This is a genomic window from Pseudoxanthomonas sp. 134C1, from assembly GCF_057773065.1.
The window spans coordinates 1-56,266 of the sequence record NZ_JBYMTH010000002.1 but is presented as its reverse complement, the minus strand read 5'-3'; the positions used below and the strand labels follow the sequence as shown (position 1 = coordinate 56,266).

The 56,266-nt window shown below is 67.3% G+C and carries 50 protein-coding genes and 3 tRNA genes (1 of these 53 cut by a window edge); 34 read left to right on the top strand and 19 right to left on the bottom strand.

Translation table 11 applies throughout. The annotated features are described in order from the left end of the window. On the bottom strand, positions 1-1,327 hold the 5' portion of the coding sequence (locus tag AC3DEZ_RS04095; protein ID WP_488387096.1) for a phosphocholine-specific phospholipase C. Its footprint begins 794 nt before the window's first position; the window shows 1,327 of its 2,121 coding nt (coding positions 1-1,327); it begins with the start codon at positions 1,325-1,327; the stop codon falls past the left edge of the window. Positions 1,328-1,811: 484 nt separating this feature from the next. Here AC3DEZ_RS04095 and AC3DEZ_RS04090 point away from each other — a divergent pair, with 484 nt between their 5' ends. The 14 genes from AC3DEZ_RS04090 to AC3DEZ_RS04025 all read left to right on the top strand — a co-directional run bounded on the left by AC3DEZ_RS04090 (position 1,812) and on the right by AC3DEZ_RS04025 (position 15,379). Beyond that, on the top strand, positions 1,812-4,184 hold the full coding sequence (locus AC3DEZ_RS04090) for a DNA internalization-related competence protein ComEC/Rec2 (protein ID WP_488387095.1): 2,373 nt from the start codon (positions 1,812-1,814) through the stop codon (positions 4,182-4,184). Between the two features lie 63 nt (positions 4,185-4,247). Continuing rightward, positions 4,248-4,910: a MotA/TolQ/ExbB proton channel family protein gene (locus tag AC3DEZ_RS04085; RefSeq protein ID WP_488387094.1), complete on the top strand. Its 663-nt coding sequence runs from the start codon at positions 4,248-4,250 to the stop codon at positions 4,908-4,910. Between the two features lie 7 nt (positions 4,911-4,917). Beyond that, entirely contained in the window at positions 4,918-5,340 is a 423-nt protein-coding gene (locus AC3DEZ_RS04080; RefSeq protein WP_488387093.1) for an ExbD/TolR family protein, read from the top strand. Next, on the top strand, positions 5,337-7,094 hold the full coding sequence (gene msbA / locus AC3DEZ_RS04075) for a lipid A export permease/ATP-binding protein MsbA (RefSeq protein ID WP_488387092.1): 1,758 nt from the start codon (positions 5,337-5,339) through the stop codon (positions 7,092-7,094). The genes AC3DEZ_RS04080 and msbA overlap by 4 nt, the downstream gene beginning before the upstream one ends. A gap of 5 nt (positions 7,095-7,099) precedes the next feature. Continuing rightward, positions 7,100-8,098, top strand: a complete 999-nt coding sequence (gene lpxK / locus AC3DEZ_RS04070) for a tetraacyldisaccharide 4'-kinase (RefSeq protein ID WP_488387564.1) — start codon at positions 7,100-7,102, stop codon at positions 8,096-8,098. Next, a complete protein-coding gene (gene kdsB, locus AC3DEZ_RS04065; protein ID WP_488387091.1) occupies positions 8,095-8,856 on the top strand; it encodes a 3-deoxy-manno-octulosonate cytidylyltransferase in 762 nt (253 codons plus the stop codon). The genes lpxK and kdsB overlap by 4 nt, the downstream gene beginning before the upstream one ends. Beyond that, on the top strand, positions 8,853-9,317 hold the full coding sequence (locus AC3DEZ_RS04060) for a low molecular weight protein-tyrosine-phosphatase (protein WP_488387090.1): 465 nt from the start codon (positions 8,853-8,855) through the stop codon (positions 9,315-9,317). The genes kdsB and AC3DEZ_RS04060 overlap by 4 nt, the downstream gene beginning before the upstream one ends. Before the next feature lie 25 nt (positions 9,318-9,342). Then, positions 9,343-10,764 (top strand): redoxin domain-containing protein, encoded by a 1,422-nt coding sequence (locus AC3DEZ_RS04055; RefSeq protein ID WP_488387089.1) that lies wholly within the window; start codon positions 9,343-9,345, stop codon positions 10,762-10,764. Continuing rightward, positions 10,761-12,608, top strand: a complete 1,848-nt coding sequence (gene uvrC, locus AC3DEZ_RS04050) for an excinuclease ABC subunit UvrC (RefSeq protein WP_488387088.1) — start codon at positions 10,761-10,763, stop codon at positions 12,606-12,608. Before AC3DEZ_RS04055 ends, uvrC begins: the two co-directional genes overlap by 4 nt. A 7-nt stretch (positions 12,609-12,615) precedes the next feature. Beyond that, positions 12,616-13,263 carry a CDP-diacylglycerol--glycerol-3-phosphate 3-phosphatidyltransferase gene (pgsA, locus tag AC3DEZ_RS04045; RefSeq protein WP_488387087.1) on the top strand — a complete coding sequence of 216 codons (648 nt, stop codon included), beginning with the start codon at positions 12,616-12,618 and terminating at the stop codon, positions 13,261-13,263. Continuing rightward, positions 13,254-13,329: transfer RNA gene (locus tag AC3DEZ_RS04040), tRNA-Gly, on the top strand. The genes pgsA and AC3DEZ_RS04040 overlap by 10 nt, the downstream gene beginning before the upstream one ends. Before the next feature lie 90 nt (positions 13,330-13,419). Further along, positions 13,420-13,493, top strand: a tRNA-Cys gene (locus AC3DEZ_RS04035). 98 nt (positions 13,494-13,591) lie between these two features. Then, a tRNA-Leu gene (locus AC3DEZ_RS04030) sits at positions 13,592-13,675 on the top strand. 147 nt (positions 13,676-13,822) lie between these two features. Beyond that, positions 13,823-15,379: an EAL domain-containing protein gene (locus AC3DEZ_RS04025; protein ID WP_488387086.1), complete on the top strand. Its 1,557-nt coding sequence runs from the start codon at positions 13,823-13,825 to the stop codon at positions 15,377-15,379. 30 nt (positions 15,380-15,409) lie between these two features. Here the strand turns inward: AC3DEZ_RS04025 and AC3DEZ_RS04020 are convergent, their stop codons facing one another. Both AC3DEZ_RS04020 and AC3DEZ_RS04015 read right to left on the bottom strand, forming a co-directional pair. Beyond that, positions 15,410-16,600 carry an MFS transporter gene (locus tag AC3DEZ_RS04020; protein ID WP_488387085.1) on the bottom strand — a complete coding sequence of 397 codons (1,191 nt, stop codon included), beginning with the start codon at positions 16,598-16,600 and terminating at the stop codon, positions 15,410-15,412. Then, a complete protein-coding gene (locus AC3DEZ_RS04015; RefSeq protein ID WP_488387084.1) occupies positions 16,597-17,796 on the bottom strand; it encodes a serine hydrolase domain-containing protein in 1,200 nt (399 codons plus the stop codon). Before AC3DEZ_RS04015 ends, AC3DEZ_RS04020 begins: the two co-directional genes overlap by 4 nt. Positions 17,797-17,927: 131 nt before the next feature. Here AC3DEZ_RS04015 and AC3DEZ_RS04010 point away from each other — a divergent pair, with 131 nt between their 5' ends. After that, positions 17,928-18,836 (top strand): LysR family transcriptional regulator, encoded by a 909-nt coding sequence (locus tag AC3DEZ_RS04010; protein ID WP_488387083.1) that lies wholly within the window; start codon positions 17,928-17,930, stop codon positions 18,834-18,836. Between the two features lie 50 nt (positions 18,837-18,886). Here AC3DEZ_RS04010 and AC3DEZ_RS04005 read toward each other — a convergent pair whose 3' ends face one another. Next, positions 18,887-21,511, bottom strand: coding sequence for a TonB-dependent receptor (locus tag AC3DEZ_RS04005; RefSeq protein ID WP_488387082.1), 2,625 nt, complete (start codon positions 21,509-21,511; stop codon positions 18,887-18,889). 274 nt (positions 21,512-21,785) lie between these two features. On the opposite strand from AC3DEZ_RS04005, the gene AC3DEZ_RS04000 reads away from it, so the two are divergent. After that, positions 21,786-23,405: an FMN-binding glutamate synthase family protein gene (locus AC3DEZ_RS04000; RefSeq protein ID WP_488387081.1), complete on the top strand. Its 1,620-nt coding sequence runs from the start codon at positions 21,786-21,788 to the stop codon at positions 23,403-23,405. A gap of 431 nt (positions 23,406-23,836) precedes the next feature. On the opposite strand, the gene AC3DEZ_RS03995 is transcribed toward AC3DEZ_RS04000, so the two are convergent. Next, positions 23,837-25,111 (bottom strand): TIGR03862 family flavoprotein, encoded by a 1,275-nt coding sequence (locus tag AC3DEZ_RS03995; RefSeq protein WP_488387080.1) that lies wholly within the window; start codon positions 25,109-25,111, stop codon positions 23,837-23,839. A 120-nt stretch (positions 25,112-25,231) separates the two neighbouring features. On the opposite strand from AC3DEZ_RS03995, the gene AC3DEZ_RS03990 reads away from it, so the two are divergent. Beyond that, positions 25,232-26,836: a serine hydrolase gene (locus AC3DEZ_RS03990; protein WP_488387079.1), complete on the top strand. Its 1,605-nt coding sequence runs from the start codon at positions 25,232-25,234 to the stop codon at positions 26,834-26,836. Positions 26,837-26,870: 34 nt separating this feature from the next. On the opposite strand, the gene AC3DEZ_RS03985 is transcribed toward AC3DEZ_RS03990, so the two are convergent. After that, the gene (locus tag AC3DEZ_RS03985; RefSeq protein ID WP_488387078.1) at positions 26,871-27,302 is read right to left on the bottom strand and encodes an FKBP-type peptidyl-prolyl cis-trans isomerase; all 432 of its coding nucleotides are present in this window, start codon (positions 27,300-27,302) and stop codon (positions 26,871-26,873) included. 162 nt (positions 27,303-27,464) lie between these two features. Here AC3DEZ_RS03985 and AC3DEZ_RS03980 point away from each other — a divergent pair, with 162 nt between their 5' ends. Further along, positions 27,465-27,830, top strand: coding sequence for a DUF6164 family protein (locus AC3DEZ_RS03980; RefSeq protein WP_488387077.1), 366 nt, complete (start codon positions 27,465-27,467; stop codon positions 27,828-27,830). A gap of 24 nt (positions 27,831-27,854) precedes the next feature. Here AC3DEZ_RS03980 and AC3DEZ_RS03975 read toward each other — a convergent pair whose 3' ends face one another. The 3 genes from AC3DEZ_RS03975 to AC3DEZ_RS03965 form a co-directional block, all read right to left on the bottom strand. Continuing rightward, entirely contained in the window at positions 27,855-28,406 is a 552-nt protein-coding gene (locus AC3DEZ_RS03975; protein WP_488387076.1) for an SRPBCC family protein, read from the bottom strand. Positions 28,407-28,469: 63 nt separating this feature from the next. Then, positions 28,470-28,907, bottom strand: coding sequence for an SRPBCC family protein (locus AC3DEZ_RS03970; RefSeq protein ID WP_488387075.1), 438 nt, complete (start codon positions 28,905-28,907; stop codon positions 28,470-28,472). Beyond that, positions 28,904-29,278 (bottom strand): ArsR/SmtB family transcription factor, encoded by a 375-nt coding sequence (locus AC3DEZ_RS03965; protein ID WP_488387074.1) that lies wholly within the window; start codon positions 29,276-29,278, stop codon positions 28,904-28,906. Before AC3DEZ_RS03965 ends, AC3DEZ_RS03970 begins: the two co-directional genes overlap by 4 nt. A 100-nt stretch (positions 29,279-29,378) precedes the next feature. Here AC3DEZ_RS03965 and AC3DEZ_RS03960 point away from each other — a divergent pair, with 100 nt between their 5' ends. Both AC3DEZ_RS03960 and AC3DEZ_RS03955 read left to right on the top strand, forming a co-directional pair. Then, positions 29,379-30,122, top strand: coding sequence for a sulfurtransferase (locus tag AC3DEZ_RS03960; RefSeq protein ID WP_488387073.1), 744 nt, complete (start codon positions 29,379-29,381; stop codon positions 30,120-30,122). Positions 30,123-30,127: 5 nt separating this feature from the next. Then, the gene (locus tag AC3DEZ_RS03955; RefSeq protein ID WP_488387072.1) at positions 30,128-31,687 is read left to right on the top strand and encodes a protein adenylyltransferase SelO; all 1,560 of its coding nucleotides are present in this window, start codon (positions 30,128-30,130) and stop codon (positions 31,685-31,687) included. A gap of 12 nt (positions 31,688-31,699) precedes the next feature. Here AC3DEZ_RS03955 and AC3DEZ_RS03950 read toward each other — a convergent pair whose 3' ends face one another. Beyond that, on the bottom strand, positions 31,700-32,635 hold the full coding sequence (locus AC3DEZ_RS03950; protein WP_488387071.1) for a LysR family transcriptional regulator: 936 nt from the start codon (positions 32,633-32,635) through the stop codon (positions 31,700-31,702). 144 nt (positions 32,636-32,779) lie between these two features. Continuing rightward, entirely contained in the window at positions 32,780-33,553 is a 774-nt protein-coding gene (locus tag AC3DEZ_RS03945) for an SDR family oxidoreductase (RefSeq protein ID WP_447101885.1), read from the bottom strand. Between the two features lie 265 nt (positions 33,554-33,818). On the opposite strand from AC3DEZ_RS03945, the gene AC3DEZ_RS03940 reads away from it, so the two are divergent. Together AC3DEZ_RS03940 and AC3DEZ_RS03935 are read left to right on the top strand one after the other, a co-directional pair. Then, positions 33,819-34,490 carry a glutathione S-transferase gene (locus AC3DEZ_RS03940; protein ID WP_488387070.1) on the top strand — a complete coding sequence of 224 codons (672 nt, stop codon included), beginning with the start codon at positions 33,819-33,821 and terminating at the stop codon, positions 34,488-34,490. A 193-nt stretch (positions 34,491-34,683) separates the two neighbouring features. After that, positions 34,684-35,667 (top strand): LLM class flavin-dependent oxidoreductase, encoded by a 984-nt coding sequence (locus AC3DEZ_RS03935; RefSeq protein WP_488387069.1) that lies wholly within the window; start codon positions 34,684-34,686, stop codon positions 35,665-35,667. 134 nt (positions 35,668-35,801) lie between these two features. Here AC3DEZ_RS03935 and AC3DEZ_RS03930 read toward each other — a convergent pair whose 3' ends face one another. Next, positions 35,802-36,983, bottom strand: coding sequence for a BaiN/RdsA family NAD(P)/FAD-dependent oxidoreductase (locus tag AC3DEZ_RS03930; protein ID WP_488387068.1), 1,182 nt, complete (start codon positions 36,981-36,983; stop codon positions 35,802-35,804). A gap of 1 nt (position 36,984) precedes the next feature. Beyond that, the gene (locus tag AC3DEZ_RS03925; RefSeq protein ID WP_488387067.1) at positions 36,985-37,542 is read right to left on the bottom strand and encodes a YaeQ family protein; all 558 of its coding nucleotides are present in this window, start codon (positions 37,540-37,542) and stop codon (positions 36,985-36,987) included. 313 nt (positions 37,543-37,855) lie between these two features. Between AC3DEZ_RS03925 and AC3DEZ_RS03920 the strand changes: the two genes are divergently transcribed. Beyond that, positions 37,856-38,065, top strand: a complete 210-nt coding sequence (locus AC3DEZ_RS03920; protein ID WP_079722614.1) for a cold-shock protein — start codon at positions 37,856-37,858, stop codon at positions 38,063-38,065. 81 nt (positions 38,066-38,146) lie between these two features. Here AC3DEZ_RS03920 and dbpA read toward each other — a convergent pair whose 3' ends face one another. From dbpA to AC3DEZ_RS03900, 4 genes are all read right to left on the bottom strand, one after another. After that, on the bottom strand, positions 38,147-39,526 hold the full coding sequence (dbpA, locus tag AC3DEZ_RS03915; protein ID WP_488387066.1) for an ATP-dependent RNA helicase DbpA: 1,380 nt from the start codon (positions 39,524-39,526) through the stop codon (positions 38,147-38,149). A gap of 70 nt (positions 39,527-39,596) precedes the next feature. Then, entirely contained in the window at positions 39,597-40,043 is a 447-nt protein-coding gene (locus AC3DEZ_RS03910; protein WP_447101891.1) for a barstar family protein, read from the bottom strand. Further along, a complete protein-coding gene (locus AC3DEZ_RS03905; RefSeq protein WP_488387065.1) occupies positions 40,040-40,627 on the bottom strand; it encodes a ribonuclease domain-containing protein in 588 nt (195 codons plus the stop codon). The genes AC3DEZ_RS03910 and AC3DEZ_RS03905 overlap by 4 nt, the downstream gene beginning before the upstream one ends. A gap of 5 nt (positions 40,628-40,632) precedes the next feature. Then, positions 40,633-41,643, bottom strand: a complete 1,011-nt coding sequence (locus tag AC3DEZ_RS03900; RefSeq protein ID WP_488387064.1) for a YbaY family lipoprotein — start codon at positions 41,641-41,643, stop codon at positions 40,633-40,635. Between the two features lie 122 nt (positions 41,644-41,765). Between AC3DEZ_RS03900 and AC3DEZ_RS03895 the strand changes: the two genes are divergently transcribed. The 3 genes from AC3DEZ_RS03895 (at position 41,766) to AC3DEZ_RS03885 (ending at position 44,200) form a co-directional block, all read left to right on the top strand. Beyond that, positions 41,766-42,365 carry a YdeI/OmpD-associated family protein gene (locus AC3DEZ_RS03895; protein WP_488387063.1) on the top strand — a complete coding sequence of 200 codons (600 nt, stop codon included), beginning with the start codon at positions 41,766-41,768 and terminating at the stop codon, positions 42,363-42,365. 130 nt (positions 42,366-42,495) lie between these two features. Beyond that, the gene (locus tag AC3DEZ_RS03890; protein WP_488387062.1) at positions 42,496-43,377 is read left to right on the top strand and encodes a ZIP family metal transporter; all 882 of its coding nucleotides are present in this window, start codon (positions 42,496-42,498) and stop codon (positions 43,375-43,377) included. A 70-nt stretch (positions 43,378-43,447) separates the two neighbouring features. Then, positions 43,448-44,200 carry a glutathione S-transferase family protein gene (locus AC3DEZ_RS03885; protein WP_488387061.1) on the top strand — a complete coding sequence of 251 codons (753 nt, stop codon included), beginning with the start codon at positions 43,448-43,450 and terminating at the stop codon, positions 44,198-44,200. Between the two features lie 24 nt (positions 44,201-44,224). Here the strand turns inward: AC3DEZ_RS03885 and AC3DEZ_RS03880 are convergent, their stop codons facing one another. After that, the gene (locus AC3DEZ_RS03880; protein WP_488387060.1) at positions 44,225-45,991 is read right to left on the bottom strand and encodes a M14 family metallopeptidase; all 1,767 of its coding nucleotides are present in this window, start codon (positions 45,989-45,991) and stop codon (positions 44,225-44,227) included. Positions 45,992-46,122: 131 nt separating this feature from the next. Here AC3DEZ_RS03880 and AC3DEZ_RS03875 point away from each other — a divergent pair, with 131 nt between their 5' ends. From AC3DEZ_RS03875 to AC3DEZ_RS03865, 3 genes are all read left to right on the top strand, one after another. Continuing rightward, positions 46,123-47,745: a POT-type proton-dependent oligopeptide transporter gene (locus tag AC3DEZ_RS03875; protein WP_488387059.1), complete on the top strand. Its 1,623-nt coding sequence runs from the start codon at positions 46,123-46,125 to the stop codon at positions 47,743-47,745. 9 nt (positions 47,746-47,754) lie between these two features. Continuing rightward, entirely contained in the window at positions 47,755-48,369 is a 615-nt protein-coding gene (locus AC3DEZ_RS03870; RefSeq protein WP_488387058.1) for a rhomboid family intramembrane serine protease, read from the top strand. A gap of 77 nt (positions 48,370-48,446) precedes the next feature. Then, the gene (locus AC3DEZ_RS03865) at positions 48,447-49,205 is read left to right on the top strand and encodes a hypothetical protein (RefSeq protein ID WP_488387057.1); all 759 of its coding nucleotides are present in this window, start codon (positions 48,447-48,449) and stop codon (positions 49,203-49,205) included. A gap of 103 nt (positions 49,206-49,308) precedes the next feature. Here the strand turns inward: AC3DEZ_RS03865 and AC3DEZ_RS03860 are convergent, their stop codons facing one another. Further along, positions 49,309-49,512, bottom strand: a complete 204-nt coding sequence (locus AC3DEZ_RS03860) for a hypothetical protein (RefSeq protein ID WP_488387056.1) — start codon at positions 49,510-49,512, stop codon at positions 49,309-49,311. Positions 49,513-49,705: 193 nt separating this feature from the next. Between AC3DEZ_RS03860 and AC3DEZ_RS03855 the strand changes: the two genes are divergently transcribed. The 5 genes from AC3DEZ_RS03855 to AC3DEZ_RS03835 all read left to right on the top strand — a co-directional run. Then, positions 49,706-49,981 carry a GNAT family N-acetyltransferase gene (locus AC3DEZ_RS03855; protein ID WP_488387055.1) on the top strand — a complete coding sequence of 92 codons (276 nt, stop codon included), beginning with the start codon at positions 49,706-49,708 and terminating at the stop codon, positions 49,979-49,981. 83 nt (positions 49,982-50,064) lie between these two features. Beyond that, positions 50,065-50,901, top strand: coding sequence for a DUF3298 and DUF4163 domain-containing protein (locus AC3DEZ_RS03850; RefSeq protein WP_488387054.1), 837 nt, complete (start codon positions 50,065-50,067; stop codon positions 50,899-50,901). A gap of 21 nt (positions 50,902-50,922) precedes the next feature. Next, on the top strand, positions 50,923-52,041 hold the full coding sequence (cfa, locus tag AC3DEZ_RS03845; protein ID WP_488387053.1) for a cyclopropane fatty acyl phospholipid synthase: 1,119 nt from the start codon (positions 50,923-50,925) through the stop codon (positions 52,039-52,041). Positions 52,042-52,242: 201 nt separating this feature from the next. Continuing rightward, positions 52,243-54,033: a hypothetical protein gene (locus AC3DEZ_RS03840; RefSeq protein WP_488387052.1), complete on the top strand. Its 1,791-nt coding sequence runs from the start codon at positions 52,243-52,245 to the stop codon at positions 54,031-54,033. 85 nt (positions 54,034-54,118) lie between these two features. Then, positions 54,119-56,266 (top strand): RHS repeat domain-containing protein (locus AC3DEZ_RS03835; protein ID WP_488387051.1); only part of this gene is annotated, 2,148 nt, incomplete at its 3' end.

Here is a 56,266-nt window from a genome sequence, read left to right as displayed (position 1 = left end):
CACCGAAGCGCGCCTCCAGGAAACGCAGCACGGAGGTATGGTCGAACACCTGCGAATTGACCCAGCCGCCGCGGCTCCAGGGCGACACCACGTACATCGGCACGCGAGGGCCGGGGCCGTAGGGACGTCCATCGGTGTGGTACTCGCCGGTGGTGGCGACGGTGGAGGCGCCCGCGAGCCCGCCATCGACGTCATGCGCCGGCGCGCAAGGCGGTGGCACGTGATCGAAGAAACCGTCGTTCTCGTCGAAATTGACCAGCAGTACCGTCCGGCTCCAGATCGCCGGGTCCATGGTCAGCGCATCCAGCACCGCCTGGGTGTACCAGCCGCCCTGCACCGGACTGGAGGGATCCGGATGTTCCGAATATACAGCCGGCGCCACGATCCATGACACCTGCGGCAGCGTGCCGGCGGCGATGTCGTCCTTCAGCGCCTGCAGGAAACCTCCGTCGGGCAGGGTGTTGCCGATGCCTTTCAACAGCGGACTGACCGCGTCGTCGGCGAGCTGATAAGGCGGGAAGGCCGTCGCTTTGGGCGGATTGCCGCGCGCGCGGTTGGCTTCGCGGTAGCGCCTGAATCCGGCCAGCGGATTGTCGGTGAAGTTGTCCGGCAGGTTCTGGTAGACCTTCCAGCTCACGCCGGCCGTCTGCAGGCGCTCGGGATAGGTGATCCAGCGGTAGTCGCCGCCTTCGGCATCGAATGAATCGCCGCTGTTGTCGATGACGGGGCCGCCGGCCGTACCTGCGGGATCGTTGGTGCCGCTCCAGTGAAAGAGGCGGTTCGTGTTGGTGCCGCCATGGAACGAGCAATGATAGGCATCGCACAGGGTGAAGGCATTGGCGAGGGCGAACTGGAATTCCAGCTCGGCGCCTGTGTAGTGGCCCATCGACTGCGATTGCTTGTGGGTGGGCCAGTCCTGCATGCGCCCCAGATCCCAGGCGGCCTGTGCATCGGGGTAGCTGTGGGGCGTGCCCGCGACGCGCTGCGCGTTGCCGCTGCGGCCATCCAGGTGATAAGGCAGCACGATGCGCGAAGTCCCGTCCTGCGCATGGCGCTGCTGCCAGACCGTGCGATCACCGGGCAGCGGTATCGGGAAGCGATCCCCGAATCCACGCACGCCATGGAGCGTTCCGAAATAGTGATCGAACGAGCGGTTCTCCTGCATCAGGATCACCACATGCCGCACGTCATGGATCGTGCCGGTGACATGGTGGGCCGGAATCGCCAGCGCACGACGGATGGCCGGCGGGAACGCGGCCAGCGCCATCGATGCGGCTGCGCCGGCGCCGGCCCGCTTGAGGAAATCGCGTCGACTGCGGGAGGTCATGTCATGGATACCGGACGGAAGGCATATGCGCTGAGCGGGACGCACGTGACGTCGAATGCCATCGCCTCATTCGAGCGAGCGGGAGGGACAGGGCAGTCTCGCGGGCATCCGAAACGCCGTCAATGGAGGGAGATGCGTTGAATCCGGCCGGCGCCCCGGTTCGAAAGCGCACATGCACAGACGCTTGCGAATGGAGTCCGGTCGATACGCCGCCGGGTTCCTCCCGCCGGGAAACGTCGTTCGCATCACCGCATGGATGTCGGACTTGTCCGATGGAAGCGGTGGCGGTTGGCTGATGTCATCCCGCCGCGGTTCCATCTAGTGTCGTGATGTCGAATCAAGGAGCCCTGTCGCATGGACGCGATTGGATGTCGGAAACAGCGAGATCCGGAGCAGGGCATGCGCGCCGGTACCGATGGATGCCGCCGCAGGCTCCGTCGATGACGGCTGCGATCGGTCATGAGACGCATCGGGAACCGATGACATGAAGGACAGCGGTATTCCTTCGCTGTTCGGGCCGGGTAGCGCGGTGGCATTGCTCGCGGGCGCGGGCACCTGTCTGGCCATGCCGGCGCTGCCATCGGTGGTGCTCCTGTGGGGATTGGGCATCGCAGGCGCGGGAGGCTGGCTGTGGCGCTGGCGGGGACGCTGGGTGGGCGCGCTGCTGTTCGGTTTCGCCTGGGCCGGATTGCAGGCGGGCTGGGCCATGGAGATGCGTATTCCGCCGGATCTGGAGCGGCGTCCCGTGGTGCTGACGGGAACCGTCGCGGAATTGCCGCAGCACGAGGCCCGTCGCACCCGGTTCCTGTTCGTGGTGGAGGAAGCGGAAGGCGCCGCGGCGGCGATGCGGGGACGACGGATCATGTTGTCCTGGCACGACGACCATGGCGCCAAGGCACCGGGGGCGCGGCTGAAACTGCGCGCAGGCGAACGCTGGCGCTTCGAGGCCAAATTGCGCGCGCCACGCGGCCTGCGCAATCCCGGTGGCTTCGACAGCGAGAAACACGCGCTGCTGCAGCGGATCGGCGCCATGGGACACCTTCACCATCCCGAGCGTGCCCGCCTACTGTCCTCGGCCGGTGGCGTCGACGCCTGGCGCGAGATGATGTCCGCGCGCATCGGCCGGGAAGTCGCGTCGCCGTCTTCCCGCTTCGTGCGCGCGTTGGCGCTCGGGGACACCCGCGGGCTGACCCAGGATGACTGGCATGTCCTGCGCGCGACGGGCCTGACCCACTTGATTGCCATCTCGGGCTTCCACGTCGGCATGGTGGCCAGTGTGTTCGCCGTGCTGACAGGCGGGGTGTGGCGGCTGTTCCCGGGCTGGGCGCGCCGGCTGCCGCGGCCGCAGGCGATGGGCCTGGCGGCGGTGCTCGCGGCCCTGGGCTATGCCGTGCTGGCGGGTTTCGCCCTGCCGACCGTGCGCACCGTGCTGATGATGGCGGTGTGGGCGGCTGCGCGCCTGGGACGCCGTCCGGCGAGGGTCGCCGATACGCTGGCTCTGGCGCTGATTGCGGTACTGCTCTTCGATCCACTGTCGCCGCTGGCAGCCGGATTCTGGTTGAGTTTCGGTGGGGTGGCCTGGCTCGCCTGGTGCCTGCCGGCAACGGGTACCCAGCATTGGCTGCGCGGTTTCCTGTCCGCGCAGGCCGTGGCGACGGTGGGCCTGCTGCCATTGACCGTGGTCCTGTTCGATCAGGCATCGTTGGCCGGCCCGCTGGCGAACCTGGTCGCGATTCCGTGGTGGAGCCTGGTGGTGGTTCCGCTTTCGCTGCTGGGGACCGCCGCCGAAGCGCTGATTCCCGGTGCGGGCGCGTGGCCGTGGCGATGGGCCGCGGCCTGTTTCGACCTGACCTGGCCGGGGTTTCGCTGGCTCGCGGACGCCCGCTTTTCCCTGTGGTGGTTGCCGGAGGCGGCCCCCTGGGCGGTGGCGATGGCGTTGTCCGGCGCCTTCTGGATCCTGCTTCCACGCGGCGTGCCGGGCAAACCACTGGCGCTCCTGTTGTGGCTGCCGCTGCTGTGGCCGGATCGTGGGTTGCCGCGACGGGGGGAGGTCGAACTGGCGATGATCGACGTCGGCCAGGGGTTGTCGGTGCTGGTCAGGACGTCGCGGCATGCATTGCTGTACGACATGGGGCCGGCGATGCGTGGGGGCTTCGATGCCGGCGAACGGGCGGTCGTGCCGGCATTGCATGCGTGGGGTGTGACGCGCCTGGATCGGGTCGTGGTGAGCCATGACGACAACGATCATGTGGGGGGGCTGGCGAGTGTCCTGCGCGCCTTGCCCGCGGGGCTTGCCCAGGCACCGCCCGGGCAGACCGTGGCGGTCCAGGCCGCGCTGCCCGCGGCGCAGGCAGCGCGCGGGCGGCTGGAAGTACGCGACTGCCTGGCCGGCGAGACCTGGGAGTGGGACGGTGTGCGTTTTCGTTTCCTGCACCCGCATCTGCATTTTCCCAATCTCGGCAATGAATCCAGTTGCGTGCTGCGGGTCGAGACCGCGCACGGCGCCGCCCTGCTGACCGGGGACATCGGCGAGGTGATCGAGCGCCAACTGGTCCGGCAGTTCCCGGCGGAACTTCGTGCCGAGGTGGTGTTCGCGCCGCACCATGGCAGCGCGGGCTCGTCGGATCCCCGTTTCGTCACCGCCACCGGCGCCCGCCTGCTGCTGGTGTCGAGCGGGTACCGCAACCGTTTCGGCCACCCCAAGCCGCAGGTGGTCGCGCGCTGGCAAGCCGCCGGGGCCGAGGTGGTCGATACCGCCGGCAACGGGGCGGTGCAGGTGTGGGTATCGCAGGACGGGCTGTCACTGCGTGAACGGCGTCACGCCCGGCCAAGGCTATGGGACGCGGCGCGGCGCTGAGGGGCGCGTGGGCTATCCTATCGCCCATTGATGAGACGGCCCTTCGGGGTCCGAGGACTGAACGTGCTTGAACTGGTCAAGGCCGGCGGCTGGCCGATGATCCCCCTGCTGCTGCTGACGGTGCTGGCGCTGGCGATCGTGGTGGAACGTTTCTGGACCCTGCGGCGCAAGGAAATCATGCCCCCCGGCCTGGGCGAGGAAGTCCGCAACTGGGCGGTGCGCGGGCAGCTCGAGCCGGCCCACATCGAATCCCTGCGCCGAACCTCGCCGCTGGGCGAACTGCTGGCCGCCGCGCTGGAGGTCCGCAATCGCCCGCGCGATCAGATCCGCGAACGCATCGAGGACACCGGCCGCCACGTGGTGCACCGGATGGAGAAATTCCTCAACGCGCTGGGCAGCATCGCCTCGGCCGGCCCGCTGCTGGGCCTGCTGGGCACGGTGGTCGGCATGATCCAGATGTTCCTGGGCATCCAGGACAGCGGCGTCGGCGACGTCAACCAACTGGCCGGAGGCATCGGCAAGGCGCTGGTGTGCGCCGCCACCGGCATGATCGTGGCGATTCCGGCGCTGATGGCGCACCGCTATTTCCGCGGCCGCATCAACGGCTACGTGGTGGAAATGGAGAAGGAGGCCATGCAGTTGCTCGATGCGCTGGACGCACGGCAACCGAGGCCGGCGGGCGCGCGTCCCGTGTCCGCTCCCGCCACCGCGGCGGTTGGCGCCTGAGCCCCGCATGAGGATTCGCGACGACCGCGCCCACGAGGAGCCGGAGATCAACCTGGTGCCGTTGATCGACGTCATCCTGGTGCTGATCATCTTCTTCGTCATCACCACGACCTTCGACTCGCGCTCGATGCTGCAATTGCAGTTGCCGAGCGCGAAGGGCGAGCCGGTGGCGGCCCAGGCCAAGACCCTGAGCGTGCTGGTCAATGCCGACGGCCACTACTTCGTGGACGAGCATGAGGTCCTGCGCACCGACGTGGATGCGCTCAAGCAGACCATCGCCCAGGTGGCCGGCGCGGATCGCCAGCGCCCGGTGCTGTTGCGCGCCGACGCGCGCACGCCGCACCAGGCGGTGGTGACGGCCTACGACGCGCTGGCGCAATCCGGCTTCCGCACGATCCAGATCGCCACCGCGCCGGAGGTGAAGCGGTGAGCGCGCAACCCGTCTCCGCCTGGCAGACCTATCGCCGGCTGATCCGCCTGGCCAAACCCTATCGCGCGCTGTTGCTGCTGGCGCTGCTGGGCATGCTGATCGAAGCGGCGGCCAGCGGCGCCTTCAGCTATCTGATGAAACCGGTGGTGGACGGCACCTTCGTCGCCCGCAACGCCCGCATGGACCTGACGTTGCCGTTCGCCATCGTCGGCTTGTTCCTGGTCCGCGGCCTGGCGGGCTTCCTCACCGACATGAGCATGGGCAAGTCCGCGCGCAGCATCGCCCGCGACATGCGCGTGGCGGTGCTGGGCAAATACCTGCGCCTGCCGGGCATGCGCTTCGACAGCGAGCCGGTTCCCTCGATGTTGGTCCGGCTCGGTTCCGACTGCGACCAGATTGCGCAGGCGGCGGTGGATGCGACCAAGGTGGTGCTGCAGCAATCCTTCCAGATCATCGCCATGCTGGCGGTGATGTTCCACAACAGCTGGCAGGTGACGCTGGCGATCCTGTTGCTGGGCCCCCCTCTGGCCTGGGTGATGGACAAGGTGGCACGGCGCTACCGCAGGATCAGCCACCGCATCCAGGAGAGTGGCGCGCAGTTGCTGCAGGCGGCGGATCAGACCCTGAGCAGCCAGCAGGAGGTCAAGGTCTACGGCGCACAGGGCAGCGAGATGGAGCGCTATCGCAAGCTGGCCGACAACAACCTGCGCCTGGCGATGAAGGTCGAGGCCACGCGCGGCGTGTCCTCGGCGCTGGTCCAGATGATGGGCGCGGTCGGCCTGTCGCTGCTGCTGGTCGTGGCCGGCTACCAGGCCATGCAGGGGCGTCTGACCGCAGGCGGCTTCGTGTCGCTGATGGTGTCGATGATTGCCATCATTCCGGCGCTCAAGCAGCTGACCAACGTGCAGAACATGACCCAGCGCGGCGTGGCCTCGGCCGAGCGCCTGTTCTCGGTGCTGGACGCACCCGACGAGGTCGATGCCGGCGCCCGTCCGCTCGAGCGCGCACAGGGGCTCATCGAGTTCCGCGATGTGACCGCCCGATATCCCGGCCAGGTCAGGCCCGCGCTGAGCAATATCAGTTTCGTCGCCCGCCCGGGCACCGTCACCGCCATCGTTGGCCGGTCCGGCAGTGGCAAGTCCAGCCTGATCAAGCTGATTCCGCGCTTCTATGAACCCGAAGCCGGCCGGATCCTGGTCGATGGGCATCCCGTGCAGGAGTATCCGCTCGCGGATCTGCGGCGCCAGATCGCGCTGGTCGGCCAGCAGGTGATGCTGTTCGACGGCACGGTCGCCGCGAACGTGGCGTTCGGCGAGATGGAGGACATGCCGGAAGCCGCGCTGGTGCAGGCAGTGGAAGGCGCCAATGCGATGGAGTTCGTGCGCGAATTGCCGGAAGGCCTGCAGGCCCAGGTGGGCGCCAAGGGCGGCCGCCTGTCGGGTGGCCAGCGCCAACGCCTGGCGATTGCGCGGGCGATGCTGAAGGACGCGCCGATCCTGATCCTGGACGAGGCGACCGCCGCGCTGGACAACGAATCCGAGCGGCTGGTGCAGAACGCCCTGCAGAAGCTGATGCCGGATCGGACCACGCTGGTGATCGCGCACCGCCTGTCCACCATCGAGCATGCCGATCAGGTGCTGGTGCTGGATCAGGGGCGTCTGGTCGAGCAGGGCACCCACGCCGAGCTGCTGGCCCGTGACGGCCTTTACGCCCATCTGCATCGCATGCAGTTCAGGGAAGGCGACGGCGAGTGAGCGAAGTGAGAAAGTCCCGGCACGTTCCTCCCGCCTACTGGTATTCCGATGCGCCCGTTCCGATCCATGCGCGGGCGCTGGCGGCGATCTATGGATCGCTGATCGGCCTGCGCGCGCGGCTGTATCGCTGGGGCTTTCTGCGCCGGCGCCGGCTCACCGTGCCGGTGATCGTCGTCGGCAACGTCACCGTCGGCGGCACCGGCAAGACGCCGCTCACCATCGGTCTGGTCCAGCGCCTGCGTGAGGCGGGCTTCAAGCCGGGGGTGGCGAGCCGGGGCTACGGACGCGCCAACGAAGACCAGTCCCTCTGGGTGGAAGCGGCCACGCCACCGGAGCAGGGCGGCGACGAGCCCGTGCTGATCGCGCGCCGGACCGGCGTGCCGGTGCGTGTGGATCGGGATCGGGTCGCCGCCGGGCGTGCGCTGATCGCCGCCGGCTGCGACGTCGTGGTCTGTGATGACGGGCTGCAGCACTATCGGCTGGAGCGCGACATCGAGATCGAGGTCATCGACGGACAGCGGCGTTACGGCAACGGCCGCCTGCTGCCGGCCGGCCCGCTGCGCGAGCCGATCGAACGCGGCGCGACCTGCGATTTCCGGGTGCTCAATGGCGGTGAACCGGCGTTCGGAGAATGGCCGATGCAGCTGCACACCGAAGCGGCCCAGCCGCTGCGTGGCGGGCGGCCGCGGCCGCTCGCCACGTTCGCTGGACAGCGCGTGCATGCGGTGGCCGGCATCGGGCATCCGCAGCGCTTCTTCGACAATCTGCGCGGCCTGGGTATCGGCGTTGTCCCGCATGCCTTTGATGATCATCATGCCTATCGCGCCGAGGACTTCGCCTTCGGCAGCGAACTGCCGGTGCTGATGACCGAGAAGGACGCGGTGAAATGCGCCGCCCTGGCCAAGGACTGGTATTTCAGTGTGCCGGTGTCGGCGCGCCTGCCGGAGGCTTTCTGGGTGGCGCTGCTGGATCGGTTGCCCAAAACGGAAGCTTCGAGCCCATGACCGGATTCATCGTGGCCATCCCCGCCCGCTATGCCGCGTCGCGGCTGCCCGGCAAACCGCTGCGCCTGATTGGCGGCGACCCGTTGGTGCTGCATGTCGCGCGCCGCGCGCTGGCGGCGGGAGCGGAGGAAGTCTGGGTCGCCACCGACGACGTGCGCATCCGGGAGGCGCTGCAAGGGACTGGCGTGCGGGTGGCGATGACCCGCGAGACCCATGCTTCCGGCAGCGACCGGCTCGCCGAATGCGCCGATATCGCAGGCTGGCCGGACGAGGCGGTGGTGGTGAACCTGCAGGGCGACGAACCGTTCGCGCCGGTTGCGGGGATCCGCACGGTCGCGGGGGTACTGATCGACAGCGGCGCGGAAATGGCCACCCTCGCGACACCGGTGGAAACAGCCGAGGCCCTGTTCGATCCCAATACGGTCAAGCTGGTGCGCACGGCCGGCGGGGATGCGCTTTACTTCAGCCGCGCACCGATCCCGTGGCACCGCGACGCCTTCGCCCGGGATCGCGACACGCTCCCGTCGGGTCCCTGGCTGCGCCACATCGGCATCTATGCCTACCGGGCGGGATTCCTGCGTCGCTTCACCGGCCTGCCGCCCGGGCAACTGGAGCAGATCGAATCGCTCGAGCAGTTGCGGGTGCTGGAGGCGGGGCACCGCATCGCGGTGGCGTTGACGCCGGAACCGTTCCCGCCGGGCGTGGACACACCCGAGGACCTGGCCCGCGCCGAACAGCATTGGACACGCGGCGCATGAGGTTGCTGGTGGTCTGCCTGGGCAACATCTGCCGGTCGCCCATGGCCGAAGGGGCGCTTCGCCATCATCTCGCCGCCTCGCCACTGGCGGGCCGGGTGGAGGTGGATTCGGCGGGTACCGGCCACTGGCATGCCGGTGAACCGCCCGATCGCCGGGCCATCGCCTGCGCGCGCCAGCATGGTGTGGACATCGCCGGCCTGCGTGCGCGCCAGCTGCGGTACGAGGATTTCGAGAATTTCGACTGGCTGCTGTGCGCGGACGGACAGAATCTGCGCGATGTGCGACGAATGGCGCCGGCGGATCGGGCGCACAAGGTGGACCTGCTGCTGGAGTGGACCGGTATCGAATCGGGCGGCAACGTCCCCGATCCGTACACCGGCGGCCCCGGGGATTTCGACCGGGTCTGGCAACTGGTCGATTCCGCGGCACGGGCGGCGGTCCGGCGCCTGTCCTCGGAGTAGGACTACGGCATAATCGGAGCGGACCATGAATGCCACGACCGCTCCCGAACTTCCCCAGGGATTGCCCTGGCTCAACGCGCCTTCCGGCTCGCTGCTGGAACAGCGCGGCCGGATCGTGGCGCTGGCTTTCGTCAACGCGGCTTCGGCCTGGTGCGGTCAGCGCCTGAACGAACTGGCCACCCTGCAGGCGCGCCACCTGGGCCGCCTGCAGACCCTGGTGGTCAACGTGCCGCGCTTCGACAGCGAACGGGATCCGCAGGCCGCGCTCAAGCGCCTGCGCCGCCACGGGATCGGTTTCCCGATTGCGCACGACGCCAACTGGGCGGCTTGGCAGGCGTTCGGCATCGACGCCTGGCCGACCGTACTGCTGATTGACGGGGAAGGGGTCATTCGCCATCGACTGGTCGGGGTCGACAACAGCGCCGAACTGGACCGCTCCGTGTCCGCGCTTTGCGAAACCCTGGCCCGGCCCATCGATGACGATCTCCGGAGCCCGCGCGAGAGCCACCCCGAACCCCGCCTGGCCTTGCGGTTCCCGACGGGCGTCGCGGCGACCCCGGAACGCCTGTTCGTCGCCGACAGCGGCCATCACCGCATTCTCGAATGCACCCATTCCGGCCGCGTGCTGCGCCAGTTCGGGCTGGCGGCCGCCGACCTCATCGACGGCGATCACACCCACACCGCATTCCGCAATCCGCATGGACTGGTGGCGGTGCGCGAGTCACTGTACGTGGCCGACACCGGCAATCACGCGCTGCGCCGCATCCATCTGGCGACCGGTGCGGTCGATACCCTGTGCGGCAACGGGCGCGCGGGCGAACCCGTGGAAGGCGTCGTCGGCCAGCCACGCGGCGTCGCGCTCAACCAGCCGCTCGCGCTGGCGGCCAGCAACAATCAGATCCACATCGCGATGGGCGGTGACAACCGGATCTGGAGCTATGACCTCGCCACGCGCGAGCTGAGCGCGCGGGCCGGTTCGGGGCAACTGGAAGTGCGTGACGGCAGCGGGCCCATGGCGGCGTTCGCGCAGCCCGCCGCGCTGGCCGCGGTGCACCAGACGCTTTACGTGTGCGACGCGTTGGGTTCCGCGATCCGTTCGCTGCACCTGCGCACCGGTGTCGTGCAGACGCTGATCGGGCAGGGACCCTGGGTGTTCGGTGCCGAGGACGGGCCGCGCGAGAGCGCGCGCCTGCAACATCCGCAGGGCATCGCGGTCAGCACGGACGCGCCGCAGATGTGGATCGCCGACAGCGGCAACGGCAGCCTGCGCACGCTGCGGCTGGGCGGCGGTGAACTCACCAGCGTGGCGTTGCCGCGCGCCCTGCATGGCCCGACCGGCCTGGCGCTTTCGGAGGGCACGCTCTGGATTGCCGAGACTGACGCGCACGCGGTGTTGCGCTACGACATCACCAGCGGCGAACTGAGCCACGTGCCGATCGACGAATGAGCGGTCGCAAGTCCACGGGTTTCGATGGCAAGGCGTTCGCGGCAGGCTTGAGCCTGGCGCCGGGCGTCTATCGCATGTATGCCACCGACGACAGCCTGCTGTATGTCGGCAAGGCAGGTGCGTTGCGCAAGCGCGTGTCCAGCTATTTCAGCAACACGCCGAAGACGCCGCGCATCCTGTCGATGCTGTCGCAGGTGGCGCGGATGGACGTCACCGTCACCCGCACCGAGGCCGAGGCGCTGCTGCTGGAAAACCAGCTGATCAAGTCGCTCGCGCCGCGCTACAACGTGCTGCTGCGCGACGACAAGAGTTATCCCTACGTCCTGCTGACCCAGGAAACATGGGCGCGGATCGGGTTCCACCGCGGACCACGGGCGATACCGGGCCGCTACTTCGGCCCCTATCCCAGTGCCGGCGCGGTGCGCGAAACGCTGAACCTGATGCAGAAGCTGTTCAAGATTCGCAACTGCGAGGACAGTGTTTTCCGCAACCGGTCGCGTCCCTGCCTGCAGTACCAGATCGGCCGATGCAGCGCGCCGTGCGTGGATCTGGTGGAACCGGCCAGCTACGCCGAATCAGTGCGCCAGGCCGGGCTGTTCCTGGATGGCCGCAGCGATGAACTGACCGGTGAGCTCAGCCGGGCGATGGAGACCGCGAGCGAGCGGCTGGAGTTCGAGGAAGCCGCGCGCCTGCGTGATCTGATCGGTTCGATCCGCAGCCTGCAGGCACGCCAGTACGTGGACGGTCATGCCGCCGATCTGGACGTGCTCGCGTGCGCGATGCGCGGCAGTTCCGCCTGCGTGCTGCTGCTGGCGTTCCGTGACGGTCGCAACCTCGGCACGCGCACGTTCTTTCCGCGCACCAACGGCGAGGAGAACGCGGAGGAAGTCCTGGCCGCGTTCGTTTCGCAGTACTACGGCGAGCAGACTCCGCCGCAGGAAATCATCCTGGACCGGGAAATCCCGGATGCCGAGTTGATCGAGACCGCCCTCAGCACCTCGGCCGGCCGCAAGGTGCAGCTGAAATGGAACGTGCGCAGCGAACGCGCGGGCTACCTGGACCTGGCCCGGCGCAACGCCGAGATTGCGCTGGTGACCGAACTGACCAGCCGTGGCGCGCAGACCGCGCGCAGCGAAGCCCTGCAGGAACTGCTGGGGCTGGCCGAGCCGGCCCAGCGCATCGAATGCTTCGACATCAGCCACACCATGGGCGAGGCCACCGTCGCTTCCTGCGTGGTGTTTGACGCCAATGGTCCGGTTCGTGCGCAGTACCGGCGGTTCAACATCACCGGCATCGAGCCCGGTGACGACTACGCGGCCATGCACCAGGCGATCGAACGCCGTTTCCGCCGCGCGGTGGAAGAGGGCGGGGTGTTGCCGGATGTGCTGTTGATCGATGGCGGCGCCGGCCAGTTGGCGCAGGCCCGTGGCGTGCTGGCCGATCTGGGCGTGGACAGCGTGGTGCTGGTGGGCGTGGCCAAGGGCGAGGAACGCCGGCCCGGCCACGAAACCCTGGTCCTGGCCGATGGCCGCGAGGTCCGGCCGGGCGCGGCTTCTCCGGCGTTGCAGCTCATCCAGCAGGTCCGCGACGAGGCGCACCGTTTCGCCATCACCGGCCACCGCGGCAAGCGCCAGAAGGCGCGAATGACCAGCAAGCTCGAGGACATCCCCGGAATCGGCCCGCGCCGGCGCGCCAGCCTGCTGAAGCATTTCGGCGGTCTGGCCGGGCTCAAGGCCGCGGGCGCGGACGAGATCGCCCGGGTCGAAGGCGTCAACGCCGCGCTCGCCGAGCGGATCTACGCTAACCTGCACGGGTTGCCGGCGCCGATTGCGGGAAACGAGTAGAAAAGCAATGAAGTTGACCCTCCCCACCTGGCTCACCCTGTTGCGGATCGTGCTGATCCCGGTGCTGGTGCTGGTGTTCTACCTGCCGCACAAATGGACCAACTTCGCGGCGGCCTTCATCTTCATCCTGGCCGCGGTCACCGACTGGCTGGATGGCTGGATCGCGCGGCGCTACCACCTGTACTCGGCCTTCGGCGCATTCCTGGATCCGGTGGCGGACAAGCTGATGGTGGCGGTGTCGCTGTTCCTGATCGTGCAGGACAACCCGACCATGTGGATGGCGATCTGGGCGGCGGTGATCGTCGGCCGCGAAATCGCGGTGTCGGCGTTGCGCGAATGGATGGCCGAACTCGGCCAGCGCGCACGGGTCAAGGTGGCCACCATCGGCAAGGTCAAGACCATCGTGCAGATGGTCGCGCTGGGTTGCCTGCTGTACGCCGCCACCCCGGGCCCGGTGGACCGGGCGGACATCTGGCTGGGTGAATGGATTTTCAGGATCGGCGACTGGCTGCTGGCGATCGCGGCTATACTTACGCTCTGGTCCGGTTTCCAGTACCTGCATGCGGCTTGGCCGATTCTGCGGGCCGACGAGAAGAAAGCAGTTGACAGCTCTCGGGATACCGGTAAAATTTCCAACTTCACCACGCGGGAATAGCTCAGTTGGTAGAGCACGACCTTGCCAAGGTCGGGGTCGCGAGTTCGAGTCTCGTTTCCCGCTCCATATTCAGGACAAAACCCCGTTCGCGGGGTTTTGTTTTGTAAGGCGCTTGAAATGGCGCCGAGATTGCGCGAGTCTCGCGCAGTCGCCATCGGCCTGGTGGCAGAGTGGTTATGCAGCGGACTGCAAATCCGCGTACGCCGGTTCAATTCCGACCCAGGCCTCCATCCAGAAGAACCGACCGCATGGTCGGTTTTTTTGTGCCTGACGAACGGAATGGTTCGTGACTTTCCATCCCGCGCCCGCTCAGGCACGCTATCCGCATGCCCGGATGGCGAAATTGGTAGACGCATCGGACTTAAAATCCGCCGGCCGCGAGGCCATCCCGGTTCGATTCCGGGTCCGGGCACGATGACGAAGAAACGGGATTCCGGCGCGGGATCCCGTTTCGCGATCAGGGACTGTCCGGAATCCCGGCAGCGGGGAGCCGCCGGGATGACATTCCCGGGCGCGGGCCCGGGCGACCATTCATCCCCATCGCCAAGAGCCGATATCCATGATCCAGGCACAGAGATGGACAACCTCGCGCTGGGCAGGTCGTTTGATCTTCCTGCTGGTGCTGCTTTCCGTGATCGGCACGGCGTTGCAGACACGGGATCTGGTCGCGCGGCGGTTGCTGGCCTGGACGATCAACGAACAGGGTGAACGGGTCGTTGGCCAGATCGATCTGGTACTCGATGCCGTGAAGCACACCCTGGACGCCGCGGACCGCTCGCCGCGGTCCGACTGCTCGGTCGAGGATCTGCGGCTGTTGCGCACGGTCTTCGCGAGGGCCAAGTTCACCAAGGACCTCGGACGTTTTTCGAATGGAAACCTGTCCTGCACGACCATCCTGGGCGTACTGGCGGAACCGTTGGTTCCCCGGCAGCAGCCGGTGGCGCTGGTGGATGGGTTGACCGCTTACTGGACTGTTCCGCTGTTGTCGGATCCGGATTCGTTCGGACTGGTGACACGGACGGAGAGGTCGAGCCTGCAAGTGGACCTCGACGCGTTCCGGGTGACGAGGTCGCCTGGCCTGTACTACGTGATCGGACTCCGGGACAGGACGACACGCCTGGTCATCGGGCTCAACGCGCAGCGCCTGCCTGGATTCATCGAAGCAGGACGAGTCCGCGGCATCGATGAGGGCACGCGATTCTGTTCGCGTCGATTCCCGCTCTGTGCCACGGTCATCACCACCCTGGAGGCGAGTGAACGCGCACAAAGGGATGCGAGCCGGATGATCGTCCTCCTGGGGGCCGTGCTCGGAGCCGGCCTGGGGTGGCTTGCGCTGGCCGCGCATCGCCGCTGGAGCGCGCTCGCGGCGCGGATGCGCCGGGCGCTTGCGGCGGGAGGATTCACCCTGCGCTATCAGCCCATCGTCGCGCTGGAGACACCTGCACGCGTGGTTTCGGCAGAAGCGCTCATCCGCTGGAGCGACGTTCCGGTGTCGCCCGAAGTGTTCATCGCGGAAGCCGAGCGCACGGGCATGATTGCGGAGGTCACCGCGTTTGTCGTGCGCACGGTCCTGGCGGAGAACCGCGATCTATTCGAGGCCTTCCCGGATTTCCGGGTGACCATCAACGTCAGCTCCCCCGAACTGGTGGATGGCAGCCTGATGGAAACCCTGGACCTTCATTGGCCGCCGGGCCTGCCGCGACGGCACATCGGCTTCGAATTGACCGAACGTTCCACGGCGGAGTTGCGGCACATCCTGCCCGAACTCGAACGCCTGCGCTGGCTCGGCCATCCGATCTACGTGGACGACTTCGGCTCCGGCTACTCCAGCCTGAGCCAGTTGCAGCATTTGCCGATCGACTACATCAAGGTCGATCGTTCGTTGTTGCCGGAAACGGCGCCGCAATTGCAAGGCTCGATCCTGCCCGAGATCCTGGCCATTGCGCGTCGATTGGGGGCGGGCCTGGTGTTCGAAGGGGTCGAGACCGCGGAACAGGCACGCATGCTGGAATACCCGGACCAGGCCGTGCTGGCGCAGGGCTGGTACTTCGGCCGACCCGATACGGCCGAAGCGCTGGCGCGGTCGATGATGTCCGGATCGTCCGGAAAAGCGTGAGGCGATTCCGGGGCCGCCATGTGCCCGCGTTCATCGCCAGCCACGCGCGGGCAGGGACAACCCGATGGCCGGCAGCAACAACAACAGCGCCGACCAGGACAAACTGGCGGGGCCGATGCCCTGAAGCAGCAGCCCACCCAGGATGCCGCCACCGGCGATCGCGATGTTCCAGCCGGTAACCAGCATCGATTGCGCGACATCGGTGGCGTCGCCGGCATTGCGCGTGAGCGCGGTCTGGAACAGGGGTGCCGCCCCGCCATAACCCAGTCCCCAGATCGCGGTCGCCGCCGCGAGCAGCATCGGTGCATCCGGCCACAACGCCATCATCACCGTCGATATCCCGAACAGGACAAGGCTCGCCAGCGTCAGTCCGCGCAGCCAACGATCGATGAGCGCTCCGGCCACGCCGATACTGATGAGCGCCGCGACACCGAACAGCAGCAGATAACGTTCCACCATGGCGTCCGCGCCCGCGATCACGAGCAGGGGCGTGATGTAGGTGTACAGCACGTTGTGCGCGAGCACGAACAGCAGCATCGTCCCCAGGACCTGCGCGACACCGGGCAGGGCCAGCACCCGGCGCAGCCGCAACGGCGCACCCGCCGCCTGACCGGCGAAATCCGGCAGGCACGCGCGCGTCCACGCCAGCAACCCCAGGCTGAGCAACGACATCAGGCCGAAGGTCCAGCGCCATCCGATCGCCTGACCCAGCACGGTGCCGGCCGGAATCCCCAGCGACAGCGCCAGCGGCGTGCCGACCATGGCCACCGCGATCGCGCGGCCCTGCTGGGCGGGCGCGACCATCCGGCTGGCGTGGACGGCCAGCAGCGCCCACAGCAGGCCGGCGCTGATGCCCGCGACAAAGCGCGCGACCAGGGTGACGCCGTAGAACGGCGAAATGGCGGTCACCGAATTGGCCACGGCGAAACCGGCGATGGCCACCAGCAGCAACGGCCGTCGACGCCAATGCCGGGTCGCGGCGACCAGCGGAATCGCCGCCAGCAGCGAACCCAGCGCGTAGACGGTGACCAGTTGTCCCACCCAGGCTTCGCCGACCCGGAGCCCGGCGCTCATGGCCGGCAGCAGGCCGGCCGGCAGGGCTTCGGTCAGGATGGTGATGAACCCCGCGCACGCCAGCGCCAGCAGCCCGGTCCATGGCAGACGCGGTGTCACGCTCGCCGAAGACGCGCTCATCCCACCGCTGCCGTCATAGGCACTCATGCCGCCGCTCCGCGCAAGCCTGCATAGATCGCATCGCGAAGTTCGGTGACGAAAGCACCCGACATGCCCTCGTACAAGGTGTTGGTCAACGCCACCACGCTCAGGCGATGCGGCGGATCCACGAACCAGCTGTGCCCGTAGGCGCCGCCCCAGCGCCAGGTACCGGCGGATTCGGGACTGGCGGCGGCGACGGGGTCATGCAGGACGGAGAAGCCCAGGCCGAAGCCCACGCCGGGATTGTCGGGAGGTCCATGCAGGCCGCTCTGCACGCGTCCCATTTCCGCGATCCAACCGGCCGACAGCGAGGGAACACGAGCTCGACGCAGTGCTTCCAGCAGGCGCATCAGGTCATCGGCACTGCCAACCATGCCGCCGCCGCCGGAAGGGAAAGCATGCAGGTCCCGTGCGCGCGACGGATTGAAACGGATGCCCGCCAGCCCGGGGAAGGGGGAGACGATTTCGCCTTCCTGCAATCGGTGCGGCGGGGTCGCGCCGTCGGCGGTGGCATAGGCGGTGGCGAGCCGCGCCGGATCGAGGGCATGGAATGCGGTGTCGCGCATCGACAGGGGACCGGTCACCGCCGTTTCCACCACCATCGGTAGCGGCTGGCCATCGACGGCTTCCAGCAATGCACCCAGCACGTCGGTCGCCAGTGAATATCCCCAGGCGGTGCCCGGTGCGTATTGCAGGGGGACCTGCGCGATGCGGCGCAGGTTTTCCGCCAGCGATACGGGGTGGTCGTCCATGCCGTCGGATACGCCGGCGCGTGCATGCGGTCCGTCGCCGTCCGGCGCGGGATCCAGGAAGCGGTAACCCAGTCCGGCCGTATGGCTGAGCAGTTGCCGCACGCTGATGTCGGGCTGGCTGCCGTCAGCGAGCGCGGGTCGGAAATCCGGCAGCCAACGCTGTATCGGCGCGTCCAGATCCAGCCGTCTCTGGGCGACGCGCACCATCGCGGCGGTGGAGACGATGGGTTTGCTCACCGATGCCAGCCGGAACAGCGCGTCGCGGTTCATCGGGCGTCGCGCCTCGCGATCCGCCCAGCCGGCGGCGCGTGCATAACGGATCTGGCCGTCAACCGTGATCAGCACGACCGCGCCGACCAGGCGCTGTTCGGAAAGCGCGGCATCCAGTGCGGCGTCGACCGCGGAGGTGAGCAGGGGAATGGGTGACGAAACGACCTGCTGGGTAGGCATGGGGGAATGCGACGGCATGGAGGGTTCCAGGCGTGGAATGAGCCGTCATGGTGGTGACGCTTTGCAGGGCGATAAAGGCGGGTAGAGTTCGCTTCAGCGCGGACAGGAATGTCCGCAATGGGAAGATGTGAATGGAAAGCCTGGGCAGTCTGCAAACTTTCGTGCAGGTCGCGGAGACGCGCGGCTTTGCCGAAGCCGGTCGCGTGCTGGGCGTCTCCGCCGCCGCGGTGGGCAAGAGCGTGTCGCGATTGGAACAGAGTCTGGGAGTGCGCCTGTTCCATCGCAGTACACGCAGCGTGGCATTGACCGCGGAAGGCGAATTGTTCCTGGTGCGCTGCCGGCGGATCCTGGAAGAGGTGGCGGCTGCGGAGGCCGAGCTGTCGCATCACGCGGGCCATGTGCAAGGCCGATTGCGGATCAGCCTGCCGCTGATCAGCGATCTGGCCCTTCCGGTGCTGGCGGATTTCATGCGCGCCTATCCGGACGTGCTGCTGGATCTGGATTTCACCGATCGCGTGGTCGATGTGATCGAGGAAGGCTTCGACGCGGTCCTGCGCGTCGGCGAACCGTCCGATTCGCGGCTGACCGCGCGGCATATCGGCTATTTCCATCGCCGGCTGGTGGCGTCGCCGGCCTATCTGGAGGAACGCGGCACGCCTGGCGAGCCGGCGGATCTTGAGCGACATCTCTGCCTGCAGTACCGCAATCCAAGCAGTGGGCGCATCGAGGGCTGGCCACTGCGCGGCGCGCCGGCGGACCTGCGGGTGCCGGAATCGATGGTGTGCAACAACATCGAAACCCGGGTGTGTTTCGCCAGGCGGGGACTCGGCATCGCCTATGTGCCGGATCACTCGGTGCGCGAAGCGCTGCGCAATGGCGAACTGGTGACGGTGCTGGACGACTACGTGGACGCACCGGGGAATCTCTACCTGCTATGGCCGTCCGGACGCCATGTTTCCCCCAGGCTGCGGGCGTTCGTTGATTTCGTCGGCGAACATCTGCTGCCGACCTGCTGCACCGGCAGGCCGGCAAAATCCTGACGGGCGAAGGAACGCGGCGGCGGCTCTCCGCCGCCGCCACGTCATCCTTTTCAGAACCGGTACTTCACCCCCAGCGAGACGAACTGGCCGCGCAGGTTGTACTGGGTGATGTCGAAGCCGTTGGAACCGCCGGCCGGGTCGAAGGGCGGATCCTTGTCGGTGAGATTCTGCACCGCCAGCGAGAGAGTGGTCTTGGGAATGCCCTGATACGCCACGTACAGATCCAACTGGTGATAGGGCTTGACCTTGTCGCGCAGACCCGGGTTGCTGGCCTGGGTGGAGACGCGCTGATCGTAGCCGGCGATGTACTGAAGGCTGAGCGTGCTTTCCCAATCGCCGGCTTCCCAGCCAAGCGAGGTGGTGCCGCGGTTCTTCGGCAGCGCGCCAAGACGGTTGTTGCCGGCGCCGTCGTAGGGCGCCTGTCCGGCGACCAGCGGCTGCTCGAATTCCAGCAGGTGGGTCCAGCTTCCGGCCAGGATGAAGTTGCCGGCGGCGGCGGTGCGGAAGGTGCGGCTGAAATCCAGATCGATACCGGAGGTCTTCAGTTCACCCTGGTTCGAATACTGGTTGGTGATGATCTGGATGCGGCCCTGCGCGTCGCGGATGACCCGGCCCGGGAACTGGGTGGGATTGTTGACGATGAACTGCGCGTTGTCCGGTTTGATCAGGTTGTCCTGTTCGATGCGGTAGTAGTCGATGCCGATGCTGGTATCGGCGTCCGGCGACCAGACCGCGCCGAGATTGAAGTTCTTCGAACGCTCGGCGTCCAGATCCGGGTTGCCGGTGCGCACGTTGGTGACGCCACGGCTGCCGCCGGGAGAGAGCGGGTCGAATGGATCCACCACGGTGCCGTAGCTGATGGTCTGGCCGGGGGCGATTTCCGGCAGCGACGGTGCGCGGAAACCGCGCGAGAACGAGCCGCGCAGCAGCAGCGAATCCAGCGGCTGCCAGCGCAACGCCACCTTCGGCGAGAAGGCATTGCCGAAGTCATCATAGTGATCCGCGCGGCCGGCCAGTTGCAGTTCCAGGGTCTGGTGCAGCGGCACGCTGAACTCGGCGTAGGCGGCGCTGACCTTGCGCTCGCCCTTGACGATGTTGATGGCGGGGCGAAGTTCGGTGCCGGACAGCACCTGGCGGCTGGTGCGGGCATCGAGTGACTCGCGACGGAACTCGGCGCCCCAGGCGAAGCCGATGGCGCCGGCGGGCAGTTCCAGGAAGGAGGTGGACGCCTTGGCGCTGATCGCGTCCAGCCGGTAGTAACCCGGGCGCTTGGTCTGCAGGCGCAGATCATTCAACGGCGCCGGGGTGTTGGAAGGAGCCAGGAAGTCGTAGCTGCCGTCGGCGAGGATCTGCTCGAACGCATAACGGTTGATGAAGTTGTCGACGTACTCGCGCTGCAGGCTCTGCGAGGTGTCCGCCGCGACTTCCCAGTCCCAGCGCTCGGTCTGCCCGCGCAGGCCGGCCAGGGCGCGATAGAACACCTGGGTGTTGTCCTTCAGGCGTGGGCCGAGATCGAAGAAGGTGTATTCGAACGGCAATGGCACGCCGTTGGGATTGTCGGGGTGGCCGACCGGCAGCGCCACGGGAATGTCCACCAGGGTGCCGGTGGCCGGGTTGTAGGCACGCAGGCCGGGGCCGACGGTGAGCGGCGCGCTGAAGATCTGGTCCGCCTGGTTGTGGCTATAGAGCAGATCGGCGAACAGCTCGGTGCGCTCGCCCAGGCGGAAGGTCGCACTCAGCGATGCCTGGATGCGTTCGGCGCCTGGCTGCAGGGTCTTGTATGGCTGCGCGTTGAAGGCGCAGGCATTGCCGGGCAGGGTGCTGCCGAAATCGCTGTAGGGGCGCAGCACGCTGCCATCCGGGCAGGGAGAGAACGGGGTCGGCTGGCGTGGATTGAGCAGCCAGTTGCCGCCGGCGGTCGACCAGCCCGCCAGGCGGCCGCCGGGCTTGTCGCGGAAGTCGCCACTGCGGGTGAAGGCGCGTTCATCCGCGTCCAGGCGTTCGCGCTTGAGCAGATCCAGGCCGAACAATACGTTCCAGCCCTGTTGCTCGAGATCGCCGAAGCCCAGCAGCAGGTTGGCCTTCTGCTCGTCCAGGCCGCCGCGGGTGGCGCCGCCGACCGCGCCGCCCACCTCGATGCCCTGGAAGTTGCGACGCAGAATGATGTTGACCACGCCGGCGATGGCGTCGGAGCCGTACACCGCGGAAGCGCCGTCCTTCAACACCTCGATACGCTCGACGGCGCTGATCGGAAGCGCATTGAGATCGACGAAGGTGTCCTGGGTGTTCAGGGCGAAGCCGAAGTTGGCCACGCGATAGCCGTTGACCAGCACCAGGGTGTTCTTCGGGCTCAGACCGCGCAGGCCGATCGAGGCCGAGCCGGCCGAGAAGCTGCCGGTGTACTGCTCGTCGTAGCTGTTGCCGGCGTTGGCCGATAGCGAGCGCAGGACGTCGGTCAGGGTGGATTTTCCGGTGCGTTCGATTTCCTCGCGGGTGACGACCTGGACCGGATTGGGCCCGGCGGTGTCGCTGCGTTTGATGTTGGAGCCGGTGACCACGACCGCATCGAGGGTCTTGCCCGGTTCGGCGGCGGGCGTGGCGGCGTCTTCGGCGTGGAGGAGGGGAGAAGTGATGGCCAGCGTGATGGCCAGGGCAAGCGGGGTGGTTCGCGACATCGTAAGGCGTCAAGCAGTGGGCGCATGATTACCGCACGTCGATGCTGCACTGCCGAATGGCCTGGGCTCATCCCCACATAACCGATCGCCATGTCTTTCCGCTTGACCCGCCTTGTCGAATCCTGCCGCCGACGCCCCCATACAGGTGCCGGTCGCACGCCGATGACGGGAGAACATTAAGATGCCCGTGCCGCACGAACCGGCGCGCGCAGCGCCGACGGAAAACCGGTTGCACGGGCAGGGAGCGCGGTGGCCCGGTCCGACGAGGAGCGTGATGAATCGTTACCTGGCCTACGGGCTCTGTATCCTGCTGGCGTTGCTGTCGCTGGCGCTGTCATTCCATTGGCACGCGTGGGGCTGGCCGGCCGGCCTGTTCGGCGCATTGGCGCTGCTGGGCACCTGGGATCTGCTGCAGACCCGCAGTACCCTGCGCCGCAACTATCCGGTGCTGGCGCATTTCCGTTACGGACTGGAATCGGTGGGGCCGGAGATCCGGCAGTACTTCATCGAGGGAGACACCGCCGAGGTCCCGTTCTCGCGCCAGCAGCGCTCGCTGGTGTACCAGCGCGCCAAGGGCGTGATGGACGTGGTGCCGTTCGGCAGCCAGCAGGACGTCTACAGCGTGGACTACGAATGGATCAACCATTCGCTTGCGCCCACCCAGGTGGATTCGCACGATTTCCGCGTCACCATCGGCGCCAACACGGCGCATCCGTATTCGACCAGCGTGTTCAACATCTCGGCGATGAGTTTCGGCGCACTGTCGGCGAACGCGATACGCGCGCTCAACGAGGGCGCGCGGCGCGGCGGCTTCTATCACGACACCGGAGAGGGTTCCATTTCTCCATACCACCTCGAGCATGGTGGCGACCTGGTCTGGGAAATCGGTTCCGGGTATTTCGGCTGCCGGGACGAACAGGGTGGTTTCAGCGAGGAGCGGTTCGTCCAGAACGCGCGCCTGCCGTCCGTGAAGATGATCGAGATCAAGCTGTCGCAGGGCGCCAAGCCGGGCCATGGCGGCGTGTTGCCGGCGGCCAAGGTGAGCCCCGAGATCGCCGCCACCCGTGGCGTGCCGATGGGATACGACTGCGTGTCGCCGGCACGTCATTCGGCGTTCTCGACGCCGGTGGAACTGTTGCAGTTCGTGGCCCGCCTGCGCGAACTCTCCGGCGGCAAGCCGACCGGTTTCAAGCTGGCCATCGGCCATCCCTGGGAATGGTTCGGCATCGCCAAGGCGATGCAGGAAACCGGCCTGCTTCCGGACTTCATCGTGGTGGACGGCGCCGAAGGCGGTACCGGCGCGGCGCCGGCCGAGTTCATCGACCATGTCGGCGTGCCGATGCACGAGGCGCTGCTGCTGGTGCACAACACGCTGGTGGGATTGAAGCTGCGCGAGCGCATCCGCCTGGGCGCCGCGGGCAAGATCATCAGCGCCTTCGACATCGCCAGGACGATGGCGATGGGCGCGGACTGGTGCAACTCCGCGCGCGGCTTCATGTTCTCGCTGGGCTGCATCCAGTCGCAGAGCTGCCACAACGATCGCTGCCCGACCGGCGTCGCCACCCAGGATCCGAGCCGCTGGAAGCATCTGGACGTCGGCGACAAATCCGTGCGGGTGCAGCATTTCCACGACAACACGCTCAAGGCGCTGCGCGACATGCTGTGCGCGGCTGGCCTGGAGCATCCGCAGCAGCTCGGACCGGAGCACATCCTGCGCCGGGTGTCGCCGATCGAGGTGCGTTCGCTGGCGATGCTGTACCGCTTCCTGGAGCCGGGGGAGTTGCTGGATCGGATTCCCGCGCATGCCGTGTTCCAGCAGTTCTGGGCGGAAGCACGCAGCGATGCGTTCAGTCCACCCGCGCGCGTGCGTGCGCTGCAGGACAGCAAGTGCTGATGGCGTGGCGTTGATGCGGGAACGGCATGAGTTGATGCCGATGCGTTAACACGAACTGTGAACGGAAGCTGCGTTTGTCATCGCAATGACGTCAAACGCTAACCGAAATTCAACGTCCCGCTTTGTATCTTACGCGCACGCCCCGCTATCGCTGCGCGCAGGTTCTCTCCAGCCTGCCGCAGCCATCGCGGGCGACCAGACAAGGTGGTGGTGTGTTTCCGGTCCGGGCGATGCCAGGGACATCGAAGGAAAGAACATCGCGCCTTCCGGCGTGTGGTGTGTGGAAGACCCGCCATCCATGTCCTGCCCGCGGGGCAGGCATGGATGGCGGTGGCGGGGCCGGGCGGACACACCGTCGAACGCCGCAAACCGCAATTTCCCTCCGCCGTTTTCTTTCGCTTCCCGCGTCGGCGTCGCGGGCGGGATTTCTCTCAGCGGGATGGCGCCGCGCGTTCATCCAACCATGCCAGCACGCCCTCGGCGGCGCGCAGGCCGCCGGCGAAACAGGCGGTGAGCAGATAGCCGCCGGTGGGCGCTTCCCAATCCAGCATTTCCCCCGCCGCGAACACGCCGGGCAGGGCGCGGATCATCAGGTGTCCGTCCAGCGCTTCCAGGCGGATGCCGCCAGCGCTGCTGATGGCTTCCTCGATGGGGCGCGGACGCAGCAGCCGCAGCGGCAGCCGCTTGAGGGTCCGGGCCAGGGCCACCGGATCCTGCATCGCCGCCCGCTCCATCACTTCGTACAGCAGGGCGGCGCGGACCCCCGACACGCCGGCTTCGCGGCGCAGGTGATCGCTGAGGCTGCGGGTGCCGCGTGGTTTGCCGAGATCACGGCGCAGGCGCTCCTCATCGCGCCCCGGCACCAGATCCAGGTGCAGGATGGCTTCGCCGTCATGCTCGATGGCTTCGCGCAGGGTGGCGGACAATGCGTAGATCAGGCTGCCCTCGATGCCGGTGGCGGTGACGACGCACTCGCCCTGCAGGGACCGCGGCTCGTCATCCACGTCGCGCCAGTGCGCGATCACCGGTTTGAGGGGACTGCCGGCGAAACGGCTGGACAGGTGTTCGCTCCAGCCGATGTCGAAGCCGCAGTTCGCGGGCCGCAACGGTGCGACGTCGACACCGCGCGCGGTGAGCAGCGGCACCCAGCCGCCGTCGGAACCCAGCTCCGGCCAACTGCCGCCGCCCAGCGCGAGCACCACGGCATCGGCATGGACGAGGACTTCGCCCGCGGGGTGGGCGAAGCGCAGCTGATTGTCGTCGGCCCAACCGAGCCAATGGTGCTGCATGTGGAAGCGCACCCCCTGATCGCGCAGGCGTCGCACCCAACCGCGCAGCAGCGGCGCGGCTTTCAGGTCGCGGGGAAACACGCGGCCCGAGCTGCCGACGAAGGTCTCCACGCCCAGTCCCGCCGCCCAGGCGCGCAGGGCGGCGGCATCGAACCCGCGCAGCCAGTCCGCCACGGCCGCCTGGCGGGCGCCATAGCGGGAAACGAACACGGGGAAGGGATCGGAATGGGTCAGATTCAGGCCGCCCTTGCCGGCGATCAGGAACTTGCGGCCGACCGAGCCCTTGGCGTCGTAGAGGTCCACCTCCAGGCCGGCCGCGCGCAGGCGTTCCGCGGCGAACAGGCCGGCGGGTCCGCCGCCGACGATGGCGACGCGGGCCGGAGAAAGGGAAGGGACGGAAGGGGATACGACGGACATCGCGACATTATGCCAAGCCGTCCTCCCGGGCCGGCGCCCACGATGACCATCGGCAGGGGGACGCGGACACCGGGCTGACGTATCGTTGGCGGTCGTCTTCGCTTTCCAAGGGGCTCAATGATGCGGATTCCGCTGATCGCCGGGCAGGCCGGCGCGCTGGTGCTGGGGTTCGGGCTGTGGACCGGCGCGCATGCGCAGGACGTGGCCGCGCCGGCGCAACTGCAGGATTTCGACGCCTATGTCGAATCGGTGCGCAAGCAATTCGACGTGCCGGGCATCGCGGTCGCCATCATCCAGGACGGCAAGGTGGTGCTGGAACGCGGCTACGGCGTGCGCGAGCTGGGCAAGCCGGAGAAGGTGGACGAGCACACCCTGTTCGCGATCGCCTCCAACACCAAGGCCTTCACCGCCGCCTCGCTGGAGATGCTGGCCGACGAGGGCAAGCTGGACATGGATGACCGGGTGATCGACCACCTGCCGTGGTTCCGGATGTCCGACGCGTACGTCACCCGCGAGATGCGCATCCGCGATCTGCTGGCGCACCGCAGCGGCCTGGGCCTGGGCGCCGGCGATCTGCTGTACTGGCCCACCACCCGCTACACCAACCGCGAAGTGGCCGAACGCCTGAAGGATGTGCCGCTGGCCGGCGGTTTCCGCGCGCAGTACGCCTACGACAACATCCTGTTCGGGGTCGCCCAGCTGGTGATCGAACAGGTCAGCGGGATGAGCTACGAGCAGTTCCTGCGCAGCCGCATCTTCCAGCCGCTGGGCATGGCCCAGACCCGCTTCAACAGCGATGCGCTCAAGCCGGGCGACAATGTCGCCACCGGCCATGCCAAGGCCGATTTCAAGGATCTGCAGCCCGCGCCGCGGATGACCTGGTCGAACGTGGCCGGCGCCGGTGGCATCTATTCCAGCGTGCATGACATGACCCGCTGGATGGGCATGCAACTGGCCGGCGGCACCTACACCGACAAGGATGGCCGCCAGCAGCAACTGTTCACGCCGAAGCGGCAACGCGACATGTGGTCGATGATCACGCCGATTCCGGTCTCGGAGCCGAAGATCGAGACGCTCAAGCTGGCCAGGCCCAACTACCTGGGCTACGGCGAAGGCTGGATGCTGTCGGATTACCGTGGCCAGAAACTGGTCTGGCACACCGGCGGCTGGCCGGGCATGGTCTCGCGCGTGACGCTGGTCCCCGAGCGCAAGCTGGGCGTGGTGGTGCTGACCAGCCAGGAAGTCGGCGCGGCGTTCAACGCGGTGACCCTGCGTGCGCTGGATGCGATGCTGGATGCGCCGAAGACGGATTGGCTGGCGGCCTACGCGGAGGCGGTGGCCAAATCGCAGGACAACGCCGACGAAAGCTGGCAGAAGCATCTGGCCGCGCGCGACGCCAAGTCCACGCCCTCGTTGCCGCTGGCGAAGTACGCGGGCACTCTGCGTGATCCCTGGTATGGCGACGTCGTGATCAGCCAGGAGGGCGGCAAGCTGGTGCTGCGTTTCAGCAAGACCGCCGAACTGGTCGGCGATCTGAGCCACTGGCAGCATGACACCTTCGTGGTGCGCTGGCGCGAGCGCTGGCTCAACGCCGATGCCTTCCTCAACTTCGCGCTGACGCCGGATGGCGAAATCCGCGAGGCGCGGATGGAGGCGATTTCACCCCTGACCGATTTCAGCTTCGACTTCCACGACCTGCGGCTGACGCCGGTGAAGAAGAAGTAGGCCGGCTTCCCTTCCCCTGTGGGAGGATTCCGGATCAGTGCGGCTTGACGTCCAGCAGTTCCACTTCGAAGACCAGCGAGGCGTTGGGCGGAATGACACCGCCCGCGCCATCGCGGCCATAGGCCAGATCGGAGGGAATCAGCAGCACGCGCTTGCCGCCGACCTTCATCCCGGCCACGCCGTCGTCCCAGCCGCGGATGACGCGTCCCGCGCCAAGCAGGAAGGTGAACGGTTCGGCGCGATCCACCGAGCTGTCGAACTTCTCGCCGCGCTGAGTGGGCACCCGCTTGTCGTAGAGCCAGCCGGTGTAGTGCACGGTGACGTCCGAGCCCTTCGTGGCGACGGCGCCGGTGCCGACACGTTCGTCGATGCGCTGCAGTTCGGCGACGCTGCCGCCCGGAGGCGGTCCCGGATCGGCGCAGCCGGCCAGCAGCAGAAGGGCGAACGGCATCAGGAAACGGCGCATGGAGGCATCCGGTGGAAAAGATGCGTCGAGGTTACTCGATCAGCCACCGCCGTTCAGTCCTCCAACGCTCATCGGGCCCGCGATGCCTGTTTGGCGTACGGCGCCCGACCGGTCTTGCAGTAGCATGTCGGCCCCTGCCACATGGAATCCGGGCCTGGCCCGATGTCGAAACGACTGTTCAATCTGCGCGGCGTGCCGGACGACGAGGCCGGCGAGATCCGCGAGCTGCTGGAGCGCGAAGGCCTGGCCTGGTACGAGACGCCGCCCAGTCCGTGGGGCATCTCGCACGGCGCGCTGTGGTTGTCCGATGCGAAGCAGTATCCGCGCGCCAAGACGCTGCTGGACGATTACCAGCGACAGCGCCGCGAGCGCGCGCGCGACGAGCACGCGCAGGCGGTGCAGGCCGGCACCGCGCAGACGTTCGCGCGGCTGCTGCGCGAACGCCCGGTATTCGTGCTGGTCACGCTCGGCGCGATCCTCTTCATCCTGGCGTTGACGCTGGCCCTGCCCTGGTTGCTGCTCGGCTGAACCGCGCGCCTGCGCACCTGCGGCTCACCCGTTCCGGGGAGGCGGCAGGCGCCGCTCGTACTCCGCTTCCAGCCCCTCGTGCACCCGCCAGAAGTTGCGCGGTTCGCGACCTTCCAGGCGATCGAGCAGGATGCCCAGATGGGCATGCCAGCCACCGGCGACGCTGACCATTTCCTCGCGATCGCGCAGCTTGCCGTGGATGACCGTCAGCAGCACGCGGTCGTCCCGTGGCTCCAGTTCGAACAGCACTTCCGAGGTGCTGCCATCGCCTTCGCCCCAGGTATAGCCGAGCCGGCGCGGTGGTTCACAGACGGTGACGCGCCCCTCCATGCCCACACCGTCTTCCATGCTCTGGTACTTGGCCGGCGCGCGGCCGGGCTCGGCGGACAGGCTGGCGTGATGGAAGAACAGATGCACGCGGCCGCCGACACGCAACTCCATGTCGCCGCGTGCCATCCATTCACCCCGCTTGTCCGATTCGGTCAGGTAGGCCCAGACCCGTTCGATCGGGCCCGGCAGCGAGCGCTGGATGCGCAGGGCGTCGGTGGCGATGGGCTGGCCGTAGTCGTTGTTCATCGGTGCATCTCCTCTTGGGGCGGACGTGCCTCGTGCGACAGCGTCCGTGAGCGGTGGCGGGAATCAGAACAGGCGATGCAGGGCGTCGAGCATCGTGGTCCAGCCCTGCCGGGTGCGCGGTGCGTAGTCGGCCCATTGCGCGGGCAGGGTGTGGGTCAGGGTCAGCAAACAGCCTTCCGGCGTGGCGGCCAGATCGATGGCGACCGTGCTGCCGTCGTCATCGGATTCGCCACGGATGGCCCAGGTGAAGACCAGCCGGTGCGGGCGATCGATTTCCAGATAGGTGCCGACGTGATCGATGCGTTGGCCCTGGCGCTCCACCAGGAACGAGAAACGGCCGCCGATCCGCGGTTCGGTCCGCAGATGCAGCACGGTTTCCGGGCGCACATCGGGACCGAACATCCAGCGGCCCAGCCAGGCCGGATCCAGCCAGGCATCGAAAACCGCTTCGGGGCGGGCGGCGAAGGCGCGGCTGACCTGCACGTCGACGGTGGGGTTCATGGCGTCTTCCTGCGCGTCGGAGGGGAGGCGGGGGAAGGAGGCACCGGCGTGTCGGCGAGCGCTTCGGCCAGAGCGTCCAGGCGTTCGTTCCAGAACTGTTCGTAGAAGCGCAGCCAGTCCTGGCCGGCGGCGAGCGCTTCGGGTTGCAACCGGCACAGGTGGGTGCGCCCCTGCACGGTGCGGGTCACCAGGCCGGCCCGTTCCAGCACCTTGATGTGTTTGGACGCGGCCGCGAGCGAGATCTGGAACGGAGCGGCGAGCTCGCCCACGCTGCGTGCCTCACCGCCGAGGCTGCGCAGCATGCGCCGGCGGGTGTGGTCGGACAGGGCGTGGAACAGGCTGTCGAGCTGGGCGGGAGGATATTCAACCATAAGGTTGATGATTCGCCCTCCGAAATGAATTGTCAACCATTTGGTTGAATTATTCCCGGATGCCGGCGGGCGACGGGACGGGCGCGGGTAAAATGCGCGGATGATCGTCAACATCGCCGCCTATCACTTCACCGCCATCGATGCCCCCGAGTCCTTCGCCGATGCGCTGCGCGCGCGCGGCGAGGCGCTGGACCTGCGCGGCACGGTGCTGGTGGCCGGGGAGGGCATCAATCTGTTCCTGGCCGGTGGCGAGGCCGCCATCGAGGACTTCCTGGCGCCGCTGCGCGCGGACCCGCGTTTCGCCGGCCTGCGGGTCAAGTACAGCCACAGCGCGGGTTCGCCGTTCGCGCGGCTGAAGGTGAAGGTGAAGCCGGAAATCATCAGCTTCCGTCGCGACGACGCTTCGCCGCTGGCCGCCCGCGCGCCGGCGGTGTCGCCGGCAACCCTGCAACGCTGGTTGCGACAGGGCGGCGTCGACGACGATGGCCGCAAGGTGGTCCTGCTGGATACCCGCAATGCGCAGGAAGTCGACCACGGGACGTTCACCGGTGCGTTGACCCTGCCGATCACCCGCTTCACCGAACTGCCCGAGGCGCTGGCGCCGCATCGCGACGCACTGAAGGAGGCCACCGTGGTGAGCTTCTGCACCGGCGGCATCCGTTGCGAAAAGGCCGCGCTGTGGATGCGCGCCGACGGCATGGACAATGTGCTGCAACTGGACGGCGGCATCCTCGGCTACTTCGAGGAGGTTGGTGGACACGGCTACGACGGCGGCTGTTTCGTGTTCGACGAACGGGTGGCGCTGGATCCGGAACTGAAGCCGCTGGCCGCCGGAAAGGCGTGATCGCCATGCGGGCACTGCGCTATGACAACGCATTCGTGCGCGAGCTGCCGGGTGATCCGGAGCAGGGACCGCGCCGACGCGAGGTGCTCGGGGCGCTGTGGTCGCCGGTGACGCCGACGCCGGTGACCGCGCCGCGCCTGATCGCATGGTCGCGCGAGATGGCGCGGACGCTGGGCTTCACTGAAGCGGAACTGGCGGACCCGTCGTTCGCGCAGGTGTTCGGCGGCAACGCCGTCGAGCCGGGCATGCAGCCGTTCGCGGCGAACTATGGCGGCCATCAGTTTGGCGCCTGGGCAGGCCAACTCGGCGATGGCCGCGCGATCACCCTGGGCGAAACCCTGGACGCGCGCGGACAGCGCTGGGAGCTGCAGCTGAAAGGCGCTGGACCGACCCCGTACTCGCGCACCGCCGATGGCCGCGCGGTGCTGCGCTCGTCGATCCGCGAGTTCCTGTGCAGCGAGGCGATGCACCACCTCGGCATTCCGACCACGCGTGCGCTGAGCCTGGTGGCGACGGGCGAAGCGGTGGTCCGCGACATGTTCTATGACGGACACCCGAAAGCCGAGCCCGGCGCGATCGTCTGCCGGGTGGCGCCCTCGTTCCTGCGTTTCGGCAACTTCGAACTGCCGGCTTCCCGGGGCGACGTGGATCTGCTGCGGCGACTGGCCGATTTCTGTATCCAACGGGATTTCCCCGGGCTCATCGGGACAGGCGAAGCGCTGTATGGCGATTGGTTCGCCAGCATCTGCGAGCGTACCGCCCGCCTGATGGGAGAGTGGATGCGGGTGGGTTTCGTGCATGGGGTGATGAACACCGACAACATGTCGGTGCTCGGCCTGACCATCGATTACGGTCCGTACGGCTGGATCGACAACTACGACCCGGACTGGACACCCAACACCACCGATGCCGCCGGCGGACGTTATCGCTTCGGCTGGCAGGCGAAGGTGGCGTACTGGAACCTGACCCGGCTGGCGCACGCGCTGTCGCCGCTGTTCGGTTCGGTCGAGCCGTTGCAGGACGGTCTGCAGCGCTACGCCGACGCCTATGCCGCCGCCGATCGCGAGACCACCGCGCGCAAGCTCGGCCTGGAAACGCATCGCGATGGCGACACCGAGCGGATGCGCCGCCTGCACGAACTGTTGTGGAACGGGGAAGTCGACATGACCCTGTTCTTCCGCGCGTTGCTGGACGCCGATCTGGCCGCGCCGGATCTGGAACACTTCGATACGGCCTTCTATGACGCGGGACGGCGCGACGCCATCGGCGCGGAACTGCTGGACTGGCTGCGCGGGCTGGGCGAACGCGTGGCGGCGGACAGCCTGCCATCCGCCGCGCGCCGCGAGCGGATGCGCCTGGCCAATCCCCGCTACGTGCTGCGCAATTACCTCGCCCAGCAGGTGATCGACCGCGCCGAAGCCGGCGACGAGAGTGGCATCGCCGAACTGCTGGAAGTGATGCGAAGGCCCTACGACGACCAGCCCGGAAACGAACGCTTCGCCCTGCGGCGACCCGATTGGGCACGCGAGCGCGCCGGCTGCTCGATGCTGTCGTGCAGCTCCTGAGCGCGGCTCCTTTTAGCCGGGTCCTCGGACGCCGTGGTCGTCCGCCAGCAGGTGCGGCGCGACCAGTTCGCTGAACCAGTCCGAGAACGCCAGTACCCGCGCGGTGCGCTGGCGCCGATGTGGGTAGACCAGCGACAGCGGCATCGGCGCGGGCCGCCGGTCCGGCATCACCTCGACCAGGCGTCCCTCGTCCAGCAGATGCTGCACGTCGAAGCGGGGCACCTGGATCAGGCCCAGCCCGGCCAGGCAGGCGGCGATGTAGTTCTCCGCATTGTTGACGGTGACCGTGGCCGGCGCGTTCACGCTGAGCGGGACGCCGTGCGCGGTGACGTAGTCCCATTCCGCGGCGCGCGAAGCGCTGGTGATGGAGTAGCCGATGATCCGGTGCAGCGGCGCCAGATGATCCGGATGTTCCGGGTGACCATGCGCCTGCAGGTAGGCCGGACTGGCGCAGTTGATCAAGGCGAGCTTCCCCAGCGGGCGCACCACCAGGCTGCTGTTCTCCAGTTCGCCGACGCGGATGGCGCAGTCGATGCCTTCCTGCACCAGATCGACGAACCGATCGGTCGAGCCCAGGAACACTTCCAGTTGCGGATGCCGGGCGAGGAACTGGTCCAACTGCGGCATCAGCAACCGCCGGACGATCCGGCTCGGGGCATCGATGGACAGCCGGCCCGAGACGCGCGAGCGGCGGTCGCGGAACTGCGCTTCCAACTCCTCCACGTCGCTGACGATCGGGCGGATGTGCTCCAGCAACTGGATGCCGTCGGCGGTGAGCTGGGTCTGCCGGGTCGTCCGGTGGAACAACCGGGTCCCCAGGCTGGACTCCAGTTGCTGGATGGCCGCCGAAACCGTCGCGCGCGGCAATCCCAGGGCCTTGGCCGCGCCGATGAAGCTGCCGAGTTCGGCGACCTGCATGAAGATCTGGTAGCGATCGATTCTGTCCATGGCACGTGTGGTCAATCGACGCCGCCAGTATGGCGGCGCGGCGGCGGAAACGTCCAAGCCGCCTGAAGACGTTGGAGTGGGCCGATGTGAAAGGCGGCCGGCGGCAGTGGCGCCGCCGACCGCGGAGGTCACGCCGGCGCGGGCTTACTTGGTGGTATAGCCGCCGTTGATCAGCAGCGTCTGCCCGGTCACCCACCAGCCGTCGCTGACCAGGTGGCGGATGAACGGCACCACGTCCTGGATGTGGGTGAGCCCGGTGGGAGTGAAGGCCGACAGCGCGGCGGCGCTCTTGTGATAGGCCACCGCGTCCGCGCCCTCGGCCGGATAGAAGAACGGCGTGTCCATCGGTCCCGGTCCGACCGCGGTCACCGAGATGCCGCGCGCACCGAACTCCTTGGCCGCCGCGCGGGTGAAGTGTTCGACCGGTGCCTTGGTGCCGGCGTAGGACGAGTAGAACGGCGTGAACGCGCCCAGCAGCGACGTGACCAGGGTGCAGATCTTGCCGTTGTCGTTCACGTGCTTGCCGGCTTCCTTGAGGAAGAAGAACGCGGCCTTGCTGTTGACGGCGGTCATTTCGTCGTACTCGGCCTCGCTGATCTCCACCATCGGCTTCTTCAACACCTTGCCGACGGTGTTGATGGCGATGTCCGGCCGGCCCACCGCCGCGACGGCGTCGGCGAACAGCTTCTCGACCGCGGCCGCGCTGGTCAGATCGCCCTGCAGCGCGACGGCCTTGGCGCCGGCGGCCTGGATGGCGGCGACGGTCCGGTCGGCGTCCGCCTTGCTGGCGGCGCTGTTGTAGTGGATGGCCACGGCGCCGGCGCCATGGCTGGCCAGGTCGGTGGCCAGCAGGCCGCCCAGATTCTTGGCGCCACCGGCGATCAGCACGGTCTTGCCCTGGATGGAGTGATCGGTCATCGGAAATTCCTGCGGGTTGGGGAAGCCGCAGTCTAGGAGCGCCACCCCACGCGCATCAGCCGGGGCGGGCTGGATGCAGTGTCCAGGAATCGCGAACAGTCCTTCCCGTGTCGCAGGAGCGAGGTCAGTCGCGACCCTAGTCCCGCCCGTACGCAAGATTCGTTGGCGGCGATGATGTACGGTCGCGACTGGCATCGCTTCTGCAACGGGTATCGCAGCCGCCGGGGCGCGCACTAAGATGCGGCATCCCCCCGGAGGCCACCGCGTGATCACCGTCCACCATCTCAACAATTCCCGATCCCAGCGCGTGCTGTGGCTGCTGGAGGAACTGGGCCTGGATTACACCGTGGTGCGCTACCAGCGCGATCCCGACACCCTGCTGGCGCCACCGTCGCTGCGCGCGGTGCATCCGCTGGGGAAGTCGCCGGTACTGGCGGACGGCGGCCATACCCTGGCCGAATCGGGTGCGGTACTGGAGTATCTGGTCGAGCGCTATGACGCCGCGCGCGCCTTCGCGCCTTCGCCGGGGACCAGCGAACACCTGCGCTACCGCTATTGGCTGCATTACGCGGAAGGCTCGGCGATGCCACCGATGCTGCTGAGCCTGGTGTTCTCGCGGCTGAAGAAGGCGCCAATGCCGTTCTTCGCGCGTCCCATTGCCCGTTCGATCGCCGACAAGGCCTTGCAGGGGTTCGTGGCTCCACAGGTCCGGCTGCATCTGGACTACATGGAAGCCGAACTGGGCAAGGCGCGCTGGTTCGCCGGTGAGAATTTCAGCGCAGCCGACATCCAGATGAGTTTCCCGGTGGAAGCCGCCGCCGCGCGCGCGGGCCTGGGCGCGTATCCGAAGCTGGCCGATTTTCTGGCGCGCATCCATGCGCGACCGGCGTACCAGCGGGCACTGGAGCAGGGCGGTCCGTTCGATCTGTTGAGCTGAGCCCTTGCCGTCTTCGGGAAACCGTCCTTTGTGGGAGCGACGTCAGTCGCGAAGGAGTACCGGTAAAGCCTCATCGCGACTGACGTCGCTCCCACAATGAGGAAAGGTGGCTGGGATTCACTATCCCGAATGCCGGACTGGAAACCGGGGCGCGATACCCCCACGACGGAGGCATCGTTTGCCAGGAGTTGCCATGATTCCCTATTCGCTGCTCGATCTCGCCCCCGTCTGCGAAGGCAGTGACATCTCCAGCGCCTTCGCCAACATGCGCGATCTGGCGCGACATGCCGAGGACTGGGGATATCAGCGCTACTGGCTGGCCGAGCACCACAACATGCCCGGCATCGCCAGCGCCGCCACCGCGGTGCTGATCGGGAACGTCGCCGGTGCGACCTCGCGCATCCGGGTCGGGGCGGGCGGGGTGATGCTGCCCAACCATTCGCCGCTGCAGGTGGCCGAACAGTTCGGCACGCTGGCTTCGCTGTATCCCGGCCGTATCGATCTGGGCCTGGGCCGCGCGCCCGGCACCGATCAGCCGACCGCGCGCGCGCTGCGTCGCTATTTCGACAACGCGGAACAGTTTCCACAGGACGTCAACGAACTGCTGCACTACTTCGAGCCCGTGCAACCGGGACAGGCCGTGCGTGCGGTACCCGGCGCCGGCATCGACGTGCCGGTGTGGCTGCTGGGTTCCAGCCTGTTCAGCGCGCAACTGGCGGCGGCGCTGGGCCTGCCGTTCGCGTTCGCCTCGCACTTCGCGCCCGACGCGATGGACCAGGCGCTGATGATCTACCACCGCAATTTCCAGCCCTCCGCGCGCCTGGCCAATCCCCACGCGGTCCTGGCGCTGAACGTGGTGGCCGCGGAGACCGACGGGGAAGCCCGCTATCTGTTCACCACCCAGCAGCAGGCGTTCGTGAACCTGCGTCGTGGCAAACCGGGCCTGGTGCCGCCGCCGATCGACGACATCGAGGCGTTCTGGCAGCCGCACGAGAAACTGGGCGTGGCGCAGGCGCTGGCCTGTTCGGTGATCGGCAGTGTCGACAGCGTGCGCGATGGCATCCGCGCCTTCATCGACCGTCACCGCCCCGACGAGATCATGCTAACCGCCAACATCTTCGACCACGGCAAGCGTCTGCGCTCGTTCGAACTCGCCGCCCAGGCCATGCACCCGTAGCGCGGCGCTTGCTCCGCCGCTGTTGGAGCCTTCGCGCTTCATCTGGATATCCTCCGGCGGAGCAGGCCCGGCGCTACGCCTCCCCTTCGAGGAAGGGGGACCGGGGGAATTTGCTTTTTGCCCGCCGGAAAGCCCTAGACCGCCGCGCCAGCCGCGTGCCCCGACGCCCATGCCCACTGGAAGTTGTAGCCCCCCAGCCAACCGGTGACGTCGACCACTTCGCCGATGAAGAAAAGTCCCGGCACGTGGCGCGACATCATCGTGCTGGAGGACAGGCCATCGGTATCCACGCCACCCAGGGTGACTTCGGCGGTGCGGTAGCCCTCGGTGCCGCTGGCGATCAGCGGCCAGGATTCGAGCACGCCGGCCAGCTCGCGCAGCTGTGGTTCGTTGAACTGGCGCATGGGCCGGTTGGGCAGCCAGACCTCGCACAGGCGCTGGGCGAACCGGCGTGGCAGGGCATCGGACAGCAACGTCTTCAGTTCCGCCGCCGGGCGCTGCGCCTGCTGTTCCCCGAGCCAAGCCAGTGTGTCCTGGCCCGGCAGCAAGTCCAGCCGCAGATCATCGCCGGGTTGCCAGTACGAGGAAATCTGCAGGATCGCCGGCCCGCTCACGCCGCGATGGGTGATCAGCATGAAATTGCGGAACGCCTGCTTGCCGCAACGCGCTTCCACCGGCACGGCGACGCCACTGAGGTCGTGCAGGCGTTCCTGGTGCTTGCCGCTGAGGGTCAATGGCACCAGTCCGGCGCGGGTCGGCAGCACCGCGTGGCCGAACTGGCGCGCCAGCTCGTAGCCGAAGCCGGTGGCGCCCATGCTCGGGATCGACAGCCCGCCGGAGGCCACCACCAGCGAGGGCGCGGCGAACACCCCGTGCGAGGTGGCAATCCGGAAGCCGCCATCCACCGATTGCACCCGCTCCACGCTGCACTGGGTCTCGATGCGCACATGCGCGGCCTGGCATTCGTCCAGCAGCATCTTCACGATCAACTTGGACGAGACGTCGCAGAACAGCTGGCCCAGTTCCTTCTCGTGGTAGGCGATGCGGTGGCGTTCGACCAGCTCGATGAAATCGGCGGGCGTATAGCGCGCGAGCGCCGATTTGCAGAAATGCGGATTGGCGGAAAGGTAGTTGGCCGGGCCGGCGCCGGTGTTGGTGAAGTTGCAGCGTCCACCGCCCGACATCAGGATTTTCTTGCCGACCTTGTTGGCGTGTTCGACCACCAGCACCCGCAGGCCGCGCTGGCCGGCGGTCAGCGCGCACATCAGGCCGGCCGCGCCGGCGCCGACGACGATCACGTCATGGGTCGGCGCCATGTCAGGCCGTGGTGGTTTCCGCGCGCTGGCGGTAGGCCGGGGTGACCGTGACGGTCTGGGCGTCATCGATCAGCTGGACCTCGCCGTCCTGGATCATCACGCTCAGGCGCATGCCGCGGGCGAACAGCGAGGTCAGGGCGTCCACGTCGGCCGCGGACAGGTCCAGCACGGTGAGGTTGCGCAGGCGGGCCAGGCCCGCCGCGTTCTTGTCCCACCACAGATCCGCGGCCCGGCCGCCGTAGTTGAGCACGACCACCTCGCGGGCCCGCCCGCAGGCGCGGCGAATGCGCGATTCGTCCGGCTGCCCCAGGTCGATCCACAGTTCGACGTCGCCCGTATAGTCCCGGCGCCACAGGTCCGGGTCCTCCTCGGTGCTCAGGCCGCGCCCGAACTCCAGCCGCTCGCCGGCGTACAGGGCGAATGCCAGGACCCGCGCCATCAGCCGGGTGTCGGTCTCGGAGGGGTGCTGGGCCAGGGTCAGGGGGTAGGAGGCGTAGTGGTGCCGGTCCATATCGCTGATCTGGAGGTCGGCTTTGACGACGGTGGCCTTGAGCGCCATGGCGGGGTCGGGAGGGGGCGGAAAGGGGCGCCATGATACGGGCCGGAGGCCGGATCCGCCTCCAAAAGCCGTTGGAACCCCCGAAACTGAAGAAAAAAGACCACCAAGCGTCGGAAACCTGTCGCTTTTGGTCCGCAGGCCCGGTAGAGTGCGCGAACTGTGCTTGCCAGGGTCACCGTGAATCGTGAGCCTGATGCGGTAGATACATCTGCTACATCTTCCCGCTTTACCAACGCCTGCAAACTCAGTCTCGGTCCGGAACGTTCCGGCGCCGCGATTTTTCAACCCAACCATGTTTCAGGAGTTAGTAAAGATGTCTGAGCGTCAGACCGGAACCGTCAAGTGGTTCAACGATGCCAAGGGCTTCGGCTTCATCACCCCGCAGAGCGGCCCGGACCTGTTCGTGCATTTCCGCGCGATCCAGGGCACCGGCTTCAAGTCGCTGAAGGAAGGCCAGGCGGTCACCTTCGTGGCGGTGCAGGGCCAGAAGGGCATGCAGGCCGACCAGGTGCAGCCGCTGTAATCCAGCGCTGACCATCGTGTCGCAAATGAAAACGCCGGGGCTTGCCCCGGCGTTTTTCTTTGGTGCCCGGGCGGGCCGGATTCAGATCCTGCGCACCCGGAAGCTGCGGCCCTTGATCCGCCCGGCGTTGAGACGGGCCAGCGCCTGCGCGGCCTTGCCGCGCTCGACTGCCACGTAGGAGCGGGTGGCGAAGATGGCGATCCTGCCGATGGACGCGGCCGGCAGGCCGGCATCGCCGGTCAGCGCGCCGAGGATGTCGCCGGGACGCAGTTTGTCGGTCTTGCCGGCGTCGATCCTCAGTGTGCTCATCGCCGCGGCGGGCGCGCTGCCCGCGCGCGGTGCAGGCGGCAGGCCGCGGTCCCAGCGCGCCGGCTGGCCCAGCCGTTCCTCGATGGCGGCCGTGCGCGGCCGTTCGCGCGAAGTGACCAGGCTGATGGCCAGACCATCGCGACCGGCGCGCCCGGTCCGGCCGATGCGGTGGACATAGGTGTCCACGTCGCTGGGCAGGTCGTAGTTGAACACCGCGGCGAGGTCGTCGATGTCCAGGCCGCGGGCGGCCACGTCGCTGGCGACCAGCACGTTGCAGCTGCGGTTGGCGAAACGCACCAGCACCTCCTCGCGATCGCGCTGTTCCATCTCGCCATGCAGGGCCAGCGCGGAAAAACCGAAGTGCTGCAACGAGATCGCCACCTCGTCGGTGTCCTTGCGGGTGTTGCAGAACACCACCACCGACTCGGGGCGCTCCGCCGCCAGCAGTCCGGCCAGTGCGATCTGCTTGCGCGCCGGTTCGACTTCGACGAAACGCTGCTCGATGCCGGTGCGCGCATCCTCCGGCGCCGCCACCGTGACTTCCAGCGGCTCGCGCAGGCTGCTGCGGGCCATCGCCCGGATCGGCTCGGGGAAGGTGGCCGAGAACAGCAGGCTCTGCCGGTCCGGCGGGGTCCGGCCGATGATTTCGCGGATCGGCTCCTCGAAGCCCATGTCCAGCATGCGATCGGCTTCATCGAGCACCAGGGTGCGGATGCCGCCCAAGTGCAGGATCTTCTTGCGCATCAGCTCCTGCACCCGGCCGGGGGTGCCGACCACCACGTGCGGGTCGTGCGCCTCCAGCGAGGCGATCTGCGGACCCAGCGGCATGCCGCCGCACAGCAGGGTGACTTTCAGGTTGGGGATGCCGATCGCCAGTTTGCGGATCTGCTGGGCGACCTGGTCGGCCAGCTCGCGGGTCGGGCACAGGACCAGCGCCTGGGCGCGGATCAGGGCCGGATCCAGCCGTTGCAGCAGGCCCAGGCCGAAAGCCGCGGTCTTGCCGCTGCCGGTGGGGGCCTGCGCGATCACGTCGCGGCCGGCGAGGATGGCGGGCAGGCTTTCGGCCTGGACCGGGGTGAGGTGGGTGTAGCCGAGGGCCTCGACGCCGGGGCGCAGGCCGTCGAGCAGGGGCAGGGTGCTGAATTCGCTCATGCGCCATGATCGCACGGCGCCGCCGCGATCATGGCGAAGAAGGCCCGATCAGGCGTGATCGGGCATCCGATCAGGTCGCCTGCGCATCCAGTTCGTCGAAATCGTCTTCGTCCAGCGCCAGGAAGGCCCAGAATGGCACCTCCTGGCCGGCCCAGAACTGCGCCGCTTCGTCCAGCACGTCCAGCAGGGTGTCGAACACGGCCTCGTCGCGCCGGCGCAGCTCCGCGCCCTGGTCCAGCAGCAGCACGTAGCCCGGGGCCGGCAGCCACGACAGATCGCGCAGGTTGTCGGACAGGGCGTCCCAGTTGCGACCGGTGCTGTCGGGGAAATCCAGCTGGGTGGCCAGCCGCAGCATCAGCGACGCCTTGTTCTCGCAGCCGGACAGATCCACCCGCCGCACGCCGAGCGCGGCGTCGCGGCCGGCGGCGGCCAGGGCATCCAGATCCTCGCTGGTGACGAAGAACACGCCGGCCTGGCGCGCGTCGCCCAGGCCCAGGTCAAAACCGGAGTCGGTCATCGGCTCACCTGCGAGGCGGGAACGTCGAAACGGCGGAAGGTTTCATAGTGATCATCCGTGTAGTAGTACTCCACCGGCGGCTGTCCGCCGGTCACGATGCGCCGCGTTCCCCGATGATCCAGGCCCGGGGTGTCCACGGTGTACTCGCGATAGTAGCCGCGTTGGCGGGAGGGCAGGCGGCCTTCGCGATTGCCGAAAACGCTGCCATCCTGCCGATGGGGGAACGGCCCGCCCTGGGCGATCAGCGCCAGGGTGCGGTGCGCTTCGGGCGGCAGGAACGCGGGCAGGCTGTCGCCTGCGGCCGATGCGGATGCCGATGCGGGTGTGCTGGACGGCGGCGGCGGAGCGACGGCGGGCGAGGTGGCATCGGCGCCCACCCGGGTGGACTCGATGGGGGGCAGCGGCAGTTCGGAGCGGCCTGCCGGGGTGCCGGCATCGGCGACCACCGAGGGCGGCGCCTCGCCCACGGCGTCGTGGCGGGCGCGTTGCTGTTGCCAGAACCAGCCGCCAATCAGGAGCAGCAGGACGACGACGACGATGGCCGGCTTGCGGAAGCCGGAACGCTGGCGGGAACGGCGAGGCATGGCGATCACTCCACCAGGAAGCGGCCGCAGCCGCGATAGGTCTTGTCGCCGACGGTCAGTTCGGCGGTGGCGGGGAAGTCCTGTCCGCTCATGTCGTCCTGGCAGGCCTTGCGGGTTGCGATCAGGGCGACGTCGACGCCATCGCCGGTGCGGCCGCGGAAACCATTCGCGGTGGCTTCGGCGCCGGCGACCTCCAGCTTGCGTTCGCCGTAGTCCAGTTCCGCATGCAGCGACGGCGCCTTGCCCGTGCCCACTTCCACCAGCCAACCCGGTTCGTTGCCGACCGCGCGGAAGGCGACGCCACGATCGCGCGCGGCATCCCACGGCGATGTTTCGTCGGTCTGGCTGCAATCCACCTTTTCCTTGCCGGCCAGGGTCAGCACGCCCTCGCGGCCCTTGGTCCAGAACTCGTTGCCCGCGGTGTCGGAGTAGCGCGCGCCGGAGGCGGACACCGCGTGCGGCAGCACCAGCGGCTTGCCATTCAGATCCAGCGTGACGTTGTCGGCCGCACCGTTGTCGAAGGCCGCGCCGATGCGCTCGTCACCGCACTGCCATTGGGTCTTCACGATCGCATCGCCGCCCGCCGCTTCGGCGACACGGATCATGGCCAGCCGGACGGTCTGGCCATCGCCCGGTACCACCGTCGTGCGCGTGTCGGTGACGAACCACAGCTTGCCGGTGTCGTCCCGCAGGCTGGCGTGCAGGCCATAGCTGCCCTCCGGTCGGATCCTGGCGGCGTCATAGGGCAGATCGAATGAGAATGGCGGACCCTTGGCATCCTTGACCTCGGTGCTGGCGATGATCGCGGTTGGCGTATCCGCCAGCAGGTTGTCGATCAACTGGACCGTCAGCACCGCGCCCGGTGGCGGCGCGATGCGCTCGCGATACGCGGCCTCGCCATGGATCGTGGTGGCCGCGGCGGCGGTCGGCGCGGCAGGCGCGTCGGTCGCGGGCTTGGGCTGGCAGGCGGCCAGGGCCAGCAGCAGGGCGGCGGGGAGTGCGAGACGAAGGGCCATGTCCTGTTTCTTCCTTTGGCGAAACGACCAGCATAGGCGCGTGAAGCTTCACCCACCGTGACGGCGTTCCGGTGTCGTGGCGGACACGCTAGAGTGGCGATTCGTCCCCGTGGAGCCGCGCGATGAGCCAGCACGATCCCCGTGTCGATGCCTACATCGCCAAATCGGCCGAGTTCGCGCGCCCGATCCTGGAAAAGCTGCGTGCGATCGTCCACGAAGCCTGCCCGCAGGTAGAGGAAACCCTGAAGTGGGGCATGCCGACCTTCGTGCATGCCGGCGGCATCCTGTGCGGCATGGCGGCATTCAAGCAGCACGCCTCGTTCGGATTCTGGAAGCACGCGCTGGTGGTGGGCGAGGGAGTGCCGCGCGACGGCATGGGCAGTTTCGGCAAGATGACCCGCCTGGCCGACATCCCGCCGAAGAAGCAGCTGGTCCCGCTGATCCGCAAGGCGATGAAGTTGAACGAGGAAGGCGTGAAGTCCGCCGGATCGCGCAAGCGGTCCACGCCGCGCGCCGCGCCGGAGTCGCCGGCCGATTTTCTTGCCGCCCTGAAGAAACAGCGCAAGGCGCTGGCGACGTTTGAAGCATTCAGTCCCAGCCAGCGACGCGAATACATCGAGTGGGTGACCGAGGCCAAGCGCGAGGACACCCGCCAGCGTCGCATCGCCCAGTCGGTGGAATGGCTGGCAGAAGGCAAACCGCGCAACTGGAAATACATGTGAGGCCGCCGGTCGTCCGATAGGGCGGATCGAACGCGGCCATTGGCGCTGCCGAATGGCCGCCGGACGGGGCCGGCGCTAGTATCCGGGTGTATCCGGTGCGCCGACGCATCGATTCCGGAGCCCATCGATCATGAATCGCGTGCTGCAACCGCTGGCGTTCCGCCAGGCCAATGCCTGGCCGTACCTGGCAGCCACCGGGCTGATCCTGGCGGCCAGCCTGTGGACGCTGATGGCGGCGCCGGCACAGGCCACCGGTGCGGCGGCGGGATGGCGCGGCGGCGCCCTGTGCGCGCTCGCCACCGCGCTGGGCGCGGTGCCCGTGCTGGTGGTGCGTGGCCTGCCGCAGCGGCTGGCCGATGGCCTGCTGGGTTTCGGCGCCGGGGTGATGCTGGCGGCGACCGCGTTCTCGCTGGTCCTGCCCGGTCTGGAAGCGGCACAACAGATCGGCTACGGACGCTGGGGAGCGGCGGCGTTGATCAGCGGCGGCCTGTTGCTGGGCGCGCTCGCCCTGCTGGGCCTGGACCGCGTACTGGTGGACGAGCCGGTGGAAGCACATCCGGATGCGCCACTGGTGCCGGCGCGCGTGCTGGTGTTCGTGTTCGCGATCCTGCTGCACAACATTCCCGAAGGCATGGCCGTCGGCGTGGCCGCGGGAGGTCATCTGCCCGGTGCCGGAGGACTGGCGATGGGCATCGCCCTGCAGGACGTGCCGGAAGGCCTGGTGGTGGCGCTGATCCTGGCCGGTGCCGGCATGGCGCGGGCCAAGGCGGTGTTCATCGGCGCGTTCTCCGGCGTGGTCGAACCCCTGGCGGCCGTGCTCAGTGCCTGGGCGGTCGGGATTTCGGCGGTGTTGCTGCCATGGGGATTGGCGTTCGCCGCCGGTGCGATGCTGACCGCGGTGGCGCACAGCGTCATTCCCGAATCCAACCGGCATGGGCATGGCGGTTTCGCGACCCTGGGCCTGGCCATCGGCTTCTGCCTGATGATGGCGCTGGACACCGCGCTGGGCTGAGACTTGACCGCGCCATCCGCAGCCCGCAGGCTCGCGGCACGCCAACTACCGCTGTCTCCGGAGCCCGCGCATGCGCGAACCCGTCACGATTCTGGGCAACTATCTTTCGCCCTACGTGCGCAAGGTGCTGGTGTGCCTGCGGTTGAAGGGGATTGCGTATCGCGTCGACCCGTTCGCACCCTTCATCGGTGACGATGCCTTCTCCCGCCTCAGCCCGTTGCGGCGCATTCCCGTGCTGATCGACGGCGACTTCGTGCTCAACGATTCGACCGTCATCTGCGAATACCTGGAGGATCTCCAGCCGACCCCCGCGCTATATCCGGTCGCGCCGCGCGATCGCGCGCGCGCGCGCTGGCTGGAGGAATTCGCCGACTCGCGTCTGGGCGAGGTGATCATCTGGCGGATGTTCTACCAGCTGGGTGTCAAGCGTTACTTGTTCAACGAAACGCCGGACGAGGACGTCGTGCGCAAGGCGCGCGAGGAGGAACTGCCGGACGCGCTGGACTACCTGGAGACGCAGTTGCCGGCGCAGGGCTTCCTGTTCGGCGAGGTCGGCGTGGCCGACATCGCCATCGCCGCGTTCTTCCGCAATGCCGCGTTTGTGCGCTACCGGATCGACGCCGCGCGATGGCCGCGCACGGCGGCCTTCGTCGAACGCACGCTGGCGTTGCCCGCCTTCACGGAGCTGGCGGTGTTCGAGGAAAAAACGCTGCGCACGCCGGTCGCGCAGCAGCGCGAAGTCCTGATCGAACTGGGCGCACCGGTCACCGCCGACACCCTGGGCAACCTCGCCCCGCGACGCGGCATCATGAAAGTCGAATAGGGTGGGCCGGAGCCCACCCGTTCGTCACGGAACGCGACTGGTCCGGTAGACCGGATACAGGTTGAAGCGTTCGTCCCACGCCGGATGGCGGCGGTAGAAGAACTCCAGCCGCGCGCCCGCATTCTTGGCGAACTCCGGATCGTCCTTCAGCTTCTGCTCGAACGCGGCCTTGACCGCCGGGTCCTGCAGCATCTTGCGGGCCACGTCCTCGGCGACGTAGTCCTCCATGTATTCCTTGCGCTCGAACGCGCTGTTGAATTCGCCCCAGGCGGCCAGCGAGTCCGGCCCCTGCGGTTCCAGCAGCGCCATCAGCAGGCGCGACTTGGGCTGGGCAATCGGCACGAACAGCGAGCCCGCCGGCACGTCGCGCGTTTCCGGCGCCCACGCGCCTTCCACGGTCAGGCGCTGATGGGTTTCCACCGGCTGCGCGCCGAAACGGGTGCGGGTGGCGCGGAACGCTTCGACGTTCTCCTTCGCCAGCGCCGGCACGCGGCGGAACTCGATGCCGTGCTGCTTGAGTTTCTCGCCGACCCAGCCAGCGTACGCGGCCGGCACCAGATAGCCGGCGCCGGGCGCGGGCACGCTGAGCGACGGACGCAATTCGTCGCGCATCGGTACTTTCCAGAGCTGCGGCTTGGTCTCGTCGTAACGGGTCATCAGCGCGCCGGACACGTCCGATGGCGTGCGGGTGTATTCGTAACCGCGGAACTCGACGGTGTGGCTCTTCTCGCTGGCGGCCCATTCCAGCGGCACCGGTTGGCCGGCGAGCTTCGCCGCCGCCACGTCGGCCCGCTGTGCGGCCTTCAGCCAGTCGGTGCCGTGCGCGGCGATCTGGTCCAGCGTCGCGACGATGGTGTTGCGGGTGATCTTCACCCGCACCGGATATTCCTTCCAGGAGTGCGTTTCCACCAGCATGCCGATGCGGTTGCGCAACTGGAAATAGCCGTGCGAGAAACGCGGTGGAGCCACGCTGTCCTCGAAACCGGAGCTCGGATCGTCACCGACCACGAACGACGGGTAATAGGGCAGCGGCAGCGAGCCCTGCTTGGCCAGATCCGCCAGCACGCCATCGCGCAGCGCACGGCCGGCCGTGCGCAGCCCCTCATCGCCGGCATGCACCGGTTCCACCTGCACTGAAATGTCGTGTTCGAACTGCGCGCCGTCGGTGGCGTGCAGATCGACGTAGGCCAACGGGTCCCACTGCTGCACCAGCCGCAGCATCGCCTGCATCTCCGGCGCGTCGGCTTTCACGTAGTCGCGGTTGAGGTTGTAGTTCTGCGCGGTCACGCGCCAGCCCATTTCCTCCGGGCCGCGCTGGTTGGGCCGGTTCCAGGCGCCGAAGCGCTCATGGCCGTCGACGTTGAACACCGGCACGAACACCCACACCAGCTTGTCCAGCGATCCGGCGGCGGCCCTGCCTTCCAGCACTTCGCGCAGGGCCAGGAAGCCCGCGTCCTTGCCGTCGATTTCGCCGGCATGGATGCCGCCCTGGATCAACACCACCGGAAGGTTCTGCCGGCGTGCCTGATCCGGCGTGAACGCGCCGCGGGTGGAGGCGATCAGCGCCTTCATCGGCCGGCCTTCCGGGGTGGTGCCGAATTCGACGCAGCGCACCGCCTTCGGATAGGCCTTGGCGAAGCGATCGCACAGCGCGATGACTTCCTCGTAGCGGCCGGTGCGGACAAAGCCGGAGTGTTCGGATTGGGTGGTCAGATCCGAAGCCGCCGCGAACGCGTGAATCGCGGGCAGGGCGAGGGCGAGCAGGACGGCGACGCGGAGCGGACGGAGCATGGACGGCACCCGGGAGGTGGAAAACCCCGAATGATGCCGTCCTGAAGCGGTCGCGCCCAGCATGACCAAGGAGGTTCGACCCCCTGCGGCGGATACGGTAACCTTCCCGCAATTTGCCATCGGAACACCGGATGACCACTCCCAACGAAGCGATCGCCGGCCGGATGCCTCGGCAGATTCCCTACATCATCGGCAACGAGGCCTGCGAGCGGTTCAGCTTCTACGGGATGCGCAACATCCTGGTGCAGTTCCTGACCAGCAGCATCCTGCTGGCTTATCTGCCCGAGGCCGACCGGGCGGGCGAGGCCAAGGACGTCTTCCACAGTTTCGTCATCGGCGTGTTCTTCTTCCCGCTGCTGGGCGGCTGGCTGTCAGACCGTTATTTCGGCAAGTACAACACCGTGCTGTGGTTCTCGCTGATCTACTGCGCCGGCCACGCCTGTCTGGCCTTGTTCGAAGACCATCGCACCGGGTTCTACACCGGCCTGTTCCTGATCGCGCTGGGCTCGGGCGGCATCAAGCCGCTGGTGGTGTCGTTCGTGGGCGACCAGTTCGACCAGAGCAACAAGAGCAGGGCCAAGATCGTCTTCGATGCGTTTTACTGGACGATCAACTTCGGTTCGTTCTTCGCCTCGCTGCTGATGCCGTTGTTCCTCAATCAATACGGGCCGGCGGTGGCGTTCGGCATTCCCGGCATCCTGATGTTCATCGCCACCTTCATCTTCTGGCTGGGGCGCAGGCAGTACGTCCACGTGCCGCCGTCGGGCGAGGATCCGGATTCATTCCTGCGGGTGGTGCGCAGCGCGCTGGCGACGCCCCGGGAAGGCGAGGGACGCTGGGGGTATGCCGTGGCGCTGCTGGGCGTGGCGATCGCGGTGGCATTGCTGGGGTTGTGGGCGCTTTCGCTGGTGGACATGGCGCCGGGCTGGTGGCCGGATTCGTTCGGCTTCGTCATCGCCGCCTGTCTGGCGCTTGGCGTGTTGATCGCCTTCGGCGGCGTGGGCGCCTCTATGCAACTGGAACGCGCGCGCGGCCGCCATCCCGATGCCTCTGTGGACAGCGTGCGCGCGGTGCTGCGGATCCTGATCGTGTTCGCGCTGGTCACCCCGTTCTGGTCGCTGTTCGATCAGAAGGCTTCGACCTGGGTGCTGCAGGGCAACGAGATGGTGATGCCGCACGACGCATGGTGGTGGCCGAGCTGGCTGATCAAGAGCGCCGGCCAGTTGCAGGCGCTGAACCCGGCGATGGTGATGCTGCTCATCCCGTTCAACAACCTGGTGCTGTATCCGGCCTTGCGCAAACTGGGCTTCGAGCCGACACCGCTGCGCCGGATGGGCTGGGGCATCGTGTTCTCCGGCCTGGCCTGGGTGGTCGCCGGCACGCTGCAGCTGTGGATGGATGGCGGCGATCCGGTCTCGCTGGCCTGGCAGATCCTGCCGTACGCGCTGCTGACCTTCGCCGAGGTCCTGGTCTCGGCGACGGCGCTGGAGTTCGCCTACAGCCAGGCGACCCAGGCGATGAAGGGCGTAATCATGGCGTTCTGGTACCTGACCAGCACTTTCGGCGGCCTGTGGGTGCTGTTGACCAACGCCAGTGTGCGCAATGAAACGGTTACCGCGCACATCGCCAGCACCGGCCTGAGCGAAAATGCGTTCCTGATGTTCTTCTTCGCCGGCTTCGCCTTCGTGGCGGCGCTGGCATTCGCCCTGTACGCGCGGCGCTACCCGATGCAGGACAACTACCGCGCGCTCTGAGGACACTCCATGCAAGCCCCCATCACCCTGATCCTGATCCTGGTCACCGCGACGGTTTCGCTGCTGGCCTTCCGCACACCCGCGCTGGCGGGCCGGCTGATCCTGTGGCCGCCCGCCATCGACCGCAACAAGCAATACGACCGGCTGGTGACCTACGGCTTCATCCACGCCGACATCTGGCACCTGCTGTTCAACATGGTCACGCTGTTCTTCTTCGGCCGGATCATGGAACGGGTCATCACCGATCTGGGCGGCAGCGTGCTGGTCTACCTCGGCTTCTATCTGTCGGCGCTGGTGGTGTCGATCCTGCCGACCTATCTCAAGCACCAGAAGGACCCCAACTACCGCAGCCTGGGCGCCTCCGGCGCGGTGTCGGCGGTGCTGTTCGCGTTCATCCTGATCGACCCGTGGGCGATGATCGGCGTGTTCTTCATTCCGATGCCGGCCATCGTGTTCGCCGTGCTCTACGTGGCCTACAGCATCTGGATGGACAAGCGTGGCGGCGACAACGTGAACCATGGCGCGCATCTGGCCGGCGCCGCCTACGGCGTGCTTTTCATGATCGCCATGGAGCCTGACGTGCTCGGCCATTTCGTGGCGCAACTGACCCGGTTAGGCAGCTGAACGCCGCATCCGCAAATCACCTGATCTGAAGATTCGCTGTGTTATCCCCACGGGTGAACCACACCCGTGGAGGCAACATGGCGACACGCACCCGCAGCACCGCCCGCAAGACCGGCACCGGCACGGCGCGCAAGGCGACCGGGAAAGCCGCGAAGAAGGCGGCCAAAAAGGTCGCGAAGAAAGCGGTGAAAGAAACCGCGAAGAAAGCCGCGAAGAAGACAACCACCGCCGGCGCGAAGAAGAGCGCCGGCAAGACGGCGAAGAAGGTCGCCGGCAAGACCGGCGCCGCCGCGCCGGCGAAGTCCGTCAGGAAGGCGGTCAAGAAAACCGCGAAGAAGACCGCACGCAAGGCGGTCGGCAAAACCGCTGCCCGCAGGACCGGTACCGCCGCGAAGACCGCCCGCAGGACGCGGCCCGCCGCAAAAGGCACCAGCGTCGGTACGGCACCCAAACGCACAGCCGATGCAGGCAAGTCAGCGCCTCGCAAGACGGCTTCGGCGACCCGCAAGGCGTCCTCGACCCGGACTTCGTCCAGTACTCCCCGCCGCGCATCCCCGCCGCGCCGGCGTGGCATCACGCCAGAACAGGCCTTGGCACGCACCCAGGAATTGCTGGCCGAAAAGCAGCAACGCGATCGTGAACAGGCCGCCTGGCAGCATCTGGATCATCCGCCATCCGGCACGCCAACGCAGGCCGACGGCTATCAGTCCTCCACCGCCGCGGCCAGGTCACTGGAGTTGCATGCGGCCGAAAGCCGGATGAAGGCGATCCAGGGCAGCATGAGCGCGCGCGATCGCCGCAGCCAGGGCAAGCGCGATCATCGTGGGGAAGAGTAGGGGCGGGCGGGACGGAATGTCCTGCGCCGATGGAGCGGTGACGACTACCCGGTTGCGTACGCGGAACCGGGTAGCGCTTGCGGGAAGGCGGGGAGGCGTCGCCTCAACCCGCCATCAGGGTCTTCGAGAGCTGAACGCTGCCGACTTCTTCCTGCGCGTAATTGGAGAGCAGACGCTCGTACACGGCGTTGTTGAGCCGCTCGAATTCCCAGTCTTCGGTATGGCCGGTCACGGTCAACTGGAACAGGCCTTCCAGCAGGGTGAAATCGCTGGCGATGGTATCGGACGGATGATCGTTGGCGCTCATGGGTGTTCCTCACCGGTTTGCTGGTGGGGATTACGCACAGACCGTGCCAACTGGGCGTCCGGGATGAAAACACTGTGAAATAGCGCGCCACGTCATCTTTTTGACGTGACCAAGAGTGACGCGCCGCGTCGGCTTCTGTCGCATTCCCGGCCGGCGCGGCAGAATGGAACCCTTCTGATTCAACGAGATAGTGATGGACATCACGATTCAGCACGACCCCACCGCCCAGCGCTTTTCCACCTCGCTGGACGGCCACGAAGCCGAACTGATCTATCGCCTGCGCGACGGGCGCATGGTCATCGAACACACCGGAGTGCCCGAGGCCATCGGCGGACGCGGCGTCGCCGCACGGTTGGTCAAGGCCGCGCTCGACCACGCGCGTGCCGCCGGCTGGAAAGTGGTGCCGGCCTGTTCGTACTCGGCGGTGTATGTGGAGCGCCACCCCGAGTATGCCGACCTGCTGGCGTGACACTGTATTCCCGCACGTGGGGCTGGAGGCCTGCTGCGACGCGGCATAAACTGTCGTCCCGTTGAGTGGATGGAGCCCCTGACGTGAACCCCGTTTACCGCACCCCGCTGCTGATCGCGTCGCTGGCCCTGGCCCTGGCCGCCTGCAAGCGCGAATCCGAAGGCCCGCAGCCTCCCGCGGCCGCCACGCCCGAAGCCGGCGCGCCCGTCGCCGATGCCACCGCGCCGGTGGCCCCGCTCGAACTCAAGGACGTCATCGAGACCAACGAACGCTACGTCGTCGGCATCACCTATCCGCCAGGCATCGACCGTTATCCGGGACTGGCCAAGGCGCTGTCCGATTATGCGCAGGCCGCCCGCGGCGAATTGATGGAAGCGGTGGACGGTTTCGGCAACGACAAGCCCACCGCACCCTACGAACTCTCGCTCAGCTTCGAGAAGCTGCTGGAAACCCCGCAGGTGGTGGCGGTGGCCGCCGATGGCAGCCGCTACACCGGAGGTGCCCACGGCCAACCACTGATCGCGCGCTTCGTCTGGTTGCCGCAGCAGAACCATCTGCTGTCGGCCGGCGATCTGGTCGCCACGCCGGCGGGCTGGCAGGCGGTCAGCGATTACGTGCGCGAGCAACTGCTCACCGGCGTCACCCTGCGCGCGGACGCCGACGAACTGGAGCCGGCCGAGCGCAGCGAAGTACTCAAGAACGCCTCGCGCATGATTGATGACGGCACCGAACCCCAGGCCGAGAACTTCGCCCACTTCGTGCCGGTGCTCGACGCCAGCGGCCACATCAGCGCGCTGCGCTTCGTGTTCCCGCCGTACCAGGTGGGGCCGTACGCCGACGGTACCCAGACCGTGGACGTCCCGGCTTCCGTGCTGCGGCCACATCTGTCGCCCACCTACAGCGGGCTGTTCGCCCAATAGGCCGCGCACAAAGGGCATGCCATGAGCACGTCACGCTTCGCGCAACAGGTCGAACGACTGCTGGCGGAAGCGGATGTGCGGATTGGCGGCGACCGTCCCTGGGACATCCAGGTGCATGACCCGCGTGTATACGCGCGGATGCTGGGGCAGGGTTCCCTGGGCCTGGGCGAAGGCTACATGGATGGCGACTGGGACGCCGGGTCGCTGGACGGTTTCCTCTTCCATGTACTGAACGCGCGTCTGGACGAGCGGGTGCGTGGCGCGGGCGAGATCCGCGACACGCTGTTCGCGCGACTGTTCAATCCGCAGACCCGGCGCCGAAGCCGCGCGGTCGGCGAACGCCACTACGACCTCGGCAACGATCTCTACCACGCCATGCTCGGTGCGCGGCTGGTCTACAGCTGCGGCTACTGGCGCCAGGCCGACAATCTCGACGATGCGCAGGCCGCCAAGCTGGATCTGGTCTGCCGCAAGCTGCAACTGAAACCCGGCATGCGCGTGCTCGACATCGGCTGCGGCTGGGGCGAGGCATTGAAATTCGCAGCCGAACGCTACGGCATCTCCGGCGTCGGCGTGACCATTTCCAGGGAGCAGGCCGAGTACGCCCGCGAACTGTGCAAGGATCTTCCCGTCGAAATCCGCCTGCAGGATTATCGCGATCTGCACGAACCTTTCGACGCCGCGTTCTCGCTGGGCATGTTCGAACACGTCGGCGTCAAGAACTACCGTGCCTACTTTGAAACCGCGCGCCGTGTCCTGCCGGACCACGGTCTGTTCCTGCTGCATACCATCGGCAACAACCGTTCGGTCAACCACACCGATCCGTGGATCGGGAAATACATCTTCCTCAACTCCATGCTGCCGTCCGCCGCCCAGATCGCGCAGGCCAGCGAAGGCCTGTTCGTGCTGGAAGACTGGCACAGCTTCGGCACCGACTACGACCGTACCCTGCAAGCCTGGCGCGCCAATGTCGAGCGCGCCTGGCCCAGCCTGGACGCGCGCTACGACGAACGCTTCCGTCGCATGTGGCGTTTCTATCTGGCTGCTTCCATGGCGACCTTCCGCAGCCGGCGATCGCAGTTGTGGCAGGTAGTGCTGTCGCCGAAGGGCTTATCAGGCGGATATGTGTCGATACGATGACGCAGGGTGGACCTGCGTCGATGGTTGCCAACAATGAAAGCCGGAACATTTGGTGAGAACACTCAGCATGGACGTGCGTGCAGTTGACGCGGACGTCATCGGAACGGTATTGATAGCCGCATCTGCTTTTGCTTCAGGGGACGCGACGCACCGTTGCGCATTCAGGGAATTCGACCGGCCACGGTTGAAAGGGAAGAGGAAATGAGAGGTTCCATCAGGACACTGCTCCTGGCGACGTCCGTCGCCACGCTGCCTGCCTTCGCACAGGTCACCATTCCGCAGGAATACGAAAAGACCGTCCAGGCGACCCAGGTGATTGGGGCACTGGGAACGGATCTGTTCGGCGAAAGCACCAGTTTCTATACCGGCGCGACCAGCTTCACGGCGCTGGATGTAAGCGTGCCGGGAAACAACAGTTTGCCGATGGAGATCCGCCGCCGCTTTGTCGTGGAAAGCCGCGATCAATTGGATCGGAACCGTTTGTTGACACAGGACGGTGGCTTCGCCGACTGGGACTTGGACCTGCCGTATCTGCGTGGTGTTTTCGCTCGCGACAAGGGTTGGCAAGCGAACGGCACAACGACCGCAGCCAGGAATCTGCGCTGCGCGGGCGGGGACTCATTTCCTCCCGAGCCGCCCTTGGTGGAAGGTTCGCCGACCGGATTCTGGTCGGCGGCGGAATACTGGCAAGGCAATCACCTGCATATGCCTGCAGGCGGCGATCAGGAAATGCTGTTCATCCACACGACCGATTCTCCGCGCCCTGCCGATGGAAAGACCTATACCTGGCTGACCAATGATCTCTGGGCCTTTTCCTGTCTGACGGGGACGGCCAACGGCGTGGCGGGTGATGCCTTTCTGGCCACGGCGCCTGATGGCACGCGTTACTGGTTCAATTGGTTCGCCAAGCGCGAAGTCGCGGTCATCACCAAGACGGTCGGCGGACCCATTGACGTCTTTGCAGCCGGGAGCCAACAGGGAGTGAGTCCCATGGCCGCACCCGTGGGTTCCGGCTCCGGCCTCGCACGTGAAGAGGTGCGTATCTTCCCCACCCGCATGGAGGACCGGTTCGGCAACTACATCACCTATACCTATGACGCGGCGAAGCCATGGCGGCTGCTGAACATGGCGGCCAGCGACGGACGGTCATTGACGCTGACGTATAACGCAGCCGGTCATGTCAGTGCCGTCACGGATGGCGCCAGGACGTGGACCTACACTTATGGCAACGGGCTGACAGAAGTGAAGCTGCCCGACCTGAGCCGCTGGCAGATTGATTTCGCAGGGCTACGCAACGCGTTCACCATGCCCTATTCGCCTGGAGGAATGATGTGCTCCGAGTCCGGGGCCAGCCTCACCCAGTCCGTGTATACGGGCACCATCACCCATCCCTCTGGTGCCATCGGCACTTTCAGCTTCCAGTCCCGCACCCACGGCAGATCCTATGTACCCAAGGTATGCGTAAGACCAGGCGGCATCGCGGTACTGGATGACTATGCCCAGACGCCATTCCTCTTCAACACGGTCGGCATCATCCAGAAAAAAATCGAAGGCCCCGGCATCGCATCCCCTTATATCTGGACCTACAGCTACGGCACCCCCAACAACAGTTGGGAGGAAAGCTGCACGGCGGGCTGCGTGGCGACCAAGACGGCGGAAGTCACTGGACCGGATAGCTGGACCCGGTACACCTTCGGCAACCGCTATCGCCAGAACGAAGGCCGCCTGATGAAGACCGAGTCGGGCCCCGGTCCGACCAACATCCTGGAAGTGGAAGAAACCGTCTACCAGACCGACTCGACGGGACAACCGTACCCGGAGTACGTCGGCACCAGTCTCTACACGCGAGGGGACTACATGGCGACCCGCTGGACGCCGGTGCGCACACGCACCATCACCCGGCAGGGCGTGAAGTTCACCCAGACGACCAACAGCTACGACCCGTACGCGCGTCCTGTCAGTGTGACCAAGGACAGCGCGCCAGTGCCGTAGGGATTTCCGGGCAGTACAGAACACTCAACGGGCGGCAGGCCCGGCTCCATCGGAGATGCGCATGAAGCGGACAGGGAAGCAAGGCATGAAGCGGACAGTGTTGGGGATGTTGCTGGCGTTGCCGCTGGTCGCGCAGGCGCAGAGCTGGAGCCGGACCGAGACCATCACGTACCACGACAACCCGACGTTGTGGGTATTGGGGCAGACGGCCAAGGTGACCTGCGTGGCACCGGCGGCCTGCACGCCGAGCGAGGCGCCGGCCGGCATCGTGGTGTCGGAGACGACCTACGATGCATTCGCCATGCCGGTGACGGTGAAGGCCTATGGCAAGGTGCAGCAGACCCTGACCTACAACAGCACCGCGACGGTGGCCAGCGGCCAGCTGGGGACCTTGAGGTGGGCCAAGGACGGCAACAACAACACGACCACCTTCACCAACTGGAAGCGGGGCATCCCGCAGGCCATCACGTATGCCGACAGCAGTACCCAGTCGGCGGTGGTGAACAATAACGGCTGGATTGACTCGGTCACCGATGAGAACGGCTACACCACCTGCTACACCTACGACACGATGGGGCGGCTGGCGAGCATCACTCCCCCCTCGGAGACCACGGCCAATGCCTGCGACACGACCGAGGCGAACTGGAAGAAGACCCTGCTGAGCTTCCAGCAAGTCGCGGTGGCCGAGTACGGCCTTCCGGCCGGTCACTGGCGGCAGACGGTGAGTACCGGGGCCGGGCAGAAGATTTCCTACTACGACGCCCTATGGCGGCCGCTGGTGACCAAGGAGCTGGACGCCACCAACGGCACGACCGAGACCCTGACCAAGCGCTTCCAGCGCTTCACCTACGACGCCGACGGGCGAACCACGTTCGCCTCCTACCCGGGCACGACCGACACGCTGACCACCGGCACCTGGACCGAGTACGACGCCTTGGGCCGGGTGACCGCAGTGAGCCAGGACAGCGAGCAGGGGCTGCTGACCACTACCACCCAGTACCTCGGTGATGCCACCAGCGCCTATGTGCGCACCGTCAGCCCACGCGGCGTAGTGACGGTGACCCGGCACCAGGCCTTCGACCAGCCCCGCTACGACACCCCGGTACTCATCGACCAGGGCCAGAACCTGGCCGAGCGGGTGGGCATCGACATCACCCGCGACGTGTTCGGCAAGCCGCTGTCCATCCGCAAACGTAACGCGGCCGGGACGCTGGCGGTGACCCGCAGCTACACCTACAACACGAACCAGGAGCTGTGCCGCTCAGTGGAGCCGGAGACCGGCGCCACGCTGATGGGCTATGACGGGGCGGGGAACCTGAGCTGGAGCGCGGCGGGGCTGCCGGCGACCACGGCCTGCGAGGCCAACGGCACCAGCGCGGCGGTGCTGGCGCGCAAGGCCGCACGGACCTACGACGCCCGCAACCGGGTCAAGACGCTGGTGTTCCCGGACGGTCGGGGCAACACGACCAATACCTACACGCCCGACGGCCAACTGGCCAGCACGGCGGTGGACAACGACGGCACCAACGTGGTGACCACCACGTATGGCTACAACCGACGACGCCTGCCCACCAGCGAGCAGATGCAGTGGGGTAGCATCAACTGGCCCATCGGCTACAGCTACACGCCGCTGGGGCACCTGGCCTCACAGACCTACCCGAACGGGCAGACCGTGGCCTACGCGCCCAATGCGCTGGGCCAGCCGACCCAGGCCGGCACCTACGCCACCGGGGTGCAGTACTACCCCAACGGGGGGATGAAGCAGTTCACCTACGGCAACGGCATCGTCCATACGATGACCCAGAACGCCCGCCAGTTGCCGGCGCGCAGCACGGACTGCACGCTGCTGGCCTGTGCGACGGCCAACTTGCGGACGGACCTGAGCTATACCTACGACGCCCACGGCAACGTGGCGTCCATCACCGACGGAACGACCGGGGGCCAGCAGTCGCGGACCCTGACCTATGACGGTCTGGACCGGTTGATTCAGGCCACCGGCCCGAGCTTCGGCGTGGCCAACTACGGCTACAACGTGCTGGACAACCTGACCTCGCTGAAGGTCACAGGGGGGAGCCACGTCCGCGACCACACCTACCACTACGACGCCAGCAACCGGTTGACCAGCGTGACCAACTCGGCGAGCGGGGCCACGGTGGTGGGCCTGGGTTACGACGTGCAGGGCAACCTGGCCAACAAGAATGGACAGGTGTTCAATTTCGACTTCGGCAACCGG

Coding starts and splice junctions, on each gene's coding strand:
- AC3DEZ_RS04090 (WP_488387095.1), top strand. CDS start 1,812: ATGAAGGACAGCGGTATTCCTTCGCTGTTCGGGCCGGGTAGCGCGGTG.
- AC3DEZ_RS04080 (WP_488387093.1), top strand. CDS start 4,918: ATGAGGATTCGCGACGACCGCGCCCACGAGGAGCCGGAGATCAACCTG.
- kdsB (WP_488387091.1), top strand. CDS start 8,095: ATGACCGGATTCATCGTGGCCATCCCCGCCCGCTATGCCGCGTCGCGG.
- AC3DEZ_RS04060 (WP_488387090.1), top strand. CDS start 8,853: ATGAGGTTGCTGGTGGTCTGCCTGGGCAACATCTGCCGGTCGCCCATG.
- AC3DEZ_RS04055 (WP_488387089.1), top strand. CDS start 9,343: ATGAATGCCACGACCGCTCCCGAACTTCCCCAGGGATTGCCCTGGCTC.
- uvrC (WP_488387088.1), top strand. CDS start 10,761: ATGAGCGGTCGCAAGTCCACGGGTTTCGATGGCAAGGCGTTCGCGGCA.
- pgsA (WP_488387087.1), top strand. CDS start 12,616: ATGAAGTTGACCCTCCCCACCTGGCTCACCCTGTTGCGGATCGTGCTG.
- AC3DEZ_RS04025 (WP_488387086.1), top strand. CDS start 13,823: ATGATCCAGGCACAGAGATGGACAACCTCGCGCTGGGCAGGTCGTTTG.
- AC3DEZ_RS04020 (WP_488387085.1), bottom strand. CDS start 16,600: ATGAGTGCCTATGACGGCAGCGGTGGGATGAGCGCGTCTTCGGCGAGC.
- AC3DEZ_RS04015 (WP_488387084.1), bottom strand. CDS start 17,796: ATGCCTACCCAGCAGGTCGTTTCGTCACCCATTCCCCTGCTCACCTCC.
- AC3DEZ_RS04010 (WP_488387083.1), top strand. CDS start 17,928: ATGGAAAGCCTGGGCAGTCTGCAAACTTTCGTGCAGGTCGCGGAGACG.
- AC3DEZ_RS04005 (WP_488387082.1), bottom strand. CDS start 21,511: ATGTCGCGAACCACCCCGCTTGCCCTGGCCATCACGCTGGCCATCACT.
- AC3DEZ_RS04000 (WP_488387081.1), top strand. CDS start 21,786: ATGAATCGTTACCTGGCCTACGGGCTCTGTATCCTGCTGGCGTTGCTG.
- AC3DEZ_RS03995 (WP_488387080.1), bottom strand. CDS start 25,111: ATGTCCGTCGTATCCCCTTCCGTCCCTTCCCTTTCTCCGGCCCGCGTC.
- AC3DEZ_RS03990 (WP_488387079.1), top strand. CDS start 25,232: ATGCGGATTCCGCTGATCGCCGGGCAGGCCGGCGCGCTGGTGCTGGGG.
- AC3DEZ_RS03985 (WP_488387078.1), bottom strand. CDS start 27,302: ATGCGCCGTTTCCTGATGCCGTTCGCCCTTCTGCTGCTGGCCGGCTGC.
- AC3DEZ_RS03980 (WP_488387077.1), top strand. CDS start 27,465: ATGTCGAAACGACTGTTCAATCTGCGCGGCGTGCCGGACGACGAGGCC.
- AC3DEZ_RS03975 (WP_488387076.1), bottom strand. CDS start 28,406: ATGAACAACGACTACGGCCAGCCCATCGCCACCGACGCCCTGCGCATC.
- AC3DEZ_RS03970 (WP_488387075.1), bottom strand. CDS start 28,907: ATGAACCCCACCGTCGACGTGCAGGTCAGCCGCGCCTTCGCCGCCCGC.
- AC3DEZ_RS03965 (WP_488387074.1), bottom strand. CDS start 29,278: ATGGTTGAATATCCTCCCGCCCAGCTCGACAGCCTGTTCCACGCCCTG.
- AC3DEZ_RS03960 (WP_488387073.1), top strand. CDS start 29,379: ATGATCGTCAACATCGCCGCCTATCACTTCACCGCCATCGATGCCCCC.
- AC3DEZ_RS03955 (WP_488387072.1), top strand. CDS start 30,128: ATGCGGGCACTGCGCTATGACAACGCATTCGTGCGCGAGCTGCCGGGT.
- AC3DEZ_RS03950 (WP_488387071.1), bottom strand. CDS start 32,635: ATGGACAGAATCGATCGCTACCAGATCTTCATGCAGGTCGCCGAACTC.
- AC3DEZ_RS03945 (WP_447101885.1), bottom strand. CDS start 33,553: ATGACCGATCACTCCATCCAGGGCAAGACCGTGCTGATCGCCGGTGGC.
- AC3DEZ_RS03935 (WP_488387069.1), top strand. CDS start 34,684: ATGATTCCCTATTCGCTGCTCGATCTCGCCCCCGTCTGCGAAGGCAGT.
- AC3DEZ_RS03930 (WP_488387068.1), bottom strand. CDS start 36,983: ATGGCGCCGACCCATGACGTGATCGTCGTCGGCGCCGGCGCGGCCGGC.
- AC3DEZ_RS03925 (WP_488387067.1), bottom strand. CDS start 37,542: ATGGCGCTCAAGGCCACCGTCGTCAAAGCCGACCTCCAGATCAGCGAT.
- AC3DEZ_RS03920 (WP_079722614.1), top strand. CDS start 37,856: ATGTCTGAGCGTCAGACCGGAACCGTCAAGTGGTTCAACGATGCCAAG.
- dbpA (WP_488387066.1), bottom strand. CDS start 39,526: ATGAGCGAATTCAGCACCCTGCCCCTGCTCGACGGCCTGCGCCCCGGC.
- AC3DEZ_RS03910 (WP_447101891.1), bottom strand. CDS start 40,043: ATGACCGACTCCGGTTTTGACCTGGGCCTGGGCGACGCGCGCCAGGCC.
- AC3DEZ_RS03905 (WP_488387065.1), bottom strand. CDS start 40,627: ATGCCTCGCCGTTCCCGCCAGCGTTCCGGCTTCCGCAAGCCGGCCATC.
- AC3DEZ_RS03900 (WP_488387064.1), bottom strand. CDS start 41,643: ATGGCCCTTCGTCTCGCACTCCCCGCCGCCCTGCTGCTGGCCCTGGCC.
- AC3DEZ_RS03895 (WP_488387063.1), top strand. CDS start 41,766: ATGAGCCAGCACGATCCCCGTGTCGATGCCTACATCGCCAAATCGGCC.
- AC3DEZ_RS03890 (WP_488387062.1), top strand. CDS start 42,496: ATGAATCGCGTGCTGCAACCGCTGGCGTTCCGCCAGGCCAATGCCTGG.
- AC3DEZ_RS03885 (WP_488387061.1), top strand. CDS start 43,448: ATGCGCGAACCCGTCACGATTCTGGGCAACTATCTTTCGCCCTACGTG.
- AC3DEZ_RS03880 (WP_488387060.1), bottom strand. CDS start 45,991: ATGCTCCGTCCGCTCCGCGTCGCCGTCCTGCTCGCCCTCGCCCTGCCC.
- AC3DEZ_RS03875 (WP_488387059.1), top strand. CDS start 46,123: ATGACCACTCCCAACGAAGCGATCGCCGGCCGGATGCCTCGGCAGATT.
- AC3DEZ_RS03870 (WP_488387058.1), top strand. CDS start 47,755: ATGCAAGCCCCCATCACCCTGATCCTGATCCTGGTCACCGCGACGGTT.
- AC3DEZ_RS03865 (WP_488387057.1), top strand. CDS start 48,447: ATGGCGACACGCACCCGCAGCACCGCCCGCAAGACCGGCACCGGCACG.
- AC3DEZ_RS03860 (WP_488387056.1), bottom strand. CDS start 49,512: ATGAGCGCCAACGATCATCCGTCCGATACCATCGCCAGCGATTTCACC.
- AC3DEZ_RS03855 (WP_488387055.1), top strand. CDS start 49,706: ATGGACATCACGATTCAGCACGACCCCACCGCCCAGCGCTTTTCCACC.
- cfa (WP_488387053.1), top strand. CDS start 50,923: ATGAGCACGTCACGCTTCGCGCAACAGGTCGAACGACTGCTGGCGGAA.
- AC3DEZ_RS03840 (WP_488387052.1), top strand. CDS start 52,243: ATGAGAGGTTCCATCAGGACACTGCTCCTGGCGACGTCCGTCGCCACG.